The sequence below is a fragment of the Streptomyces sp. NPDC043908 genome, from assembly GCF_056435525.1.
On sequence record NZ_JBWKEI010000004.1, the window covers coordinates 1 to 57,671 of the forward strand.

Annotated in this window: 47 protein-coding genes, 1 tRNA gene and 3 pseudogenes; 24 read left to right on the forward strand and 27 right to left on the reverse strand. The window is 71.8% G+C overall.

Features of this window, described 5'->3' with window-relative positions; translation table 11 throughout:
- Positions 1 to 174: 174 nt before the first annotated feature.
- The 9 genes and pseudogenes from AC069K_RS10620 to AC069K_RS10660 all read right to left on the reverse strand — a co-directional run bounded on the left by AC069K_RS10620 (position 175) and on the right by AC069K_RS10660 (position 9,512).
- Complete coding sequence (locus AC069K_RS10620) at positions 175 to 1,830, reverse strand: long-chain fatty acid--CoA ligase (RefSeq protein ID WP_478614468.1); 1,656 nt, start codon at positions 1,828 to 1,830, stop codon at positions 175 to 177.
- 167 nt (positions 1,831 to 1,997) lie between these two features.
- Positions 1,998 to 2,534, reverse strand: a complete 537-nt coding sequence (locus AC069K_RS10625; protein WP_358835630.1) for a SigE family RNA polymerase sigma factor — start codon at positions 2,532 to 2,534, stop codon at positions 1,998 to 2,000.
- A 124-nt stretch (positions 2,535 to 2,658) separates the two neighbouring features.
- On the reverse strand, positions 2,659 to 3,687 hold the full coding sequence (locus tag AC069K_RS10630; RefSeq protein WP_478614472.1) for a DUF1906 domain-containing protein: 1,029 nt from the start codon (positions 3,685 to 3,687) through the stop codon (positions 2,659 to 2,661).
- Between the two features lie 94 nt (positions 3,688 to 3,781).
- Positions 3,782 to 4,948, reverse strand: coding sequence for a lipid-transfer protein (locus AC069K_RS10635; RefSeq protein ID WP_478614475.1), 1,167 nt, complete (start codon positions 4,946 to 4,948; stop codon positions 3,782 to 3,784).
- Complete coding sequence (locus AC069K_RS10640; RefSeq protein ID WP_478614478.1) at positions 4,945 to 5,361, reverse strand: MaoC family dehydratase; 417 nt, start codon at positions 5,359 to 5,361, stop codon at positions 4,945 to 4,947. The genes AC069K_RS10635 and AC069K_RS10640 overlap by 4 nt, the downstream gene beginning before the upstream one ends.
- Positions 5,362 to 5,537: 176 nt before the next feature.
- Positions 5,538 to 6,587, reverse strand: a pseudogene (locus AC069K_RS10645) (acyl-CoA dehydrogenase family protein); the annotation flags it as partial.
- Positions 6,587 to 7,633, reverse strand: a complete 1,047-nt coding sequence (locus AC069K_RS10650) for a bifunctional MaoC family dehydratase N-terminal/OB-fold nucleic acid binding domain-containing protein (RefSeq protein ID WP_478614481.1) — start codon at positions 7,631 to 7,633, stop codon at positions 6,587 to 6,589. The pseudogene AC069K_RS10645 and the gene AC069K_RS10650, both read right to left, overlap by 1 nt.
- Positions 7,634 to 8,947, reverse strand: a complete 1,314-nt coding sequence (locus AC069K_RS10655) for an acyl-CoA dehydrogenase family protein (RefSeq protein ID WP_478614484.1) — start codon at positions 8,945 to 8,947, stop codon at positions 7,634 to 7,636.
- A gap of 259 nt (positions 8,948 to 9,206) precedes the next feature.
- The gene (locus AC069K_RS10660; RefSeq protein ID WP_358835636.1) at positions 9,207 to 9,512 is read right to left on the reverse strand and encodes a hypothetical protein; all 306 of its coding nucleotides are present in this window, start codon (positions 9,510 to 9,512) and stop codon (positions 9,207 to 9,209) included.
- 514 nt (positions 9,513 to 10,026) lie between these two features.
- Between AC069K_RS10660 and AC069K_RS10665 the strand changes: the two genes are divergently transcribed.
- Positions 10,027 to 11,118: a bifunctional DNA primase/polymerase gene (locus tag AC069K_RS10665; RefSeq protein WP_478615182.1), complete on the forward strand. Its 1,092-nt coding sequence runs from the start codon at positions 10,027 to 10,029 to the stop codon at positions 11,116 to 11,118.
- Positions 11,119 to 11,340: 222 nt separating this feature from the next.
- On the opposite strand, the gene AC069K_RS10670 is transcribed toward AC069K_RS10665, so the two are convergent.
- Positions 11,341 to 11,427, reverse strand: a tRNA-Ser gene (locus AC069K_RS10670).
- A 133-nt stretch (positions 11,428 to 11,560) separates the two neighbouring features.
- Positions 11,561 to 13,195 (reverse strand): S1C family serine protease, encoded by a 1,635-nt coding sequence (locus AC069K_RS10675; protein WP_478614487.1) that lies wholly within the window; start codon positions 13,193 to 13,195, stop codon positions 11,561 to 11,563.
- A 236-nt stretch (positions 13,196 to 13,431) separates the two neighbouring features.
- Between AC069K_RS10675 and AC069K_RS10680 the strand changes: the two genes are divergently transcribed.
- From AC069K_RS10680 to AC069K_RS10690, 3 genes and pseudogenes are all read left to right on the forward strand, one after another.
- A complete protein-coding gene (locus tag AC069K_RS10680; protein ID WP_358834637.1) occupies positions 13,432 to 14,259 on the forward strand; it encodes a glycerophosphodiester phosphodiesterase in 828 nt (275 codons plus the stop codon).
- A gap of 129 nt (positions 14,260 to 14,388) precedes the next feature.
- Positions 14,389 to 15,023, forward strand: a pseudogene (locus tag AC069K_RS10685) (ATP-binding protein).
- A gap of 333 nt (positions 15,024 to 15,356) precedes the next feature.
- Positions 15,357 to 16,355, forward strand: a complete 999-nt coding sequence (locus AC069K_RS10690; protein ID WP_365102603.1) for a DUF5926 family protein — start codon at positions 15,357 to 15,359, stop codon at positions 16,353 to 16,355.
- Between the two features lie 218 nt (positions 16,356 to 16,573).
- On the opposite strand, the gene AC069K_RS10695 is transcribed toward AC069K_RS10690, so the two are convergent.
- A complete protein-coding gene (locus tag AC069K_RS10695) occupies positions 16,574 to 17,230 on the reverse strand; it encodes a hypothetical protein (RefSeq protein ID WP_478614491.1) in 657 nt (218 codons plus the stop codon).
- Positions 17,231 to 17,422: 192 nt separating this feature from the next.
- Entirely contained in the window at positions 17,423 to 18,106 is a 684-nt protein-coding gene (locus tag AC069K_RS10700; protein ID WP_365102607.1) for a bifunctional DNA primase/polymerase, read from the reverse strand.
- 423 nt (positions 18,107 to 18,529) lie between these two features.
- Between AC069K_RS10700 and AC069K_RS10705 the strand changes: the two genes are divergently transcribed.
- On the forward strand, positions 18,530 to 20,032 hold the full coding sequence (locus AC069K_RS10705) for a PP2C family protein-serine/threonine phosphatase (protein WP_478615184.1): 1,503 nt from the start codon (positions 18,530 to 18,532) through the stop codon (positions 20,030 to 20,032).
- Between the two features lie 101 nt (positions 20,033 to 20,133).
- Positions 20,134 to 21,600 (forward strand): aminopeptidase P family protein, encoded by a 1,467-nt coding sequence (locus tag AC069K_RS10710; RefSeq protein WP_365102609.1) that lies wholly within the window; start codon positions 20,134 to 20,136, stop codon positions 21,598 to 21,600.
- A 156-nt stretch (positions 21,601 to 21,756) separates the two neighbouring features.
- Here AC069K_RS10710 and AC069K_RS10715 read toward each other — a convergent pair whose 3' ends face one another.
- Positions 21,757 to 22,221, reverse strand: coding sequence for an ATP-binding protein (locus tag AC069K_RS10715; RefSeq protein WP_358834642.1), 465 nt, complete (start codon positions 22,219 to 22,221; stop codon positions 21,757 to 21,759).
- A gap of 251 nt (positions 22,222 to 22,472) precedes the next feature.
- Here AC069K_RS10715 and AC069K_RS10720 point away from each other — a divergent pair, with 251 nt between their 5' ends.
- From AC069K_RS10720 to AC069K_RS10760, 9 genes are all read left to right on the forward strand, one after another.
- Positions 22,473 to 23,321 (forward strand): hypothetical protein, encoded by an 849-nt coding sequence (locus AC069K_RS10720; RefSeq protein WP_478614496.1) that lies wholly within the window; start codon positions 22,473 to 22,475, stop codon positions 23,319 to 23,321.
- A 117-nt stretch (positions 23,322 to 23,438) separates the two neighbouring features.
- A complete protein-coding gene (locus AC069K_RS10725; protein WP_365102613.1) occupies positions 23,439 to 24,182 on the forward strand; it encodes a YcnI family copper-binding membrane protein in 744 nt (247 codons plus the stop codon).
- Positions 24,183 to 24,220: 38 nt separating this feature from the next.
- Positions 24,221 to 24,877, forward strand: a complete 657-nt coding sequence (locus AC069K_RS10730) for an SCO family protein (RefSeq protein ID WP_358834645.1) — start codon at positions 24,221 to 24,223, stop codon at positions 24,875 to 24,877.
- Complete coding sequence (locus tag AC069K_RS10735; protein WP_365102615.1) at positions 24,874 to 25,332, forward strand: copper chaperone PCu(A)C; 459 nt, start codon at positions 24,874 to 24,876, stop codon at positions 25,330 to 25,332. Before AC069K_RS10730 ends, AC069K_RS10735 begins: the two co-directional genes overlap by 4 nt.
- Before the next feature lie 22 nt (positions 25,333 to 25,354).
- Entirely contained in the window at positions 25,355 to 27,274 is a 1,920-nt protein-coding gene (locus AC069K_RS10740) for a copper resistance protein CopC (protein WP_478614501.1), read from the forward strand.
- 11 nt (positions 27,275 to 27,285) lie between these two features.
- Positions 27,286 to 28,581: an iron uptake transporter deferrochelatase/peroxidase subunit gene (gene efeB, locus AC069K_RS10745; protein ID WP_478614504.1), complete on the forward strand. Its 1,296-nt coding sequence runs from the start codon at positions 27,286 to 27,288 to the stop codon at positions 28,579 to 28,581.
- Between the two features lie 49 nt (positions 28,582 to 28,630).
- Positions 28,631 to 29,566, forward strand: coding sequence for a prephenate dehydratase (pheA, locus tag AC069K_RS10750; RefSeq protein WP_358834649.1), 936 nt, complete (start codon positions 28,631 to 28,633; stop codon positions 29,564 to 29,566).
- Between the two features lie 550 nt (positions 29,567 to 30,116).
- Positions 30,117 to 31,406 (forward strand): serine--tRNA ligase, encoded by a 1,290-nt coding sequence (serS, locus tag AC069K_RS10755; RefSeq protein ID WP_478614508.1) that lies wholly within the window; start codon positions 30,117 to 30,119, stop codon positions 31,404 to 31,406.
- The gene (locus AC069K_RS10760) at positions 31,403 to 32,224 is read left to right on the forward strand and encodes an HAD family hydrolase (protein WP_478614511.1); all 822 of its coding nucleotides are present in this window, start codon (positions 31,403 to 31,405) and stop codon (positions 32,222 to 32,224) included. The genes serS and AC069K_RS10760 overlap by 4 nt, the downstream gene beginning before the upstream one ends.
- A 129-nt stretch (positions 32,225 to 32,353) precedes the next feature.
- Here the strand turns inward: AC069K_RS10760 and AC069K_RS10765 are convergent, their stop codons facing one another.
- From AC069K_RS10765 to AC069K_RS10785, 5 genes are all read right to left on the reverse strand, one after another.
- Positions 32,354 to 33,028 (reverse strand): rhomboid-like protein, encoded by a 675-nt coding sequence (locus AC069K_RS10765; RefSeq protein ID WP_478614514.1) that lies wholly within the window; start codon positions 33,026 to 33,028, stop codon positions 32,354 to 32,356.
- 270 nt (positions 33,029 to 33,298) lie between these two features.
- Positions 33,299 to 34,018, reverse strand: a complete 720-nt coding sequence (locus AC069K_RS10770) for an ABC transporter permease (protein WP_358831825.1) — start codon at positions 34,016 to 34,018, stop codon at positions 33,299 to 33,301.
- Positions 34,019 to 34,035: 17 nt separating this feature from the next.
- Positions 34,036 to 34,947, reverse strand: coding sequence for an ABC transporter ATP-binding protein (locus AC069K_RS10775; protein ID WP_478614519.1), 912 nt, complete (start codon positions 34,945 to 34,947; stop codon positions 34,036 to 34,038).
- Entirely contained in the window at positions 34,944 to 35,879 is a 936-nt protein-coding gene (locus AC069K_RS10780; protein WP_365102815.1) for an ABC transporter permease, read from the reverse strand. Before AC069K_RS10780 ends, AC069K_RS10775 begins: the two co-directional genes overlap by 4 nt.
- A 16-nt stretch (positions 35,880 to 35,895) precedes the next feature.
- On the reverse strand, positions 35,896 to 36,942 hold the full coding sequence (locus AC069K_RS10785; protein ID WP_478615188.1) for an ABC transporter ATP-binding protein: 1,047 nt from the start codon (positions 36,940 to 36,942) through the stop codon (positions 35,896 to 35,898).
- 270 nt (positions 36,943 to 37,212) lie between these two features.
- Here AC069K_RS10785 and AC069K_RS10790 point away from each other — a divergent pair, with 270 nt between their 5' ends.
- From AC069K_RS10790 to AC069K_RS10805, 4 genes are all read left to right on the forward strand, one after another.
- Complete coding sequence (locus AC069K_RS10790) at positions 37,213 to 38,061, forward strand: M24 family metallopeptidase (protein ID WP_478614522.1); 849 nt, start codon at positions 37,213 to 37,215, stop codon at positions 38,059 to 38,061.
- Positions 38,062 to 38,087: 26 nt separating this feature from the next.
- On the forward strand, positions 38,088 to 39,842 hold the full coding sequence (locus AC069K_RS10795; protein WP_478615191.1) for an SDR family oxidoreductase: 1,755 nt from the start codon (positions 38,088 to 38,090) through the stop codon (positions 39,840 to 39,842).
- Positions 39,839 to 40,768: a metal-dependent hydrolase gene (locus AC069K_RS10800; RefSeq protein ID WP_478614525.1), complete on the forward strand. Its 930-nt coding sequence runs from the start codon at positions 39,839 to 39,841 to the stop codon at positions 40,766 to 40,768. The genes AC069K_RS10795 and AC069K_RS10800 overlap by 4 nt, the downstream gene beginning before the upstream one ends.
- Before the next feature lie 276 nt (positions 40,769 to 41,044).
- Entirely contained in the window at positions 41,045 to 41,977 is a 933-nt protein-coding gene (locus AC069K_RS10805; RefSeq protein WP_478615194.1) for a MerR family transcriptional regulator, read from the forward strand.
- Positions 41,978 to 42,033: 56 nt separating this feature from the next.
- Here AC069K_RS10805 and AC069K_RS10810 read toward each other — a convergent pair whose 3' ends face one another.
- Positions 42,034 to 42,606: a hypothetical protein gene (locus AC069K_RS10810; RefSeq protein WP_478614528.1), complete on the reverse strand. Its 573-nt coding sequence runs from the start codon at positions 42,604 to 42,606 to the stop codon at positions 42,034 to 42,036.
- Positions 42,607 to 42,715: 109 nt separating this feature from the next.
- Here AC069K_RS10810 and AC069K_RS10815 point away from each other — a divergent pair, with 109 nt between their 5' ends.
- The 3 genes from AC069K_RS10815 to AC069K_RS10825 all read left to right on the forward strand — a co-directional run bounded on the left by AC069K_RS10815 (position 42,716) and on the right by AC069K_RS10825 (position 44,381).
- Positions 42,716 to 43,231, forward strand: coding sequence for a PadR family transcriptional regulator (locus tag AC069K_RS10815; RefSeq protein ID WP_358831820.1), 516 nt, complete (start codon positions 42,716 to 42,718; stop codon positions 43,229 to 43,231).
- 73 nt (positions 43,232 to 43,304) lie between these two features.
- Entirely contained in the window at positions 43,305 to 43,859 is a 555-nt protein-coding gene (locus tag AC069K_RS10820; protein WP_478614531.1) for an RNA 2'-phosphotransferase, read from the forward strand.
- A gap of 60 nt (positions 43,860 to 43,919) precedes the next feature.
- Positions 43,920 to 44,381, forward strand: coding sequence for a hypothetical protein (locus AC069K_RS10825; RefSeq protein WP_365102649.1), 462 nt, complete (start codon positions 43,920 to 43,922; stop codon positions 44,379 to 44,381).
- Between the two features lie 103 nt (positions 44,382 to 44,484).
- Here AC069K_RS10825 and AC069K_RS10830 read toward each other — a convergent pair whose 3' ends face one another.
- Entirely contained in the window at positions 44,485 to 45,381 is an 897-nt protein-coding gene (locus AC069K_RS10830; protein WP_365102652.1) for an LLM class flavin-dependent oxidoreductase, read from the reverse strand.
- Positions 45,382 to 45,701: 320 nt separating this feature from the next.
- Between AC069K_RS10830 and AC069K_RS10835 the strand changes: the two genes are divergently transcribed.
- Complete coding sequence (locus AC069K_RS10835) at positions 45,702 to 46,571, forward strand: HAD-IIB family hydrolase (protein ID WP_478614536.1); 870 nt, start codon at positions 45,702 to 45,704, stop codon at positions 46,569 to 46,571.
- Between the two features lie 89 nt (positions 46,572 to 46,660).
- On the opposite strand, the gene AC069K_RS10840 is transcribed toward AC069K_RS10835, so the two are convergent.
- The 5 genes from AC069K_RS10840 to AC069K_RS10860 form a co-directional block, all read right to left on the reverse strand.
- A complete protein-coding gene (locus AC069K_RS10840) occupies positions 46,661 to 47,740 on the reverse strand; it encodes a M23 family metallopeptidase (RefSeq protein WP_478614539.1) in 1,080 nt (359 codons plus the stop codon).
- Positions 47,741 to 47,887: 147 nt separating this feature from the next.
- A complete protein-coding gene (locus tag AC069K_RS10845; protein WP_478614542.1) occupies positions 47,888 to 49,690 on the reverse strand; it encodes a GAF domain-containing sensor histidine kinase in 1,803 nt (600 codons plus the stop codon).
- An 80-nt stretch (positions 49,691 to 49,770) separates the two neighbouring features.
- Positions 49,771 to 53,292, reverse strand: coding sequence for a thiol reductant ABC exporter subunit CydD (gene cydD / locus AC069K_RS10850; RefSeq protein ID WP_478614545.1), 3,522 nt, complete (start codon positions 53,290 to 53,292; stop codon positions 49,771 to 49,773).
- A 76-nt stretch (positions 53,293 to 53,368) separates the two neighbouring features.
- A complete protein-coding gene (gene cydB, locus AC069K_RS10855) occupies positions 53,369 to 54,370 on the reverse strand; it encodes a cytochrome d ubiquinol oxidase subunit II (protein WP_478614548.1) in 1,002 nt (333 codons plus the stop codon).
- 18 nt (positions 54,371 to 54,388) lie between these two features.
- Positions 54,389 to 55,897, reverse strand: coding sequence for a cytochrome ubiquinol oxidase subunit I (locus AC069K_RS10860; RefSeq protein ID WP_478614551.1), 1,509 nt, complete (start codon positions 55,895 to 55,897; stop codon positions 54,389 to 54,391).
- A gap of 231 nt (positions 55,898 to 56,128) precedes the next feature.
- Here AC069K_RS10860 and AC069K_RS10865 point away from each other — a divergent pair.
- Positions 56,129 to 56,476, forward strand: a pseudogene (locus tag AC069K_RS10865) (cyclophilin-like family protein); the annotation flags it as partial.
- A gap of 107 nt (positions 56,477 to 56,583) precedes the next feature.
- On the opposite strand, the gene hisC reads toward AC069K_RS10865, so the two are convergent.
- Complete coding sequence (gene hisC, locus AC069K_RS10870) at positions 56,584 to 57,663, reverse strand: histidinol-phosphate transaminase (RefSeq protein ID WP_365102672.1); 1,080 nt, start codon at positions 57,661 to 57,663, stop codon at positions 56,584 to 56,586.
- Between the last annotated feature and the right edge of the window lie 8 nt (positions 57,664 to 57,671).

The window sequence follows — 57,671 nt, forward strand, 5'->3', positions numbered from 1 at the left end:
CCCCCGCCGCGTTCCGCCTCACCGGGGCTCACCACCCGGACCCTCGCGACTCACCGGAGCTCCCTGGGAGTCGCTGGGATTCGCTGGGACTCCCCGGGGACTCACCGGGCCGCTCAGGGGGCATGTTTCACGTGAAACATGCCCCCTGGGCCGGCTCGCTCGCCGGCCGCCGTGTCAGCGCAGCTCGGTGATGTCCAGCTCCCCGTCCGCGTACTGCTTGCGGATCACCTTCTTGTCGAACTTCCCCACGCTCGTCTTCGGCACCGACTCGACGATCGTCCACCGCTCCGGCAGCTGCCACTTGGCGACCGACCGGGCGAGGAAGTCCTTGAGGGCCGCGTAGTCGGCGCTCGCCCCCGGCTTCAGGACGACCGTGGCCAGCGGGCGCTCGCCCCACTTCTCGTCGGGGACGGCGACGACCGCGGCCTCGGCGACCTCGGGGTGCGCCATCAGGGCGTTCTCCAGATCGACCGAGGAGATCCACTCCCCGCCCGACTTGATGACGTCCTTGGCGCGGTCGGTGAGCGTCAGATAGCCGTCCGGGCTGATCACACCGACGTCGCCGGTCTTCAGCCAGCCGTCCTCGCTGAACTTGTCGGCGGGCCGGAAGTCCTCGCCGCCCGCGCCGCCGTAGTACGCGCCCGCGATCCAGGTGCCCCGGACCTCCAGTTCACCGGCCGACTCGTTGTCCCAGGGCAGGATTTCCCCGCCGGGACCGGTCAGCCGCGCCTCGACGCCCGCCGGGAAGCGGCCCTGGGTGACCCGGTAGGGCCACTCCTCCTCGGCCGAGAGACCGGCCGGCGGGTTGGCCATGGTGCCCAGCGGCGAGGTCTCGGTCATGCCCCACGCGTGGCAGAGCCGGACACCCAGCTTGTCGTACGCCTCCATCAGCGAGGGCGGACAGGCGGCGCCGCCGATGGTCACCCTCACCATCGAGGAGAGGTCCTTGGGGCGCGCGGTGACCTCGGCGAGCAGGCCCTGCCAGATGGTCGGTACGGCGGCGGCGTGGGTGGGCTTCTCGCGCTCGATCATCTCGGCGAGCGGAGCGGGCTGGAGGAAGCGGTCCGGCATCAGCATGTTGACGCCGGTCATGAAGGTCGCGTGCGGCAGCCCCCAGGCGTTCACATGGAACTGCGGCACCACGACCAGGGTCGTGTCCTTGTCGGTGAGCCCCATCGACTCGGCCATGTTGACCTGCATCGAGTGCAGATAGACCGACCGGTGCGAATACACGATGCCCTTGGGGTCGCCGGTGGTGCCGGAGGTGTAGCACATGGCGGCGGCGGTGCGCTCGTCCAGTCGCGGCCAGTCGTACGAGGTCGGGCGGCCCGCGAGCAGCTCCTCGTACTCGTGCACCTGCGGCCCCGCGCCGTCGATGTCGTCGAGCAGCGAACGGTCGCCGGGCCCGGCGACCACGATGTGCTCGACGGTCGGCAGATGCGGCAGCAGCGGGGCGAGCAGTGGCAGCAGCGATCCGTTGACGATGACCACGCGGTCGGCCGCGTGGTTGACGATCCAGATCAGCTGCTCGGCCGGGAGCCGCAGGTTCAGCGTGTGCAGGACCGCGCCCATGGAGGGGATCGCGAGGTACGCCTCGACGTGCTCGGCGTTGTTCCACATCAGGGTGGCGGTCGCCTGACCGTCCTCGACCCCGAGCTCGCGCAGGCCGTGCGCCAGCTGCGCGGCCCGGACGCCGATCTCGGCGAAACTGCGGCGCCGTGGCTCCGCCTCGCCGGTCCAGGTCGTGACCTGCGACTTGCCGTGGATCGTCGACCCGTGGGTCAGGATCCGCGAGATCAGCAGCGGTACGTCCTGCATGGTGCTCAGCACGGCGGCCTCCCGGGGGCGCTACGGTGCGCCACGTGGCGATAAGGGTGTGCCGATTCTGCTCACGTACCGCGCGGTATGTCACTACCCGGAGGTAAGGAATCACCCACGAGACCAAGGTCACGCGGTATGCGGGCCCCCGCGCCCGCTGTCGGTGGCCCGGGTTCCGGTCAGCGGACGGGGGCGAGCTCCGGGTCCTCGCGGAGCTTGCCCAGCGCCCGCGAGACCGCGCTCTTCACCGTGCCGACCGAGACCCCGAGGACCTCGGCGGTCTGCGCCTCGCTGAGGTCCTCGTAGTACCGCAGCACGACCATCGCCCGCTGCCGGTCCGGCAGCTTCATCACGGCACGCCACATCGCGTCGTGCAGGACCTGCTGGTCGGCCGGATCGGGCTCCGGCACCGACTCCGGCTCGGGCAGCTCGTCGCAGGCGAACTCGTCCACCTTGCGCTTGCGCCACTGCGAGGTCCGGGTGTTCAGGAGCGCACGGCGCACATAGCCGTCGAGGGCGCGGTGGTCCTCGATCCGGTCCCAGGCGACGTACGTCTTGGTGAGGGCCGTCTGCAACAGGTCCTCGGCGTCGCTCGGGTTCGCGGTCAGCGAGCGTGCGGTACGCAGCAGCACGGGGCCTCGGGCCCTCATGTACGAGGCGAACGACGGGTACGGCGTCGCCGCCCGGGAGGCGCTGTTGCAGACAGGCGTGGTCATACCTCCACGCTAGGAGCGCCCGCTACGCCACGGATCGGCCCCAGGTCGCGAAGCGGGGTCCCTCTCAGGTTGTACGGGTAGGGGTGGCTGGACCTCCTGAAGGTGGAGGAGGTCCCTGGGCTCCTCAGGGTCGGAAGCGGGCGACCGGGGCATCCACCGTGTTCCGGTCCACCACGAGCCGCCGTCCGCCGTGCGTCTCGGTCACGTTCCCCGCGTACTGGTGGATGCGCCGGTGCGGGCTCCACGCGTCCGCGTGCAGGGTCGGCTCCCCGTACAGGGAGGGCCCCGAGCCCCATCGCGCGAACCACATCACGGACGGCAGGTCGGACTGCCCGGCGCGTCGGGCCTGCTCCATGTGCCGCACCCCGGAGGCCGCGCTGCTGTAGAACCCGGGCAGGAAGCCGCGGCCGCGCACCTCGCGGTTCCAGGCCCGCACGAACGCCAGCGTCGTCCGGGCGCACGCCGCGTTGTTCGCGTCGTACGCCTCCATGTCTAGGTAGAGCGCGCTGCCCTGCTGGATGCCCAGCTTCCCGGCCGCCTCGGCCGCCTCCCTCCCCTCCGCCCGGCCCTGGGGGGCCGAGTCCGCGCTCATCCGCACCTTCCGCTTCGCCTGCGACCGTACGCACGGCGACTGCGAGCCGACGAAGATCGGCAGCACCCGCCAGCCCATCCGGTCCACGTCCGTCAGCCAGCTCCGGTTGAGGTGGTGCTGGACGGGGCAGCCGCGGCCGCGCCCCCCGAAGTAGACGCCGACCCCTCGGTACGACGACGAGGACCGCCAGGCCTTCATCGTCGCCAGCGGTGGTGCCTGGCAGGTGTCGAACGCCGCCCCCTGGTAGTGCACGGCACGCGCCAGCACCGCCGGGCTGTCCACCGAGTCCGCCGGAACGAAGGCGGCTGCGGCGATGTCGGCCGCGTCTGCTGCGTCGGTCGCGTCAGTCGCGTCGGTCTGCGGAGCCGTCGCGGCCGGAGCCGCCGGGGCCGGGGCCGCCGGGGTCGCGGCCGCCGGGGTCGCGGCCGCCGGGACGTCGGGTGTCGGCGCCGCCGACGCGGACGGGCTCAGCGTGAGCAGAGCGGCGAGCGTGGTGGCCACGGCGAGCGGTGGCGTGACGATGCCCAGATACCAGGGCCGGATCGATGTAAGGCTGCGCATAGGGTGAGTGAAAGGCCGTCAGCTCGCGTCGGCCACCGCTCACCCTCGTGTCTCAGCCGTCCGTGCAGGAGATCATCCTTCCGTGTACGGAGGTTCAGCCGTCCGCGCTCAGGATCAGCCCGGAAGTCGGCACACCCGTCCCGGCCGTCACCAGCACGCGTCGGGCGTCCGGTAGCTGATTGACCGCCAGCCCCCTGACCTGCCGGACGGCCTCCGCTATCCCGTTCATCCCGTGCAGATACGCCTCGCCCAGCTGTCCCCCGTGCGTGTTCAGCGGCAATGTGTCCGCCGCCACGAAGTCCGCCGCCTCCCCCGCCCCGCAGAACCCGAACTCCTCCAGCTGCATCAGGACGAACGGGGTGAAGTGGTCGTACAGGATCGCCACGTCGATCTCCGCCGGAGCCAGCCCGGACGTCCGCCACAGCTGGCGCGCCACCACTCCCATCTCGGGCAGCCCGGTCAGGGAGTCCCGGTAGAAGCTCGTCATCCCCTCCTGTCTGCGGCCGGCCCCCTGCGCGGCCGCGGTGATCACGGCGGGCGGGCGGCGCAGGTCCCGGGCCCGCTCGGCCGTGGTGACGACAATCGCCTGGCCTCCGTCCGTCTCCTGGCAGCAGTCCAGCAGCCGCAGCGGCTCCACGATCCACCGTGAGGCGGCGTGGTCGGCGAGCGTGATCGGCCTGCCGTAGAAGTACGCCGCCGGGTTGGTCGCCGCGTGGCGCCGGTCGACGACGGCCACCTGCCCGAACGCCTCCGGCGTCAGCCCGTACGTGTGCAGATAGCGCTGGGCGGCCATGGCGACCCAGGAGGCCGGGGTGAGCAGCCCGAACGGCAGCGACCAGCCGAGCGCCGCGCCCTCGGCGGACGGCTCACGGTGCCGCACCCCGGAGCCGAACCGGCGCCCCGACCGCTCGTTGAACGCCCGGTAGCAGACGACCACTTCCGCCACCCCCGAGGCCACCGCGAGCGCGGCCTGCTGAACGGTCGCGCACGCGGCCCCGCCGCCGTAGTGGATCCGCGAGAAGAACGACAGCTCGCCGATGCCGGCCGCCTGCGCCACGGTGATCTCCGGGCTGGTGTCCATGGTGAAGGTGACCATGCCGTCGACGTCCTCGGGGGTGAGCCCGGCGTCGTCCAGCGCGGCACGCACCGCCTCCACGGCGAGCTTCAGCTCACTGCGCCCCGAGTCCTTGGAGAACTCGGTGGCCCCTATCCCGACGATCGCCGCCTTCCCGCCGAGCGAGTCGGCCCGCCGCACGCTCATACCGCCGCCTCCCCCGCGCCGCCCGTCCCCGACCGGGGGAGGGCGACCGTGACGGTCCCGGTGACGTGGTGGCCCAGCCGGTTCGCCCCCACCACCCGCACCTCGGCCGTGCCGTCCTCCATGGCGGTGACGGTGCCGGTCAAGGTCATGGTGTCGCCCGGATGGTTGGGCGCCCCCAGCCGTATCCGCACCGCGCGCAACCGCGCCTCGGGGCCGAAGTAATCGGTGATGTACCGCCCGACCAGGCCGTTGGTGGTCAGGATGTTCATGAAGATGTCCGGGGACCCCTTCTCCTGGGCGAGCACCGCGTCGTGGTGCACGTCCTGGTAGTCGCGGGAGGCCACGGCCCCGGCGACGATCAGGGTCCGGGTGACCGGGATCTCCAGCGGTGGCAGCTCGTCTCCCGCCTTCATGCCGCGCCCTCCCCTCCCTCGACTCGTTGGGCTTCTTCGGTTGCTCGGGCCTCTTCGGCTTCATGGGCCTCTTGGGCTTCTTCGGTTCCTTGGGCCTCTTCGGCTTCTTGGGCGTCTTCGGCTTCTTCGGTTGCTTGGTCTTCTTCCGCTTCTCCTGAGCCTTCCGATCCTTCCGATCCCTCTGCTCCCTCGGCGAGCAATCCGCCCAGCTCCTCCAGCAGTTCGCCGCCACACCCCAGATACGCGTCGATCTGGCGTCCCCAGAGGAAGTGCCGGTGCACCGGGTGCTCCAGGTCCGCCCCGAGCCCCCCGTGAAGATGCTGGCCCGCGTGGACGACCCTTCTGCCCGCCTCGGACGCCCACCAGGCCGCTGTGAGCGCGTGCGTGCGGTACGGCAGTCCCTGGTCGCGCCGCCACGCCGCCTCGTACGAGGTCACCCGTATCGCCTCGGTGTCCATGTACGCGTCGGCCGCCCTCAGCTGGACCGCCTGGAGGGTGGCGAGCGGCCGCCCGAACTGCTCACGGGTGTTGGTGTGCTCCACCGCACGGGCCAGCGACCCCGCGCACACCCCCGTCTGGAGTCCGGCGAAGGCGGTACGGGCGGTCGCCAGCACGTCCTCGTAGGCGCCGGGCCCCGGGCCGCCGACCCGCTCGCCCCGGGCTCCCGAGAGCGTGAGCCGGCCGGCCGACCAGGGCGCCGTCGTCTCGACCCGTTCCGTCACGTTCCCGGGTGCTCCCGTCCGTATCCACCACAGCGCCCGGTCCCCGTCCGCCACCAGGACGTGTGTGGCATCGCGCAGCCAGGGGACCACCGGCACCACTCCGGTCAGCTCGGCCGTCGGGCCGCCGTCGGTCGAGGCCCGCACCGCCGCGTGCGAGGGGAAGGCGCCGGTCGCCACCGCCGTGCCGTCCCTCAGGGACGGGAGCAGCCGGTCGCGCTGGTCCGGGGAGCCGTGGGCGGCCAGTGCCAGGACTCCGTAGACGCAGCTCGCCGCGAACGGCGCCTGGGCGGTCGTCCGGCCCTGCTCCTCCAGCGCGAGGACCAGTCCGAGCAGCCCCGTCTCCTCGACGGCGCCGGGCAGCCCGGCACCGCACAGGGCCTTCCACAGCTCGGTGTCCGTCCCGGTCCCGGCGGCGGTGAGGCGTTCATGGGTGGAGAGGTCTCCGAAGATCTCCCCGGCCAGCTCACGGACCGCCGCCTCCTCCTCGGTGGGGGTGAAGTCCATCAGCCACCCTCATCCCCTCGGAACACCGGCAGTTCCAGGTCCTCGTCCACCCGGAGGAACTCCAGGCACACGGGCATCCCGATGCGCACCTTGTCGTACGGCACGCCCACCACGTTGCTGATCATCCGCACGCCCTCGGCCAGTTCGATCAGGCCGACGGCGTACGGAGCGTCACCGTCGGCCCCACCCGTGCCGGGCTCGGCGAACCCGGGGAAGCGGGGGTGGTGCATCACGACGTACGAGAACACCGTCCCGGCGCCGCTCGCCTCCACCGTGTCCCATTCCGCCGCCCCGCAGCCGTTGCACCCCGGCAGCCAGGGGAAGCGCAGTTCGCCGCAGCCGGTGCAGCGCTGGATCAGCAGCTTGTGGGCGGCGACGCCGTCCCAGAATCCGGCGTTGTCGCGGTTGACGACCGGTCTCGGGCGCCGCCCCTCGGGGGTGCGGCGGGCCGGGGCGTACTTGAGGATCCGGAAGCGGTGCGTGCCCGCGAGCTCGCCGTTCGCGCGGACGTCCATCCGCGTGGTGACGAAGTGGCCCGTCCCGAGCTTCGTGGTCTTCTGCTCCGAGACCGTCTCGATCACCGCGTCATAGGTGATCCGGTCTCCCGGGCGCAGCTCCCGTAGGTACTCCTGTTCGCAGTCGGTCGCGACCACCGAGGTGAAACCGGCGCCGTCGAGCAGCGCGAACAGCTCGTCGTGGGCGCCCGAGCGGTCCGTGTGCCCCGAGAGGCCGCCCATCGTCCAGGCCTGGAGCATGGTGGGCGGGGCGATCGCGTCCGGTCCCCGGTACGCCGGGTTGGTGTCGCCCATCGCCTCGCACCAGTGCCTGATCATCGGTTCGTTGACCAGGTCCTTGCCGACGCCCTCGCGCGCCGCCGACCGCCCCTCGTACGCCTTGAGGCGTCCGTACAGCCCACCCGTGTCAGGGTGCGCGGCCCGCTCGCCCGGGTCCGGGTGCGCGGCCCGCTCGCCCGGGTCCGGGTGCGCGGTCCGCTCGTTCCCGTCCGCGATACGCCCCGGCGAGCGCGTGGACACGTCCTCGGTCATCTACCTCCGCCCCCTCTTCATCCCGAGCCGCATCGTCGCGACGATCTCCCGCTGCACCTCGCTCACCCCGCCCCCGAACGTGTTGATCTGCGCCGCGCGGTTCATCCGCTCCAGCTCCCCGTCCCCCACGGCGCCCGGCGACCCTCCCCGCACCAGCGCCGTCTCCCCCGAGATCTCCTGGCACATTCGATACGTCTCGACCGCCGATTCCGTTCCCGCGAACTTCACCCCGGCGGCGTCCCCGGGGGCCGGTGAACCGGCCCCCACGTCCCCCACCAAACGCCAGTTGAGCAGGCGATTCGCCGCCAGCCGGGCATGTGTCTCGGCGATCCTGAAACGCACCCACGGCGCGTCAACCCTGCGCCGACCGGTCACCGGATCGGGGGTACGGGCGCGGTGCAGCGCCGCCTCGAAGAACGCCTCGGCCTGCATGCCGATCGCGGCGAGCGCGACCCGCTCGTGGTTGAGCTGGTTGGTGATCAGACCCCACCCGCCGTTCTCCTCCCCGACCAGGTTCGCGGCCGGAACGCGGATCCCGTCGTAGTACGTGGCCGTCGTCGTCAGGCCGCCCACGGTGTGGATCGGGGTCCAGGAGAAACCGGGTGCGTCGGTCGGAACGAGGATGATCGAAATGCCCCGGTGCTTGGGCGCCGCCGGGTCCGTACGGCAGGCGAGCCAGATCCAGTCCGCGTTCTGGGCGTTGGAAGTGAAGATCTTCTGGCCGTCGATCAGCCAGTCGTCCCCGTCCCGTACGGCCCGGGTCCGCAGCGAGGCGAGGTCCGTCCCGGCGCCCGGCTCGCTGTACCCGATCGCGAAGACCAGCTCGCCGGCGAGGATCCGGGGCAGGAAGAACGCTTTCTGCTCCTCGGTCCCGTAGCGCATCAGCGTCGGCCCGACCGTGTTGAGCGTGACCATCGAGACGGGGGCGTCGGCGCGGTACGCCTCGTCGAAGAAGACGAACTGCTCGTCGGGCCCGCGCCCCTGGCCGCCGTACTCGACGGGCCAGCCGAGCCCCAGCATCCCGTCGGCGCCGATCCGGCGGAGCAGGGCGCGTTGGGCCGCGGGGTCGTCGGCGGCGGGACCGGGGCCGGCCGGACCGGGACCGGCCGGACCGGGACCGGCCGGACCAAGGCCAGTGGGACCGAGGCCGGTCGGACCGTGGCCGGTCGGGTCGGCCCCCGCAGGATCGCCGTCTTCACGGTCGCCGCCCTGCGCGGCTTCCGTGCTGCCCGTGCCTTCCCCCATGACGGTGCGGAAGTAGGAGCGGAGTTCGGCACGCAGGCGTTGCTGGCGTTCGGTCGGGGCGAGGTGCACGGCGGCGGCCTCCGGGGTCCGGACGTACGCGTACGAGTCGGGGTTTCTGACTGTCCGTCAGATACGGCACCCGTGTCAATGCCCGCGCTGACGCGCCCCCCGCCCCCACCGCACCCGCGCGGGCATCCACGCGCGCGTAGGCGCACTCACCCGGCCCGGCCGCATGCCCCCGGACGCGCGACCGCCCGGGCAGCCGCGCCGCAGCGCCGCCACCCGGGCAGTCGTCACCCCACTGACCCCGACCCCGAGGGGCCCCGGCTCACCAGAGGTTGGTGAAGTTGACCGACACGTTGTCCTGACGGATCGCCGTGAAGGCGGAGCCGTTCACCTGGGCGGTATTGCTCTGGTTCGAGGCGCCCGAACCCACGGCCTGCTGCTGTGTGGTGGACGAGTTCCCGTTGTTGTTGTGCCCGACCCCGCTCCCGCTGATGGTCGCCACTGCCGCGTTCGATCCGTGGTCCGCAAAGGAGCCGTTGTCCGCGGTGGCGACTCCGGTGAAGAGCCCCACGGCGAGAGGCAGTGCGGCGGCGGCGGCGATGACGCGGGCGGTGCGGATGCTTGCCATGTCTTTTCCTCCAGGAACCAGAAGTACGGCTTTTTCCAGGGAAGTTGGCCGACCGCCCTGGAAGCTGCTGCGGCGTCGCGTCATCAGAGTTGCCCACCGAATCCCCGGCGAACCAGCCCAGTCGGCGCGTTTCGCCCGCAAGCGTGAGGACTTGTCGATAAACCACCAACTTGCTTTCAAAGGCTCCGGAAGCCGTTTGTCGGCCCAGGCGCACCCCGCCGCACACCGGCCCAGCAGGGAGGAGAACCGTTTCAGCACACTTTCGGCCAAACTTCCGCGCCACCCGGCCGCCGCCGGGATGCCGGGCACCCGTTCCCCGCAGGCCACAGACCCACCACCCGCCCCGCCCGAATCGGCGTCCGCGCAGCCCAGGCCCTCATTTCCGGTCACGCGCCGATCCCTTCACCACCCCGTCCCGACCACTCTTCGATCACTCTCCGCTCTCATCCGAACCCGGATCCATTCCCGCTTCCCTTTTTCGAACACTCGTACGAACATAGAAGGCATGGCCACCATCGACCGGCATGCCTCCACCCTGGCCCTCGCCCACGCTCTCTCCGTCGCCGAGCGCGGGCTCCCCGTCATCCCGCTGTCCCGATCGAAGCTCCCCGCGCTGCGCTCTCCGCACCACGGCGAGCCGCAGCCCGCGCTCTGCCGGGGCGAGTGCGGGCTGCCGGGGCACGGGGTTCACGACGCGACCACGGACCCGGTGGCCGTACGCGCGCTGTTCGCGGCCGCGCCCTGGGCCACCGGGTACGGCATCGCCTGCGGCCGCCCGCCCCACCACCTCATCGGCATCGACCTGGACACGACGAAGCCGGGCCACGCGGAACCGGGGCCGGCCGACGCTCCGGGGGGAGCGGGGGCGGGATCGGTCCTGGGGTCAGCTGCGGGGTCCGCTCCGGGTCCGGGTCCGGGGGCTGTCGCGGACGCGCGCGTAGGGGCGGCTGAGGGGACGGTGGAAGAGGCTTCGGTCCCGCCCCAACGCGACCGCCGGGCGGTGCGGCCTTCACCGCCCTCACCGCCCTCGCCCTTCATGCCGCACACGGCCGATCCGCCGCCCGAATCGGTCGCTGCCCTGCAACACCTCGCCCTGCGGCACCTGTTCACGATTCCGGAGACCGTCGTCGTGATCACGCCGAGCGGGGGACGGCACATCTGGCTGACGGGGCCGCCCGACCGGGTCGTCCCCAACTCCGCGAGCCGACTGGCGCCCGGGATCGACGTGCGGGGCGCGGGCGGTTATCTGGTCGGCCCCGGCTCACTGACCAGCAACGGCGTCTACCGGCTCGCCCCGGGCACGGCCCATCTGGCACCGGCCCCCTGCCCCGGCGCGCTCCTCGATCTCCTCACGCCCCCGGCGCGCGCCCACCACTCCCGGGCGCACGGCCCGGACCGGGGCCACGGGCTGGTCCAGTTCGTCCTGGCCGCTCACGAGGGCCAGCGCAACACCCGTCTCTTCTGGGCCGCCTGCCGCGCCTACGAGAACGGCATCGGCGAGGCCCTGGCCGATCTCCTCACCACCGCCGCGGTCCGGACCGGCCTCACCGAGCGGGAAGCCCGGGCGACCATCGCGTCAGCGGCGCGGCTGACCACGGCGTACTGAGGACGGGGGCGACGGTCGCGTACGTACATATCGCGTACGCACATATGGGTAAGGGGCGCTGCCCATGGGCCGACGCCCCTTACCCAGCCGCCGTCGACGCTGGACCGGCATCTCAGCCCGTACGACCCGGGGCGCCCACCTGACGAGGTGTCCCGCGACGAAAAGAGGTGCCCCGGATGTCCGGGGCACCTCTTTTCACGGGCCGTACGACCCGCGCACACGCGGTGGGTGTGGGATTTGAACCCACGGTGACATCGCTGCCACGACGGTTTTCAAGACCGTTCCCTTAGGCCGCTCGGGCAACCCACCCTCGCCCCGGGCCGGCCGACCGGCGGCGGGGCTGCTACAGCCTAGCGGAGGGGTCCTTATGGTGCGGAGGCCCGGCCGGGGGATGGACCAGGCCTCCTTGGGCGGTGCCGAGTTCGCCCCTCGGGCGGCGCGGTCAGCTGTCGCCCATGCGCTCGCCGAGGGTGACCGTGACCGTCGCCTCCTTGCCGTCGCGCTGGTACGTGAGCTGGACCTGGTCGCCCGGCTTGTGCGTCCAGATCTCACTGATCAGCGTCGGGCCGCTGTCGACCACCGTGTCGCCGAACTTGGTGATGACGTCACCGGGCTTGAGGCCCGCCTTGTCCGCCGGGCCGCCCGGCACCACGGCCGCGCTGCCGCCGGACGCCTGCGGGGAGATCTTGGCGCCCTGGCCCTTCTGGTCCATGGCGACGGTCGCGCCGATCACCGGGTAGACCGGCTTGCCGGTCTTGATGAGCTGCTCCGCCACGTTCTTCGCCTGGTTGACCGGGATCGCGAAGCCCAGGCCGATGGAGCCCGCCTGCGACTGGCCGAACCCGCCGCTGCCGGCCGACTGGATGGCCGAGTTGATGCCGATGACCGCACCGCGCGCGTCGAGCAGCGGGCCGCCCGAGTTGCCCGGATTGATCGAGGCGTCGGTCTGGAGGGCGCTCATGTACGAGGCCTTGGAGTTGGCGCCGTCGCTGGAGGACACCGGGCGGTTCTTGGCGCTGATGATGCCCGTGGTGACCGTGTTGGAGAGGCCGAAGGGCGCGCCGATGGCGATCGTCGAGTCGCCGACGGCGACCTGGTCGGAGTTGCCGAGGGCGAGCGGGACCAGGTTGGAGGGGGCGTTCTTGAGCTTGATGACCGCCACGTCGTAGCCCTGTGCGCGGCCGACCACCTCGGCGTCGTACTTCTTGCCGTTGGAGAAGGTCGCCGTCACCTTGCCGCTGGTGGCGGCCGACGCCACCACGTGGTTGTTGGTGACGATGTGGCCTTCCCTGTCGTAGACGAAGCCCGTGCCGGTGCCGCCCTCGCCGTCACCGCCCTGCGCCTCGATCGTCACCACGCTCGGCAGCGCCTTCGCGGCGACCGCCGCGACCGTGCCCGGCTCGCGCTTGAAGTCCTTGGGGGTGTCGGAGGCCGAGACCGTCGTCGACCCACTGGAGCCGTCCTCGCGGTCCGCCGCCCAGTAGCCGATGGCGCCGCCGACGCCACCCGCGACCAGCGCGGCCACCAGGACGGCGGCGATCAGACCGCCGCGGCGGCGCGGGCGCTGCGGCTCGGGAGCGGGCGCGCCCCAGGCGGGACCGCCGCCCGCGCCGCCGTACGCGGGCAGCGCGGGCGGGGGCGTCGGCCAGCCGTCCGCGGCCTGCGGATGCGCGGCGGGCGCCCCGTACGGCGGCTCGGCCGGGACCGGGCCGGGAAGTTGCGCGGTGGCGGGATCGGGCGCGGCCCCGTGCGCGGCGGCCGGGTCCTGCCCGTGCGGCGCCTCCGGCGCGCCCTTCGGCTCCGGCGTCGCGTGCGTGGCCCCGGCGCCGATCCCAGCCCCAGCCCCCGTCCCGGCGTACGCGGCACCGGACTCCGGCGTCGCGTGCGTGGCCGTCGGCTCGGGGGCGGGCGGCTCGGTGGCCGGCGGCGCCGGACGGTCGGGCCCGGGGGACGGGGCCGCCGGGGACGGCGCCGCGGGCTCCTCGGACATCACGGGAGGGGCGGGAGGCGCGGGCGGTGCTGACGACGGGGCAGGCGGGACGGCCGGGGCCGCGGTGCCCTCGTTCTCGGTGCTCACAGCTCTCTCTCCTCGGTTCCACTCAGTCTCGGGGTCGGTATGGTTCGGCTGGGGACGCGACACCGACCATGGTGCGTCAGGGGTCCGACAATCGCGTATCGCACGATGCGGACGTGTGCACATGTCAGCGCTCAGCTTTTCCCACAAGCTGTCAGGCCACTGTAAGCAGGAGCTGTGTATTCGTGCTCCCACCCGCAAGCCGCCCCTGTGCCCCGCCGCAGTGGCACGATGACGCGGTGACCCAAGCACGGCAGCACGACAGTCATACGCCCCACCGGGCCTCCGTCCGGGTGGTGGCCCACCGCGGCGCCTCCGAGGACGCGCCCGAGCACACCCTCGCCGCGTACATGAAGGCGATCGAGGACGGCGCGGACGCCCTTGAGTGCGATGTCCGGCTCACCGCCGACGGCCACCTCGTCTGCGTCCACGACCGCCGCGTCAACCGGACCTCCAACGGCCGCGGCGCCGTCTCCGCCCTGGAGCTCTCCGAGCTCTCGGCGCTCGACTTCGGCTCCTGGAAGGACAGCGAGGAGAGCCCGGACTGGGGCGACCCGTCCTTCACCTCCGTCCTCACCCTGGAACGCCTCCTGGCGCTCGTCGCCGACGCGGGCCGGCGCGTGGAGCTCGCCATCGAGACCAAGCACCCCACCCGCTGGGCCGGACAGGTCGAGGACCGGCTGCTCCAGCTGCTGAAGCGGTTCGGCCTCACGGATCCGCCGCCGGACGGCGAGACCTCACCGGTACGGATCATGAGCTTCTCCGCGCGCTCCCTGCACCGCGTCGCCGCCGCCGCGCCGGACATCCCGACCGTCTACCTGATGCAGTTCCTGTCGCCCCGTCTGCGCGACGGGCGGCTGCCCGCGGGCGCGCGGATCGCGGGCCCCGGCATGCGGATCGTCCGCAACCACCCCGGCTACATCGACCGGTTGCACGCGGCGGGCCACCAGGTCCACGTCTGGACGGTGAACGAACCGGAGGACGTCGAACTGTGCGTACGCCTCGGGGTCGAGGCCATCATCACCAACCGCCCCAAGCAGGTGCTGCACCAGCTGGGCCGCCTCTGAGGCGGCCTCCGGGAGGCTTCGGGTCCTTTGGAAGCGCCACTTCCGTACCCTCCCTCCTCCCCTGGCACACCAGGAAGGGCGGTGACAGGGAGTGCACCGGCGCGTTCGGTCCGTGTGCGGACGTGACGAGTGCGTCACCGGACGCCGGTTGGCCGGTTTCCGGTCCAGTCCATTGGGGCATTCACACCTGGCGTGGGGTGAAGGAGGTCTCGGGGGTGGCGTTGGTGGTGGCACAGGAGGTGCCCACGTCGTCGAGCATGGCCGTGCCCCACGGCCCTGCGGGCGTGGGCAAGGCGAGACACCGGATGCGGGAGCAGCTGCTCGGCAGCGGCGTGTCCGAGCCGGTCGTGGACGATGCCGTACTGGTCCTTTCCGAACTGCTCAGCAACGCCTGCCGGCACGGCAGACCGCTGGGGCGCGCGGACGTGGGCGACGGGGACGTCCGGGCCGCCTGGCGCGTCGACAAGGCGGGGCGGCTGACGGTCGAGGTGACCGACGGCGGCGGCCCCACCCGGCCGATTCCGGCCACACCGTCCGTCACCGCGCGCGGGGGCCGCGGGCTGAACATCATCAGCGCGCTCGCCCAGGACTGGGGCGTACGCGACAGCGCGTCCGGCGAGGTCACCGTATGGGTGATCATCACCGCCGGGTACGACCGTGCGCAGGGGTGCGACAACGGCCTCGGGCCCGTCCCCGACGACTTCGTCGCGCGCGTGGCGCTGCCGAGCCTGGAGTTCGCGGACGTCTTCGACGAACTGGACTGAGCGACGGGCTGGACTGAACAACAAGCTGGACCGGGCAACGGGCTGGACCGGGCAACGGGCTGGACCGGGCGACAAGCTGGACCGAGCGGGAGCTGGACCGAGCGGCGGGTCGGGGGGCGAGTCCCGCGTCCTTGTCTCCAGGCCCCGGGCCCCAGGCTCCGGGGCAGCGAACCCCAGGCAGCGATCCGAGCGCGGCGGGCAGGCCTCGGTTCCCCCCGTCCCCGCCCCGCCGCGGACGACTTGCACCGAGCCGTACGCCGTATCCCGACCGGTACGACTAGGCTCGCGCCCGACCCAGCGACACCGCACCACCGCAGTCGGGAGAGCCACACCATGGCCAAGAAGCGCCCCCAGACGAAGGCCGCAGCGCCACAGCGCAAGAACGGGGCCGGCGCCGCAGGCGCTGATGTCGAGATTCCGGTCGTCGGAGCCCGCGAGCCCTGCCCGTGCGGCTCGGGCCGCCGCTACAAGGCGTGCCACGGCCGGGCCGCCTCGCACGCCGTGACCGAGCTGGTCCAGCGTCCGTTCGAGGGCCTGGCGGGCGAGTGCGACTGGGTCGCGCTGCGCGAGCTGGTGCCCGCCGCCACCGTCGAACTCACCCTCAAGGACGGCCTGCCCGAGGGCGTGCCGTCGGTGACGCTCGCGACCGTGCTGCCGATGGCGTGGCCCGCGCTGCGCCGCGACGACGGCTCGGTGCTGCTCGGCCTCCAGAACGACACGCCGTCCGGCGACATCAGCCGCGACCTCGCGGACACGCTCACGCGCGCGTTGACGGCCGAGCCGGGTACGCCGGTCGCCGCCCAGCGCGTCGACCCCCAGGGCCCCCGGCTCCAGGACCTGCTGGACCCGGCCGCCGCCTTCGAGCCCGCCGTGCACAGCGGGTTCGAGTTCTGGGTGCGGGGCGAAGAAGGCACGGAGAACGCCACTCCCGAGGTGACCGCCTCCCTGGAGCGCGCCAACGCCGCCGCCATCCCGACCGTACGGCTCACGTCGGTCGACTCGTCCTACTGGTGCGAGACGCCCGAGAAGAACCACCTGCGGTGGGTCATGCCGCACCCGGAGGAGCGCCTTCTGGACGCGCTCGCCCGGCTGCACGCGGCCGGCACCTCCTCGCTCGGCGAGGGCACCCGCCTGGTGGGCTCCTTCCGCGCGCACGGACTGACCGTCCCGGTCTGGGACCTGCCGAGCGCGATGACGGCCGAGGAGTGCGAGAAGCCTGCCGCCGCGTTCGCCGAGCGGCTGGCGGCGGCGCTGGCGGACGAGGCTCCGCTCACCCCGGAGGAGCGCCGGGCGCGGGGCGGGCTCACCAACCGCCAGGTGACGTTGAGCTGAGCGTGACCCTTCCTGTCACGGGACAGGTGACCCGCGTCACAACTCCCGGTAGTCGCAGATAAATCGGTGTCCGAATAACCGAGATCGAATTTGCGAATGACAGATCTCTTGTTACCGTTCTAAGAGCCCGGTCGCTGGTGCATCCCCCGTCGCCAGCGACCGGGCCCTTCCATTTCCTCTTCCGGTTCGCCGTATGCGCCCACGTGGTCGCTTACCGCTCAACGAGCCGTGGGTGCCGAGGAGTTGACCGCCCCACCGTCGGGCGCATTGGACCCGGAACGCAGCAGCAGAGGCGCGTCCTCACTTGTTCCGGCGAACTCCGCGACCGCCGAGTACGCGCCAGGTTTTCCCTTCGCCGGTTCCCTCGGGGTCTCGCACACACCCGGCTGATCTCCCGTGCCGACGGCGCAGTTCGTCTGTACGGTGTGGGCGCCCGGCCCCATCAGGGTGAGCACGGAGCGCAACCGTCCGCCCGTGGCGTTGCGGTAGTAGGCGCGCGCCCAGGTGTCGCGCCCCTCGGTCAGCACACAGGTCTGTGCCTCGACGCCGTCGGGCGAGACGAGTTCGGGCCCGCAGTGGGCGGCCGGTTCGACGGGCCCCCGCGCCACGCGCGCGTGGCCGGACGGCTTCGCGTCGCCCGGCACGGAGGGAAACCCCGATCCGGCCTCGGAGACGGACCCCGCATCCGGGGAGTCGGCCGCGGCCGCGGCCCGGCCGCGCGGACCGGGACGGGTGGCGTCGGACCGGGCGGGATCGCCGCCCGCCGACCCGGTGCCCGCCGGCTCCGGCTCCTCGACCTGGCCGGCCGAAGCCGCCAGCGGCAGCAGCACCGCGAACACCACCACGGCCCCGATACCGATCATGCGGAGGTTCACGGCGGCCCACCCATCCCAAGGAATTCCTGCGGTGGGCCGAAGATAGCGACGGAAAGCGGGCGCCCGGTCGTCCGCGCGCCCGTTTCCCGTACAACTGGGGCGCTCTCGCACCCGAACGAGTGACACCGGGTCCCGACGGGAACTCGGCGGCCGTCCTGTTCGCTGTCCTGGTACGCGGACCGGGCCACCGGCTCAGTACGCGAGCCGGGACCCGCCGTCCGGTGCGCTGGTCGCCGCCGTGACCAGCGCGTCCACCACCGCCTCCACATCCGGCAGCCAGGGCCTGGCCGACCCCGGCAGCGGGGCCCGCTCCCAGCGCACCTGCCCCTTGCCCGTCTCGGACGGGGGCAGCACCAGATAGCCGCCCTCTCCGTGGAAGCGGAGTGAACTGGGCACCCAGTCCTTGGAGTAGAGGAGGTCACCCAGCCGTTCCAGCGAGTAAGGAGCGACCAGCAGCGACCACCGGGTGGGAGTCGCCACCACCGGGCCGAGCCGGATGCCCATGTCGTCGAGGACCGCGAGCGCCCGCGCCCCCGAGACGGCCGGGAGGCTCACCGCGCACGGCGCTCTGCCGCCCGTGGCGAGGAGCACCGGGGCGGCCGGGCGGTTGGTCCACCACCAGCGCACCAGGCGCTCGTCGGTCGACGCCGCCAGGAGGCCGGGGTCGAAGGGGTGCGCCCCCGGGACGGCGCACTCGGGGTCGGGACAGGCACAACCGCGGTCCCGGTCGCCGCGGCCCTTGGCCGTCGTCAGTCCCACACCTGGAAGTACGGGCCATTTCCACTCGGTCGCGCAGGTCAGCGCGGCGCCAAGCCGAGCAGCCGTTTCACTGCGCCGGAACCTGAGCCTGCGTCGCCTTCCGAGGATCTCGCGCATGAGCGCTCGTTCCTTTCCGTTGAACGCCGAGGTCCACATCACACCATGTGTGCATCACTTCACTGCGCGTACATGATCGTTGAGCTCTGCGAGCCTGCGGTACGGGTAACCCGTCAGGACCGAGCGGGGGCTGTGACCATTAAAAGCATGGCGAGGGGTGGCGTGCGCGTGGCGCTTGCTGTCCCTTGTGCAAAAAACCCCGCCACTCGGGGATGGGGCGCGGCCGTCGGTTGCTAAGACGCCCTGGACCGCCGCCGGGTTCCGGGACACCGTCAACTGCCCCTGGCCATCACCGAGTACGTACCCAGCCCGCTCGATATGACGCGCTCTTGAATGCCCTCAGTCGACCCCAGAGATGGGCCATAGGGGGCAATTTTCCGCCAAGTTGAACACCCCCTGGACACCAACAATCTCGCCATGACAATGCTGGACATCCCCTTACTTGTGCGTGTACATCTGGATGCATTGATGGCGGCGCAGATTGACATGGGGGTTTGCGATGCTATTGAGCGAAACCGACCGGTCGGAAAGCCGACTGCCATGAGCGCCCCGCACCTGCCGAAAGTGGCTGGAATCGATCCATCCGTTCCGCCTCCCGCGCACACTTCCGCGCCTCTGCCCCCATCCGCCCCCACCGCCTCCGCAGCCCCGGGCGTGGCGATCCAGGACCGGCTGGCCGGGTGGGTCTCCGACCTGACCACCCTGCACGAACTGACCGAACGCCTCGCCCGCACCTCCGTGCTCGACGACGCTCTCGACGAGCTGCTGCGGGCGGGTGCCGCGCTGGTCGGCGCGCGCCGCGGACTGGTCGTCCTGGAGCCCGCCGACGGACTGGGCCCGGCCGTCACCACCGGTCTCGGTCTGGCCCACGCCGACCTCGGCCACATCGAGACGGTCCCGCGCAGCGCCACCCCGTACGGCAGGATCCTCGATGGCCTGCCCGGCGCCGACGGCGGCTCCGACCTGGTCGGCGAGGCGGCCGGCGGCCACACCCCCGACCCGCGCCACCGCGAGGTCGCCACCCGGATCGGCTACGCGGCCAGCTACACGCTGCCCCTGACGACCGACGCGGGCGCCCGCCTCGGCGCGGTGGTCTGGCTCTACGACGAACCCGCCGAACCGGCCGAGCGGCACCGCCACCTCATCGGGCTCTATCTGGGCCAGGCCGCCGAGCACGTCGACCGGCTGGTCGAGCTGGACCGCGCCCGCACCCGGCTCGCCACCGTCACCGAGGAGCTGCTGCCCAGCCGGCTCCCCCGGGTGGCCCGGGTGCGGCTCGCCGCCCGCCACCGCACCGGCCCGCGCGGCGGCGGCGACTGGTACGACGCGCTGCCGCTGCCCGAGGGCGCGCTCGGCCTCGCGGTCGGCTCCGTCACCGGGTCGGGGCCCAGCGCCGTCGCCGCGATGGGGCGGCTGCGCGCCAGCCTGCGGGCGTACGCGGTGATGGAGGGCGAGGACCCGGTCGCCGTCCTCTCCGACCTGGAGCTGCTGCTGCGGCTCACCGAGCCGGCCCGTTCGGCGACCGCGCTCTTCGCGTACTGCGAGCCCGCGCGCGGCAAGATCGTGCTCGCCGGAGCCGGGCACGCGCCGCCGCTGATCGTCGGCGAGCGCCGCACCGAGTACGTGGAGACCTCCCTCTCCGCGCCGCTGGGGATGCTCGCGTGCTGGGAGGCGCCGAGCGTGGAGATCCAGCCCGCGGCCGGAGAAACGGTGCTGCTGTACACCGACGGGCTGCTCCACCGCACCGGCGATCCGATGGACCGGGCCTTCGCCCGCCTCCACGCGGCCGCCGCGAGCGTCCCGAGGGCCGCCCGCGAGGACCCGGACGCGATCGCCGACCACGTGCTGCGGACCGTGCTGCCGGACGGGCTCGACGCCTCGGACGGCGGCGAGGACGTGGTGCTGCTGGCGGCTCGTTTCGCGTAGCGGCCGCCTACGGGGTGTAACAGGTCCTACGGCCCTGGACCCCTTCCCAGCCGCCCGTACGATGGACGGAGGTCCAATGTCGTACTAAGTGGAGGCAGACCGTGGCCGAGCAGCTCACCCCGGAGACCCCGGAAGAGTCGGAAGAGCAGCCGATCAAGCAGCGCAAGAACGGCCTGTACCCGGGCGTGTCCGACGAGCTGGCCGAGAACATGAAGTCCGGCTGGGCCGACACCGAGCTGCACGGGCTGGAGCCGATCGCCCAGGCCGCGCACACCGCCGACCGCCGCGCGGCGCTGTCCGCGCGCTTCCCCGGCGAGCGTCTGGTGATCCCCGCGGGCAACCTGAAGACCCGCTCGAACGACACCGAGTACAGCTTCCGCGCCTCCACCGAGTACGCGTACCTCACCGGTGACCAGACCCAGGACGGCGTGCTGGTCCTGGAGCCCAGGGGCGACGGCCACGAGGCGACCGTCTACCTGCTGCCGCGCTCCGACCGGGAGAACGGCGAGTTCTGGCTGGACGGCCAGGGCGAGCTGTGGGTCGGCCGGCGCCACTCGCTGAGCGAGGCCGAGCAGCTGCTCGGCATCCCGGCCAAGGACGTCCGCGAGCTGGCCGCCGCGCTCAAGGAGGCCACCGGTCCGGTCCGTGTGGTCCGCGGCCACGACGCCGGCATCGAGGCCGCGCTCACGGACAAGGTCACCGCCGAGCGCGACGAGGAACTGCGGGTGTACCTGTCGGAGGCGCGCCTGGTGAAGGACGCCTTCGAGGTCGCCGAGCTGCGCAAGGCCTGCGAGGCCACCGCGCGCGGCTTCGAGGACGTCGTCAAGGTGCTCGACAAGGCCGAGGCGACCAGCGAGCGCTACATCGAGGGAACGTTCTTCCTGCGCGCCCGCGTCGAGGGCAACGACATCGGCTACGGCTCGATCTGCGCGGCCGGTCCGCACGCCACCACCCTGCACTGGGTGCGCAACGACGGCGCCGTGCGCGCGGGCGAGCTGCTGCTGCTCGACGCCGGTGTCGAGACCAACGAGCTCTACACCGCGGACGTGACGCGCACACTGCCGATCAACGGCACGTTCTCGCCGCTCCAGCGGAAGATCTACGACGCGGTGTACGAGGCCCAGGAGGCCGGTATCGCGGCGGTGAAGCCGGGCGCCCCCTACCGCGCCTTCCACGACGCCGCCCAGCGCGTCCTGGCCGAGAAGCTCGTCGAGTGGGGCCTGTGCGGCGACCTGGACGTGGAGAAGGTCCTGGAGCTGGGCCTCCAGCGCCGCTGGACGCTACACGGCACCGGCCACATGCTCGGCATGGACGTCCACGACTGCGCCGCCGCGCGCACCGAGACGTACGTCGCGGGCGACCTGGAGCCCGGTATGTGCCTCACCGTCGAGCCGGGGCTGTACTTCCAGGCCGACGACCTGACCGTGCCCGAGGAGTACCGGGGCATCGGTGTGCGGATCGAGGACGACATCCTCGTGACCGAGGACGGCAACGAGAACCTGTCGGCCTCGCTGCCCCGCCGCTCCGACGAGGTCGAGGCGTGGATGGCCCGCGTCAAGCAGGGCTGACGCCCGGGGCCCCGCTGCACCGGGCCCCGCTGCGTACGTAGTACGCGCGAGTGCGCTCCCGCACCCGTCCTACGTATACGTGAGTGCCGCGGCGAAACCGGCCGCTCCCCGTGCGCGGGGAGCGGCCGCGCCGCGTCCGCCGCCTCTGGGGCGTGCTCACGAGGCGTGGAGGAGGGCACCTTCACGCCATTTCAGGATCTTGTCGAAGCTCACCACGGCGCCTCTGCCCGGCCGGTTGCCGAAGTGGACGTGGTCGGCGAGCTGTTCGATCAGGCAGAGCCCTCTGCCGTGCTCCGCCATGGTGGAGCCCAATGTGCTGTTCATCCGTGCTGCGGTGCGACGGCCTCGTCGTACGGGAAAGCCCGGCCCCGAGTCGGCGACCTCGATACGGCATTTCTCGCCATCCAGATACGCGGTCACCCGGTACGCCGCCGAGGTGCCGGACCCTTCGTCCCCTCCGTGTTCGACCGCGTTCGCACACGCTTCGCCGAGTGCGACCGAGAGGTCGTAGGAGATGTCCGGATCGACGCCCGCGGTCTCCATGGTGCCGAGCAGTAGACGACGTGCGAGCGGAACGCTCGCGGCCTCGCGCCGCAAATGGAGTGACCACCAGATGCTCATGCTCCGGCCTCCTGGTTGCGGCTCGACATACCCCTACGTATTGCCGTAACCCCCGCTCCGTAAGCACGGACTTGACGGGATAGCGCTCATTCGGCGGATGTGTGCCCTCCCGTCGCCGGTGTATGGACGCGGCGCTCGCTCACCCGTCCGGTTTCCGGACAGCCGGGGACGGATGTGATCATCACAGGAATTCGGCACCTTGTGGACCTGCCGTACGGGACGGGGAGGGCTGGTGCGATGATGGCCCCGCCATGTCTGCCCGACACGCCCGACACACCGACGCAGGCGCCGGTCTCCGGCTGCTGAGGGCCGCGCTCTTCGCCGCGGTCTGCGTCGTGCTGTCCGCGCTCGGGCACGCCCTGGCCGTCTGTGCGACCGTCCCGTGGTGGACGCTGCTCGCCGGGTTCCTCGGGGTCTTCGCGCTCGCCTCGGTGCTCGCCGGCCGGGAGCGCTCGCTGCCGTCCATCGCGGGTGCCCTGGCCGCCGGACAGCTCGCCCTGCACACCCTGTTCGGCATCGGCCAGCACACCGCGGCCGCCGCCACCGCCCGGCCGGCCGGGGACGTCTCGCTGCTGCGGCTCGCCGCCAAGCTGGTCTGCGGCCCGGCCGCGACGGCCCGGCTGACGGCCTCGGACGCGCGACGGATCGTCACCGAAGCGGGCCTGCGCCCGCCTTCGGGGGCCCTCCCCGCTCCGCACGGCTCCATGGCGGGCATGACCCCTATGCCCGGAATGACCGGTTCTGCCTCGGCGCACGGCGTCCTGGCCGGACTGTTCCCCTCGCTGCCCATGCTCCTCGGCCACCTGCTGGCCGCGCTGCTGACGGGCTGGCTGCTGCGGCGCGGCGAGGCGGCGCTCTTCGCCCTGGCGCGGCTCTCCGCCCAGGCCGCCACCGCCGCGGCCGAGGGGGCCTGCGTCCGCTCGCTGCGGGCCGCCGTCGCGTTCGTCACGGCGTTGCTGGCCGGTCTGCCCGGGGTTCCCGGCAACGGCCCCGGCCTCCCGCCGGCCCGTCTCGCCATCCCCCTGCCGAAGGCCGGGGAGGCACTCCAGCACTCGGTGATCAGGCGCGGGCCGCCCTCGGCGTACGCCCTCGCAGTCTGACGCGGCCCGCTTCGTCACGGAGACGACACCCGTCCCGGGAGTGGTCCGCGGGGTCCGCGCGCATCCGCGCGCCGGACCGTCCTCACCCACCTCCCTGCTGACTGGAGTGTCCCAGCCATGAACGTTTCCCGCCGTTTCGCCGTCGCCGGTGCCGTCGCCGCCTCGTCCGTCCTGATGCTGGCCGGCCCGGCCTTCGCGCACGTCAGCGTGCAGCCCGAGGGCGCGGCCGCGAAGGGCGGCTACGCCGTCGTCAACTTCAAGGTGCCCAACGAGCGCGACAACGCCCAGACCGTGAAGCTGGAGGTCAGCTTCCCGGCCGACCACCCGCTGGCGTCGGTGCAGCCCGAGGCGCTGCCCGGCTGGACCGTCGAGGTCACCAAGTCCAAGCTCGACAAGCCGCTGACCGTGCACGGCAAGCAGATCAACGAGGCCGTCACCAAGGTGACCTGGAGCGGCGGCAAGATCGAGTCCGGTTACTTCCAGAAGTTCCCGCTCTCCGTCGGCCCGCTGCCCACCGACACCGACAAGCTCGTCTTCAAGGCCGTCCAGACGTACAGCAACGGCGAGGCCGTCCGCTGGATCGAGGAGCAGAAGCAGGGCGCCGAGGAGCCGGCGAACCCGGCGCCGGTGCTCACCCTCTCCGCCGCCTCCGCCGACCACCACGGCGGTGCCGCGCCCGCGTCCGACGACAAGAAGGACGACATGGCCGGGCACGACGACAAGAAGAGCGAGAACTCCGCGGACGCCTCGGACTCCAAGGACAGCGACAGCACCGCGCGTGCCCTGGGCATCGTGGGCATCGTCATCGGCGTGCTCGGGGTGGCCTTCGCCGCGTTCGCGGTGCGCCGCCGGGCCGCGTGATCCCGCCAGGCCCCTCCCTGCGACCGGAAACTCTCCCCATGCGCACCAAGTACGTGCCGTCCGCCATCGCGTTCGCGGTGGCGGCGGCGCTCACCCTGACCGCGTGCGGCGGCAGCGACGACAAGGCCACGAGCCCCGTCACCGATGTCTCCGCCGACACCAGCAAGAAGGCCGGCACCGTGCTCGACCGGCCGTTCACCAAGCCGGACTTCGTCCTGACCGACACCCAGGGCAAGAAGTTCGACTTCCGTGAGCGGACCAAGGGCAGGCCGACCCTCATCTACTTCGGCTACACCCACTGCCCCGACGTGTGCCCGCTGACGATGAGCAATATCGCCATCGCCAAGAAGCGCCTGCCCAAGGCCGACCAGGACAAGCTCCAGGTCGTCTTCGTGACCACCGACCCCGAGCGGGACACCCCCGACTCCCTCGGCAAGTGGCTCACGGCGCAGGACCCGTCGTTCATCGGTCTGACCGGTGACTTCCCGACCATCCAGGCCGGGGCCCGCTCGATCGGCATCGGTATCGACCCGGCGACGAAGGACAAGGACGGGAAGGTCGTGTCCATGCACGGCGCCCAGGTCATCGCCTTCTCGCCGAAGACCGACCAGGGGTACGTCCTGTACGGCGACACCACCACCGCGGAGGACTACACCCAGGACCTGCCGAAGATCATTCTTGGAGAGAACCCGTGAACCGCCGCACCACCCTCGCCGCCGCCATAGCCCTCACCGCGGGGCTGGCGCTGGCGGGCTGCTCGTCGGACAGCTCCGACGCCGAGCCCGACCTGAAGATCGGCCAGGCGTTCATGCCGGAGCCGCTGAACGCGGACATGGCCGGCGGCTTCCTCGTCGTGAAGAACGAGGGCAAGGCCGCCGACAAGCTCACCAAGGTCACCAGCCCCCTCGCCGACGACGTCACGATCCACGAGACGAAGAACCAGAAGATGCGGGAGGTGAAGTCCTTCGACGTCCCCGCGGGCGGCGAGCTGGACCTCGAACGCGGTGGCAGCCACATCATGTTCATGGGTCTGAAGAAGAAGCCGAAGCAGGGCGAGAAGGTCTCCATCGAGCTGCACTTCGAGAAGGCCGGCCTGGTCGAGGTCGACCTGCCGGTCAAGGAAACCACCTACAACCCGAAGCACCACTGAGGGATGAGGGACTGAACAGACGATGACGGCCACCGCCCCACGCTTCGGAACCGCCCTGGCCCGGCTGCTGCTCGTCGCGGCCGCCCTGCTCGGCGCGGTGTTCGCGACCGCGGCCCCCGCCTCTGCGCACGCCGCGGTCACCGCGACCAACCCGAAGGACGGGTCGGTGGTCGCCACCGCCCCCGAGGACGTCGACATCACGTTCTCCGAGCAGGTCGCCATGGACAACAAGTCCATCCGGGTCCTCGACCCCAACGGCAAGCGCGCCGACACCGGCGAACTGCTCAACCTGTGCAGCGGCTCCGTCGTGAAGTACGGAGTGAACCTGCGCGAAGGACTGCCCAAGGGCACCTACACCGTGGCCTGGCAGGCCGTCTCGGCCGACAGCCACCCGGTCGCGGGCGCCTTCACGTTCTCCATCGGCGCCCCGTCCAAGACCACCGTCTCACTGTCCTCGCCGGACGTCGGCGGCGGTCTGGTCGGCGGGCTGTACGACACCATGCGCTACGCCGCGTACGCCGGCTTCATCCTCTTCACCGGCGGCGGGGCGTTCGTCCTCGCCTGCTGGCAGCGCGGCGCCTCGGTGCGCCCGGTGCAGCGCCTCGTCGTCGGCGGCTGGCTGACCATGACCGCGGCCACCATCGCGCTGCTGCTCCTGCGCACCCCCTACACCGGCTCCGGACAGCTCGCGGACGCCTTCGACCTGGACGGACTCAAGGCGGTCCTCCAGACCAAGTCGGGTGCCGCGCTCAGCTCCCGGCTGCTGCTGCTCAGCGCCGCCGCGCTCTTCATCTCCGTACTGTTCGGGGCGTTCGCCAAGCGCGAGGACGAGGAGAAGAAGGACCTCACCTACGGGCTCGCCGTCGGCGGGTTCGTGGTGGCCGCCGGCATCGCCGCCACCTGGGCGCTCGCCGAGCACGCCTCGACCGGCATCCAGACCGGGCTGGCGATGCCCGTCGCGGTGCTGCACCTGCTGTCCGTGGCGACCTGGCTGGGCGGACTCGCGACCCTCCTGGTGGCGCTGCATCTGACGCCCGCGGTGGAGCGGTCGGCGGTGCGGCGGTTCTCCCGGATCGCTTTCTGGAGCGTGACCGTCCTGGTGGCGACCGGCCTCTACCAGGCGTGGCGGCAGGTCGGCTCCTGGTCCGCGCTGACCGGGACCGGCTATGGACAGCTGCTGCTCGTCAAGGGCGGGCTGGTCGCCGTACTGCTGTCCGCCGCGTACGTCTCGCGTCGCTGGACCGGGCAGCTCACCGAGCACGCGGCGCCCGAGGCGGAGGCGGCCACGGTCGTCGAGGAGCTGGCGCGGTCCGCCGAGGAGCCCGAGCCGGTGACCGTGCCGGACGACGCCACGGATCCGGCCGACCGCAAGCGCGCCCAGCAGCTGGCCCGCCAGCGGGCGGCCATCACGGTCGCGCGCGAGAAGCGCATCCGCGACGCCGACCCGGAGCGCTCGGGGCTGCGGCGCTCGGTGCTCACCGAGGCGGGGATCGCGGTGGCGGTGCTCGCGGTGGCGACGATCCTGTCGTCGACCGAGCCGGGGCGTACGCAGGAGACGGCGGCCGCCGCCCAGGCGACCAGCCAGGTGGCCGTGCCGGACCGGCCGATCAGCATCCGGATCCCCTTCGACACCGGCGGCAAGAACGGCAAGGGCACGATCCGCCTCACCCTGGACCCGGGCCGCACCGGTGCCAACGAGCTGCACGTGTGGACGGACGACGCCGCGGCCAGGCCGCTGGACGCGCCCGAGGTGAAGGTGGCGTTCACGCTGACCGCCAAGGCGATCGGCCCGCTGCCCGTCACGCCCGAGCGCATCACCCGGGGACACTGGAGCGCGAGCGGTGTGCAGCTCCCGATGCCCGGCGAGTGGCAGGTGTCGGTGACGGTACGGACGTCCGACATCGACCAGGTCACCGTCGACAAGAACATCAAGATCGGCTGAGTACGGATCACATGACCGACCACATGACCGACCCCGTGTCGGACCAGATCAACGACAGCGCCCCGAGCGCCGGCGCGCCTTCCGCGCTGACCCGCCGGCGCCTCCTCGGCACGGTGGGCGCGGCGGGTGCGGCCGGTGTCGCGCTGGGCGCGACGGGCGGCGCGCTCGTCCACGCCGCGGTCGAGTCGGACGGATCGGGTGCTCCCGAGCTGTCCTCGGTCGGCACCGCCGAGGTCGCGTTTCACGTGAAACATCAAGCGGGGATCGCCACTCCGGTTCAGGCGTGCGGCCATCTGATCGCCTTCGACCTCGCACCCGGCGCCGGGCGCAAGGAGGCGGCCGCGCTGCTGCGTCGCTGGTCGGCGACGGCGAAGGCGCTGATGGCGGGCGAGCCGACGGGCGCGGACACCGGGATCGCCCTGGACGCGGGCCCGTCCTCGCTCACCGTCACCTTCGGCTTCGGCCGTACCTTCTTCGACCGTACGGGCCTGGTGGCCCAGCGACCGGCCGAGCTGGACCCGCTGCCGGACTTCTCCTCCGACCGCCTGGACGCCAAGCGCTCCCACGGCGATCTGTGGGTGCAGATCGGCGCGGACGACGCCCTGGTGGCCTTCCACGCGCTGCGGGCGCTCCAGAAGGACGCGGGGGCCGCGGCCCGGGTGCGCTGGCAGATGAACGGCTTCAACCGCACCCCGGGCGCCACCAAGAAGCCGATGACGGCCCGCAATCTGATGGGCCAGATCGACGGGACCGGCAACCCCAAGCCCTCCGATCCCGACTTCGAGAAGCGGATCTTCGTCCCGGACAGCGGGAAGCCGGCCTGGATGGCGAACGGCTCGTACGCGGTGGTGCGCAGGATCAGGATGCTGCTCGACGACTGGGAGAAGGTGCCGCTCGCCCAGCAGGAGCAGGTGATCGGCCGCAGGAAGGCGGACGGCGCCCCTCTTTCGGGGGGTACGGAGACCACCCCGATGCGGCTCGACGCGTTCGGCCCGGACGGCAAGCTCGTCATCCCGGACAACGCGCACGCCCGGATCTCCGCCCCCGAGCAGAACGGGGGCGCCGCGATGCTGCGGCGCGCCTTCTCGTACCACGACGGGATCTCGGCGGACGGCGTACCGGACGCGGGCCTGCTGTTCATCGCCTGGCAGGCCGACCCGCTGCGCGGCTTCGTACCCGTCCAGCGCAAGCTCGACCGGGGCGACGCGCTGTCGGCGTTCATCCGGCACGAGGCGAGCGGTCTGTTCGCGGTCCCCGGCGGTCCGCGCGCGGGCGAGTACGTGGGCCAGCTCCTGCTGGAGTCCTGACCTCCTCGTGGGCCCTCGCCGGGGGCGGCGGGCCATTAGGGTGACGGGTATGTCCGCCACGCGATACACCTATCTGGGTCCCGAAGGCACCTTCACCGAGGCCGCGCTGCGCACGCTGCCGGAGGCGGCGACCCGTGAGCTGGTGCCGATGGTGTCCGTGCCCGCCGCGCTCGACGCGGTACGCAACGGGGAGGCCGCCGCCGCACTCGTGCCGATCGAGAACTCGGTGGAGGGCGGGGTCACCGCGACCCTGGACGAGCTGGCCTCGGGCGAGCCTTTGATGATCTACCGCGAGGTGCTGCTGCCGATCGCGTTCGCGCTGCTGGTGCGGCCGGGGACGAAGCTGTCCGACATCAAGACGGTGACCGGGCATCCGGTGGCCCAGCCGCAGGTGCGCAACTGGCTGCGGGGGCATCTGCCCGAGGCGCTGTGGGAGTCGGCCGCCTCCAACGCGGACGGGGCGCGCCTGGTCCAGGAGGGGCGGTTCGACGCGGCGTTCGCGGGCGAGTTCGCGGCGGCGACGTACGGCCTGGAGCCGCTGGTCACCGAGATCCACGACGCGGAGAACGCCGAGACCCGGTTCGTCCTGGTGGGCCGCCCGGCCCGGCCCGCGGCGCCGACCGGGGCGGACAAGACGTCGGTGGTGATCTGGCTGGGCGACGACCGTCCGGGCGCGCTGCTCGAACTGCTCCAGGAGTTCGCCGTACGCGGCGTCAACCTGATGCTGATCCAGTCCCGGCCGACCGGCGAGGGCATCGGCAACTACTGCTTCGCGGTGGACGCCGAGGGCCACATCTCGGACCGGCGCGTGGGCGAGGCGCTGATGGGGCTGAAGCGGATCTGCCCGAACGTGCGCTTCCTCGGTTCGTACCCGCGCGCGGGCGTCGCGGTGGACGAGGTGCGCACCCTGCGACCGGGGACCTCGGACGCCGAGTTCGTGGCGGCGGCGGAGTGGCTGGCGCGCAGCCAGGACGGCCGGGCCTGAGCCCTGCACGGCCGGTCCTACCTGCTGATTTTCACTGTCCACAAAGTTATCCACAGGCTTTCTTCTCGACCTGTGGGTAAGTCGACAACACAACCGGACAGAGTCGACAAATCCCTCTAGCGATGACTCATCCGTCCACAGAAGACCAGGGCGGGCGATGTCACCCCAATTCTATTGATCAACTCTTTAGAGCGAGCAATTCCCACCCGAAAGAGTGCGTAAGGGAGGGTTGAACCGGGAATCCTTGGGCGCACACCCGGTCCGGGAGAGGGGTTTGCCGCTGATCCACAGCGACTCCCCACACCCTGTGGATAACTTTTCCACTCCGGGCCCCACTGTGGACAAGTTCCTTGGGGCGCAAGGGAGTCCGGTCAACTGAAGTCCGTAAAGCACCCCTTTTCAGGGGAAAGGGCGGGCTTTATTGACGGCCACCCCTGAATTTCTCCACCAGATTTCTCAATACGGTCAATTCGGGCAAACCGACACGCGGGGCGGACGTGGCGGGGATATCCGGTGGGGTGCCAGGGATCCGCACCGGTAGCCTTGAGGGGTGATTGACCTTCGCCTGCTCCGTGAGGACCCCGACCGTGTTCGCGCCTCCCAGCGCGCCCGTGGAGAGGACGTCGCACTCGTCGACGCCCTGCTCTCAGCCGACGAGCGGCGCAGGTCGTCCGGCGTCCGCTTCGACGAGCTGCGCTCCGAGCAGAAGGCGCTCGGCAAGCTGATCCCCAAGGCCTCGCCCGAGGAGCGCGCCGAGCTCCTGCAGAAGGCCGAGCAGCTCAAGACCGACGTCAAGAGCGCCGAGGCCGAGCAGAACGAGGCGGACGAGGCGGCCAAGCAGCTCCTGCTCCAGCTCGGCAACATCGTCCACGAGGACGTGCCGGTCGGCGGCGAGGAGGACTTCGTCGTCCTGGAGACGCACGGCACCATCCGCGACTTCGCGGCCGAGGGCTTCGCGCCCAAGGACCACCTGGAGCTCGGCGAGGCGCTCGGCGCCATCGACGTCGAGCGCGGCGCGAAGGTCTCCGGCTCGCGCTTCTACTACCTGACGGGTGTCGGCGCGCTCCTGGAGCTCGCCCTCGTCAACGCGGCGATCGCGCAGGCCACCGAGGCCGGCTTCATCCCGATGCTCACCCCCGCGCTGGTCCGCCCGCGCGCCATGGAGGGCACCGGCTTCCTCGGCCAGGCCGCGGAGAACGTGTACCACCTGGAGAAGGACGACTACTACCTGGTCGGCACCTCCGAGGTCCCGCTCGCCGCGTACCACATGGACGAGATCATCGACGCGGAGAAGCTGCCGCTGCGCTACGCGGGCTTCTCGCCGTGCTTCCGCCGCGAGGCCGGTACGTACGGCAAGGACACCCGGGGCATCTTCCGCGTCCACCAGTTCGACAAGGTCGAGATGTTCTCGTACGTCCACCCGGACGACGCGGAGAACGAGCACAAGCGGCTCCTGGACTGGGAGAAACAGTGGCTGACCGGCCTCGAACTGCCCTTCCAGGTGATCGACGTCGCCACCGGTGACCTCGGCGCCTCGGCCTCGCGCAAGTACGACTGCGAGGCGTGGATCCCCACCCAGGGCAAGTACCGCGAGCTGACCTCGGCCTCCAACTGCGACGGCTTCCAGGCCCGCCGCCTGTCCGTGCGCATGCGCGACACCAGCGACGGCAAGAGCAAGGTCCAGCCGCTGGCCACGCTGAACGGCACGCTCTGCGCGGTGCCGCGCACGATCGTGGCGATCCTGGAGAACCACCAGCAGGCCGACGGCTCGGTGCGGGTCCCGGCCGTGCTCCGCCCGTACCTGGGCGGCCGCGAGGTGCTGGAGCCCCTCGCCAAGTGAGCACCGCCCCGGGAAAGCCCCTCCCGTACAAGCTGATCGCCACCGATCTGGACGGGACGCTGCTGCGCTCCGACGGGACGGTCTCCCGGCGCACCCGTGAGGCGCTCGCCGCGGCCACCGCGGCGGGCGCGGCCCACATCGTGGTGACCGGCCGCGCGGTGCCCTGGACCCGGCACATCCTGGACGACCTGGACTACCAGGGCCTCGCGGTGTGCGGGCAGGGCGCGCAGGTCTACCACGCGGGCGAGCACCGGCTGCTCACCTCGGTGACGCTGGACCGCCAGCTGGCGGGGCTCGCGCTGTCGAAGATAGAGGCCGAGGTGGGCCCGCTGGCGCTGGCCGCGAGCCGCGACGGGCTCGACGGCGAGGTGCTGGTCGGCCCCGGCTACCGGGTCCAGGAGGGCCCGCTGCCGGTCGTCGCCTTCGACGAGGTCGGCGCGTTGTGGTCGGCGCCGCTGAACAAGGTCTACATCCAGCACCCGCGGCTCGGCGACGACGAGCTGGCGCGGATCGCCCGCCAGGTCGTCGGCAGCCTGGTCGACGTGGTGATGGCCGGCGAGGGCGTGGTGGAGCTGCTTCCGCTGGGTCTGAGCAAGGCGACGGGGCTGTCGCTCGCCGCACGCCGGCTGGGCTGCCGCAAGACGGACACCATCGCGTTCGGCGACATGCCCAACGACATCCCGATGTTCGCCTGGGCCGAGCACGGGGTGGCCATGGCCAACGCCCACGACGAGCTGAAGGCCGTCGCCCACGAGATCACGGCGTCCAACGACGACGACGGGATCGCGGTGGTGCTGGAGCAGTTGCTGGGCGCGTGAGCCCGCCCGGGCACCGCGCGAAGCCGGCGGATGTAAGGGGCGTCCACCATAGGTGGGCGCCCCTTACCGATCCCCGTACCCCAAGGTGACCCGCGCCGAGGCGCGCTCGAAGTGGTCGCCCTGGGGCCCTCAACCACTGTGCACCGCACGCCCGTTCGGAGCCACTGATTTACCCCGGGTCAGGGGCCAGCAGGCCAGCCCGACGGCCAGCGAGACGGCGTGCCCGATGTCCGTGTAGGTGCCCCCGGTCAGCAGCGGCACGCCGAAGAACGCGACCACGCACACGAGGTAGCCCCACCGCCACGGCCCCGGCAGCCGGTAGACCAGCAGCCCCGCCGACGCGGCGAGCCCGTAGCTGACCCCGATGTCCACGACGTGCACCATCCGTCTGGGCACCTCGTGGTTGCGGATGCTCCACAGCACCATCTCCTGGCTGATCAACGTGGCCGCGACATGCGCTCCGGCGACCGCGGCCACCCACCGCACCGTGCCGATCCAGCGCTCCACGGGCGCGTGCACGAGCTCGAAGAGGACGAGGTAGAGCAGGAACGAGGACGGGTTCTCGATCCAGAAGGCGCTGGTGAACAGCGACTGGGCGGGGTGCTGGGTGAGCTCGTGGATGTTGCTGCTGTTGCGGTGCAGCAGGTAGTGCCCGAGGTCGCGGCTGGAGAGTTCGAGGACGACGCTGGTGATCGCGATGACCAGCAGCCAGAGGTGCGTCCCCGGCGAGGAGCGCACCCAGGCCCGCACCGGCCGGGCCGGCTCGGGGGGCCGGCGCGTGCCCGGACCGCGAAGCGTCGTCATCCCTCGATGATGGCCCGGACCGGTCCGAGGAGGCGCGGCGGTGAGGCGGGTGGACGAACAGGGCGGCGCCCGGCCGGAGGCACCCCGGGGGCCTGTCCGGCCGGGCGGCGCCCCGGGCCTCAGCCACCGGTTCCGGACCTCAGCCGCAGCCACGGACCTCAACCGCCGGTTCCGGACCTCAGCCGCAGCCACGGACCTCAGCCGCCGGTTCCGGAGCTCAGCCGCGGTTCCGGACCTCGGCCGTGCCCGGATCTCAGCGGCCCGCGTGGATCACTCCTCCCCGGCCAGCTTCAGCGTCCGCAGCTTCTGGCCCGCGTACCAGGTCGCCAGGACCGTGACCGCGCTCAGCAGGACGACCGCGGCGGGCAGGCCCACGTCCGAGGTGATGAAGCCGTTGGTGCCGATCCGCTCCGCGAGGGCGAGCGACCACTGCTGGACGCTCAGCGTGCGCGCGCCCGGCACCAGGTTGCCGAAGAGGCTCTCCCAGACCAGCGCGTAGACCAGGCCGAAGACCACCGCGTGCCGGGTGACCGTGCCGAGCAGCAGGAAGACCGCCGCGTACGCGATCGAGGCGACCAGCGCGGCGACCGTGTAGGCGATGGCGATCTGCTGGCCGTTGCCGTTGAGGATCATTCCGGCGACGAAGGTGGGGACGGCCGAGAAGACCATGGTCACCGCGATCGCCACGATCAGCTTGGTGAAGATGATCGTCGGCCGTTTCACCGGCTTGGCCAGCAGATAGACGATCGAGCCGTCGTCGATCTCGGGCCCGATGGCGCCGGTGCCCGCGATGACGCCGATCAGCGGGACCATCGTGGCCAGCGCGAAGCCGCCCAGGAGGTTGGCCGCGACCTGGTCGTCGGCGCCGCTGAAGGACCGTACCGCCGCCGCGATGACGATCAGCAGCACCGGCAGCACGCAGAGGATGGCCGCCCGGCGGCGGCCCAGCAGGGCCCGGTAGGTGAGCCGGGCGACTGTGGGGTTGTACATGACGCTCACAGCTCCTTTCAGGCCGCTACGAGGTAGGAGAAGACGGATTCGAGCGACTCGTCGGACGGCGAGACCGTCAGCAGACGGATGCCGTGCGCCTGCGCGACCTGCGGGAGCAGGGTCGTGAACCGCCCGAAGTCGACCGCCTGGACGCGCAGCACGCCCTCCTTGAGGTCCACCTCGATCCCGGCCGTCGAGGGGTCTGCGATCAGCGCGGCGGCGAGCGCGCGGTCGTCGCTGGAGCGGATCAGATAGCGGTGCGGCCGGTCGGTCATCAGCCGGCGGATCTTGCGGAAGTCACCGCTCGCCGCGTGCCGCCCGGCCACGATCACCTCGATGTGCGCGGCGAGCTGCTCGACCTCCTCAAGGATGTGCGAGGAGAACAGGACCGTACGACCCTCGGCGCCCATCCGCCGCAGCAGGTCCATCAGCTGCATGCGCTGGCGCGGGTCCATGCCGTTGAACGGCTCGTCGAGCAGCAGCACCGACGGGTCGTGGACCAGCGCGGACGCCATCTTCACGCGCTGGCGCATGCCCTTGCTGTACGTCTGGATCTTGCGGTCCTGCGCGTACTCCATCTCGACCGTGGCGAGCGCCCGCTGGGCCTCCTTCCCCCCGAGCCCGTGCAGTTCGGCGTTGGCGACGACGAACTCGCGGCCGGTCAGGAAGTCGTACATCGCCTCCCGCTCGGGGACGATGCCGATCCGCCGGTAGACGTCCTCGTTGCGCCAGATGGGACGCCCGTCGAGCGTCACGCTTCCCGTCGAGGGGGCGAGGAAGCCGCCCATCATGTTGATGAGCGTGGACTTCCCGGCGCCGTTGGGGCCGAGCAGTCCGGTCACACCGGGGCCGATCGACATGGTGACGTCGTTGACGGCCACCACGTTGCCGAACCAGCGCGAGGTGTGGTCGATGTCGATGGTCGTCACAGCCCGACCTTCCGATAGCGGCGCATCAGGACGGCGTACGAGCCGGCGATCAGCGCGAGGACGACGAGGAGATAGACCGCGCCTGCCCCGGTGCCCGGTCCCTCACGCCCCGGGAACGCCGAGGTCGCGCCGAGGAAGGCGGTCTGCACTCCGTCGATGAGCGTGATGGGGGAGAAGAGCCCGAACCACTTGATGGCCCCGGTGGACTGCTGGTCGAAGGCGACGCCCTGGATCGCGGAGACCGCCCCGTAGGAGATGGTCAGTACCGCGATGACGGCGGCGACGCCGAAGCCGCGGCGCGGGGTGAGCGCCGAGACGACCAGGCCGATGCCGGCGAACAGGAGCGAGAGCAGTGCCACGGATACCAGTCCCTGGGCGAACCCCTTGGTCTGGTCCGCGAAGTCGAGTTTGGCGAGCAGCGCGCCGACGTAGAGCACGACGAGCGGTGCCGCGGTGAGGACGAACAGCGCCGACGCCATCGCCGCGAACTTGGCGAGCACGTAGTCCACGCGCTCGATGGGGCGCGAGAAGTACAGCGGCACGGTCCGGAAGCGCAGGTCGCGCGAGACGGTCTGGGGGGCCTGCGCGGCAATGAACAGGCCGATGACGGCCTGCATCAGGATCGCGTTGCGCGTGTAGTCCACCGGCAGGTCGTTGGCCTTGGTGGCGACGGCGACCGCGACCATGATGGCCGCGGGCAGGCACATCACCGCGAAGAGCAGCATCGGCAGCACCTTGGACTTGGCGCTGCGGCCCAGTCCGTACGCTCCGCGCAGCGACTGCGAGAAGAGCGAGCGCCGTGCGTACGCCCGGCCCAGCCGCGGCCCGTCGTAGCCGCGGTAGCCGATGTTGTGGATCTGGGTCTGGGCCGGCTGGTTCGGGCCCGACTGATTCGGGCCCGGCTGGTTCCGGCCCGGCTGGTTCTGTGTCATCCGCGTCCCTGCGGTCTCAGCTGCCATGGGTGCCGCCTCCGTTCTGCTGTGCGGCGGCGGTCGCCCCCGCGGCGGGAGGCCGCTGATCGAACACAGCGGCGGCGCGCTCGGAGGCCGGGTCCGCCGCCTGCGCCGGGGTCTTGAAGACCTCGGCGATGTGGTGGCGGCGCTGCTCCATCCGGACGAGCCCGAGGCCGAGACCGGCGACGGTGTCGCGCACCACGTCGTACGTCTCCTCGCCCGCCGCCTCCACCAGCAGGATGTGTCCGGCGCCCGGCAGGCCCTCCTCCACGCCCGCGTGGAGCGTGACCCCGGCCGCGACGAGCGCGCCGCGCACGGCCTCGGTGCCGTCCGGGTGCGCGTCGGAGTCGGTGACCTCGACGGCGAGGGTGGTGGTGGTCTGGGTGAAGTCGCTGGTGGAGCTGGACCGCAGCAGCTTGCCGCCGTCGATGACCACCACGTGGTCGCAAGTGCGCTCCAGCTCGCCCAGGAGGTGCGAGGTGACCAGGACGGAGATGCCGAAGTCGGTGTGGATGCGGCGGATCAGGCCGAGCATCTCGTCGCGGCCGACCGGGTCGAGGCCGTTGGTCGGCTCGTCCAGCAGGACCAGTTGGGGGTCGTGGACGAGCGCCTGCGCCAGCTTGACGCGCTGCTTCATACCCGTCGAGTAGCCGCCGATCGGGCGGTACCGCTCCTCGTAGAGGCCGACGTGGCGCAGGGTGTCGGCGGTGCGCTCACGGGCGGCGGTCACCGGAAGGCCCGACATCCGCGCCATGTGCACGACGAACTCGGTGGCCGAGACGTCGGGCGGCAGGCAGTCGTGCTCCGGCATGTAGCCGACGCGCTCGCGGATCGCCCCGCCACTGGTGGCCACGTCGAGTCCGAGCACCGCGGCGGTGCCCTCCGTGGCCGGGGAGAGGCCGAGGAGGATCTTGATCAACGTCGACTTGCCGGCTCCGTTGGCACCCACCAGGCCGGTCACTCCGGGCCCGATGTCCAAGGAGAGCCGGTCAAGCGCGGTCACCCGGGGGAACCGCTTGCTCAGGCTTTCGGTCGCGATCACATTCACCCTTCGACGGTAGTGGCGCAGCCCACACCGATCGTCAGACCAGGCGGCTGGATCCATGTCCGACTCCAGAGGTACGCGCCCCCCACGTGCCCCCTACGGAAGAGGGACGGGCATCAGGGGCTCGCCGACGATCGGGGGACAGAGTTGTCCACAGCGCCTCCGTCGTCCACAGGCAGGGCCGGAACCCTTGACGTAGCCGCCGGGCATTGTCACATTCATCAGTGTCAAGTTACGCACGCGTACGGCGACAGGGGTGTGGGCGCGATGCCAACGGCGGTAGGGACGGAACCCGACGCGCGGCTCAGCGGGTTCAGGGAAGTGCAGCGACTCGCCTACGAGTGCGCGGAGGCCGTCGCGGCCCAGCTCAAGCCGGGTGTGACAGAGCGCGAGGCGGCCCGGATGCAGCGGGAGTGGCTGCGCGAGCGCGGTGTAAGGGACTGGTTCCATCTGCCGTTCGCCTGGTTCGGCGACCGGACGGCGTTCGTGAACTTCCGCGTCCCGCTCCAGTTCTTCCCCACCAACCGGCGGCTGGAGGCGGGGATGCCGTTCATCCTCGACATGGCCCCGGTCTACAAGGGCTTCACGGCCGACATCGGCTACTCGGGCTGTCTGGGCCTCAACCCGGTGCACGACCGGCTCCTCGCGGATCTGGAGGCGCACCGCGCGCTCATCCTGCGCGAGGTCCGCGAACGGCGGCCGCTGCGCGAGATCTACGAGAACGTGGACCGGCTCATGGTCCGCCAGGGCTACGCCAACCGCCACCGCGCCTACCCGTTCGGCGTGATCGCCCACAAGGTCGACCAGGTCAAGGAGCGCCGCTGGTCGCCACACCTCTTCGGGTTCGGCACCCAGTCCCTCAAGGGCCTGGCGAGCGACGCGCTGCACGGCCACCGCGACGGCTGGTCGCCGCTGTGGAGCCCCTACAAGTTCTCCGACCACCCGCCCCGGCCGGGGCTGTGGGCGGTCGAGCCGCACCTCGGATTCCGGGGTACGGGCGCGAAGTTCGAGGAGATCCTGGTCGTCACCGACTCCAAGGACCCCGAACAGAGCGCGTTCTGGCTGGACGACGACCTGCCGCATGTGCGGCGCTGGGCCGAGGAGAAGGCGGCGTGAGCGTGGGAGAGCGGACGGACAACGGCATGGAGGGCGCGCGCGAGCGCTGGGTGCGCACCGGAGGGATCGAGCTGTGCGTCGCCGAACTCGGCGACCCGGAGCAGCCGACCGTGGTGCTCGTCCACGGCTATCCGGACAGCAAGGAGGTGTGGTCCCACGTCGCCGTCCAACTGGCCGAGCGCTTCCACGTCGTGTTGTACGACGTACGGGGCCACGGCCGCTCGACCGCTCCGGTCCCGCTGCGCGGCGGCTTCACCCTGGAGAAGCTCACCGACGACTTCCTGGCGGTCGCCGACGCGGTGAGCCCGGACCGGCCGGTGCACCTGGTCGGCCACGACTGGGGGTCCGTGCAGGCCTGGGAGTTCGTCACGGTCAAGCGCACCGAGGGCCGGATCGCCTCCTTCACCTCGATGTCCGGTCCGTCCCTGGACCACTTCGGTCACTGGATCAAGCGCCGGATGACCCGGCCGACCCCGCGCCGGGTGGGCCAGCTCCTCGGCCAGGGCGCCAAATCCTGGTACGTGTACATGCTGCACACACCCGTGCTCCCGGAGATCGTCTGGCGCGGTCCGCTCGGCAAGCGGTGGCCGGCGCTCCTCGAACGGGTGGAGAAGGTCTCCACCAGCGACTACCCCACGGCGTCCCTGCCCCAGGACGCGGCGCACGGCGCCTGGCTCTACCGGGACAACGTCCGGGCCCGGCTGCGCCGCCCCCGCGCCGACGCATACGCGCACGCGCCGGTGCAGCTGATCACCCCGACCGGCGACGCCTTCCTCTCCGAGCGCCTCTATGACGACCTGGAGCTGTGGGCGCCCCAGCTGGTCCGCCGCACGCTGCCCGCCAAGCACTGGGTCCCGCGCACCCGCCCCGACCGGCTGGCCGCCTGGATCACCGAGTTCGTCACCGCCAACGAGGACGGTGTCCCGGCCAAGGACACCGTGGCCACCGGTCCGTACGCGGACCGCTTCGGCGGCCAGTTGGTCCTGGTCACCGGCGCGGCCAGCGGCATCGGCCGGGCCACCGCCTTCGCGTTCGCGGAGGCCGGGGCGCGGATCGTCGCCGTGGACCGGGACGCGGAGGGGGCGGCCCGGACCGCCGACATGTCCCGGCTCATCGGTGCTCCCCAGGCGTGGGCCGAGACGGTCGACGTCAGCGACGAGCAGGCGATGGAGAAGCTCGCCGAGAAGGTCGCCGCCGAGTACGGCGTCGTCGACGTCCTGGTGAACAACGCCGGCGTCGGCCTCTCCGGCTCGTTCTTCGACACCACCACCGAGGACTGGAAGAAGGTCCTGGACGTCAATCTGTGGGGCGTCATCCACGGCTGCCGCGTCTTCGGCAAGCAGATGGCCGACCGCGGTCAGGGCGGCCACATCGTCAACACCGCCTCGGCCGCCGCCTTCCAGCCCTCCAAGGCGCTGCCCGCCTACTCCACCACCAAGGCGGCGGTGCTGATGCTCAGCGAGTGTCTGCGCGCCGAGCTCGCCGGACAGGGCATCGGCGTCAGCGCCATCTGCCCCGGCTTCGTCAACACCAACATCACCTCCACCGCCCGCTTCGCCGGGGTCGACGAGACCGAGGAGAAGCGCCGCCAGAAGAAGTCCGCCCGGCTGTACGGCCTGCGCAATTACCCGCCGGAGAAGGTCGCCACGGCGATCCTGCGCGCGGTGGTGAAGAACCAGGCCGTGGTGCCGGTGACGCCGGAGGCACGCGGCGCCCACCTCCTGTCCCGCTTCGCGCCCCGCACCCTGCGCGCCATCGCCCGGCTGGAGCCCCCGCTGTGAGCACGGAGCACCTGGAGGGCAGGGACCCGGAGCACTACGGGATCACCCCGCGCCGGGTCTCCTTCGACTGGCACGAGACCCCTCTGCACTGGATACCGGGCGAGCCGACCGCCACCCATGTCATCAACGTCCTGCATCTGCTCCTCCCTGCGGGCGAGCGGTGGTTCGTGAAGGTCTTCAAGGAAGCCCTTCCGCTGGTCACCGATCCCGTGCTGCTCAAGGACGTCAAGGGCTTCATGGGCCAGGAGGCCACCCACAGCGTCCAGCACGCCCATGTCCTCGACCACCTCGCCGAGCAGCGCCTCGACACCGCTGCCTACACTCGCCACGTCGACTTCCTCTTCGATGGACTCCTCGGTGAGCGACCTCCTTTCGGGGCGCCGATACCGGCCCGGGAGTGGCTGCTCTTCCGGCTCTCGCTGATCGCCGCGATCGAGCAGTTCACCGCGGTCCTGGGGGACTGGGTGCTGCACGCCGAGGCCCTCGACCGGGCCGGCTCGGACCCGGTCATGCTCGACCTGCTGCGCTGGCACGGCGCCGAGGAGGTCGAGCACCGAGCCGTCGCCTTCGACATGTACCAGCACTGCGGCGGCGAGGGCCTGCCCCGCTACGCCCGCCGGCTGGAGGGCATGGCGGTGGTCGCGCCGGTGCTGCTCTGGCTGTGGGCATGGGGCACCTCCTATCTGATCCGGCACGACCCCCAGCTGGCCGGCCGTCTCCGCTACTCGCTGCGCGAGCACAACCGTGCGGTCCGGCGCGGACTGCTGCCCAGCTGGAAGGAGCTCGGCGCGGCCATACCCCGCTACTTCCGGCGGTCGTACCATCCCTCGCAGGAGGGCTCCCTGCGCAAGGCCGTCGAATATCTCGCGACCTCGCCGGCGGCCCGTGCGGCAGCGGGTGCGGTGGGCCGCGCCGCCCTGGGGTAGAGGGAGACGGTTTTGTCCGGGCAGCCAGCAACAGAACCATCGGCGGCACGGGGCGCGCCGCCGGCGCCGGACGGGTCCACGGGGCCGGGCGGGACGAACGAGCCCGGTGGGACGAACGAGCCCGGTGGGACGAACAGGCCCGGTACGGGCGGTTCGGTGACGGCGGGTGCCCCGGCGGGGCCGTGCCCCGCGGGCGAGGCGCCCCGCACCTCGGGGCCCATCGCCGCCACCGCCATACCGGCCCAGCAGACCACTGCCCCGGCGCCGCAACCAGCGGTGCCGCACCCCCTTCCCTCCTCCTGCGAGTACCGCATCGAGGACCTGGCGCACGCGAGCGGCGCCACGGTCCGCACGATCCGCGCCTACCAGGACCGCGGCCTGCTGCCCCGGCCCGAACGGCGCGGCCGGTCCAATGTGTACGGCGAGACCCATCTGGCCCGGCTGCGCCAGATCGCCGATCTGCTCGACCGCGGTTACACCCTCGCCTCCATCAAGGAACTCCTGGAGGCCTGGGACGCGGGCCGCGGCCTCGGCGGTGTCCTCGGCCTGGTCGCCGAGGTCAACGGCCCCTGGACCGACGAGGAGGCTGTCCGGATCTCCCGGGACGATCTCGACGCCACCTTCGGCGGTGAGCCCGACGACGAGGCCGTCGCGGACGCGGTCGAGCTGGGGATCCTGGAACGCATCCCCGGCAATGACCGCGAGTTCCTGGTCCCCAGTCCCCAGGAGCTGGCGGTCGCCGCCGAGCTGCACGCCGCGGGAGTCCCCCTGGACGCCATCTCCGGGCATCTGCGGGAGCTGCGCGGCCAGGTGGAGCACATCGCGGCCCGCTTCCTCGACTTCACCACCGAGCACGTCTTCGCCCGCTATCTGGACCACCGGCCGCCCACCGACGCCGAGGCCGCGGAGGCCGCCGGTCTGGTGCGCCGGCTGCGCCCGCTCGCCCAGCAGACCGTGGACGCCGAACTGGCGCGGGCCATGCGCCTGTTCGCCACCCGGCACCTCCAGCACCATCTCGGTGCCACGGCCCCGGTGAGCCCGGCCGCCCCCGAGCCCGGGCCGGTCGCCCTGCCCGCGCACACCGTCCGGGCGGTGCAGGCGTTGGTCGGTCCGGAGAACGTCGCCGCTTTCGTCGCCGCGGCGGCCGAACGGGAGGTTCAGTCGCGTACGTTGGACGCCCTCACAGCCGCCCGGTTGTCCACAGAATAGGCACAAGCCCTGTGGATAACCGCACGTGTCTGTGGATCAAACCTCACTGAGGGTCGTCATGACGTGATCGTGCTCACTTTGGCGGCCCGGGCGGTGCGCCGGGCGTGCTCCGGATACTTGGCCGTGAAGAGGGCGGGCAAGGCGAATCCGGCGACCTGTACGGCTATCGCGGCGGCGCTGCCCAGCGACTCGGCGTGGACGACGGCGAGCGCGACGGCGGTGACGGTGAAGGCGGCGGCCCAGGCGGCGGTCAGCACGACGTTGACGCGGAGGAACACCGGGTTGTTCCACAGCTCACGCGGCGCCTGCCGCTTGGCTATGCCGGTGGTGAAGGGGCGCCGGAGGGCCAGCGTCGCCCACGCGGTCAGGGCCAGCCACCCGGTGGCCAGCGCCCCGCCGTACTCCCGCAGTCCGCTGTCCGGCGCCGCGAAGGCCACGACGCTCAGTACGGCGAAGAAGGCGATCGTCGACTGCTCCAGGATCAGCGAGTCGGCCGTCGCACCGCGCTTGCGGTCGACGGAGAACAACCAGGCTCCCGTGGCGAGAGCGGCGACCGCGCCCCACTGCCAGTGCTCGCTGCCGACGGCGGCGAAGACGATCCACGGGATGAATCCGCGCAGGTAGTTCATGGGAGTCCCCCTTCGTCGGGCTCTCGCCCGCTCCACATTCCAACTTCGACATGTCAAAGGTAGAGGTTCCTCGATTGACGTGTCAAGAGTGGAATGTAGAGTGAGGGGCATGAGCCTTCGTCACGCGGTCCTGGGCCTGCTGGCCGAACGTCCGGCCAGCGGCTACGACCTGATGAAACTGTTCGAGACCTCGCTCTCCCACGTCTGGTCGGCGACCCAGAGCCAGGTCTACGGCGAGCTGGGAAAGCTCGCCGACTCCGGCCTGGTCGAGGTGGTGGCCGAGGGCCCCCGGGGCCGCAAGGAGTACGCCATCACCGATCCCGGCCGGGCCGAGCTGCGCCACTGGCTCACCGAGACCGAGCCCTCCCGCAGCCGCCGCAGCGACTCCCTGCTGCGCGTCTTCTTCCTGGGCCTTCTCACCCCACTGGAGGCGCGGACGTACCTTCTGACCGAGGCCGAGCGCTCCTCCCGCCAGCGAGCCGGCCTGGAGGAGGCGGAGGCCTCGATCGAGTGGGACGACGATCCGCTCTCCGTCCACGGCCGCCTGGCCCTGGAGTACGGCAAGCGGCTCAGCGCGATGCACGAGGAGTGGGCCCGCTGGGCGGCGGAGCAGCTCAGGGCATGACGGCGAGGGCCAGCGTCGGGGCGACGGGAGAAAAGCGGGTGCCGTGGCTCTTTCCGCCCGGCACCCTGACGGCATGACCGAAACACCGGACGACAGACGGACCGTGAAGGTGTCCAAGTACCTGTCGAAACACCTGCGCCACCAGCCCGAACGCCTCGGGCTCACCCTCGATCCGCATGGCTGGGTCGAGATCGACACCCTGCTGCGGGCAGCGGCAGCGCACCACTTCCCCATCTCCCGCGCCGAGCTCGACCATGTGGTCGCCGTCAACGACAAGCGCCGGTTCGCGGTCGAGGGCGACCGGATCCGGGCCAGTCAGGGCCATACCGTCGCCGTCGATCTGGGCCTCCCGGCCACCGAACCGCCCGCGTACCTCTACCACGGCACCGTGGCCCGCAGCCTGGACGCGATCCGTGCCGAGGGACTGCGACCCATGGCCCGCCACCACGTCCATCTCTCCGCCGACCGCGAGACGGCGACCCGGGTCGGCGCGCGGCGCGGCCGTCCCGTCGTCCTGAGCGTCGACGCGGCGGCGATGCGGCGCGACGGCCACGTCTTCCACATCTCCGCCAACGGGGTGTGGCTCACCGACGCCGTACCGCCCGAGTACCTGCGCCTCCCCGAGTGAGCGTCCTTGCCGACGACGACAACCGCCGTGCCGTGGCCCCCGGCTGAGATGATCGACGGCATGGCACACCCGCGTCTTCCCAGCACCGAGAGCGCCGTCGCCGCGATCCACGAGGTCGCCCGCGCGCACCACCTCGCCGTGGAGGTCTCCCACGACATAGGCGCCGACCGGACCTCGCGTCGCACCTCCGCCGGGGCGTTCACCGTCCAGGACCCGGACGGCTCCCTTCCGCACGAGGCCTTCGTCGAGCTCGGCGGCTCGCCCGCCGTCACCGTGCAGCTCTTCGCGGAGGACGACGCGAAGATCACGGTCGACGGTGTGGAGTTCCACGATGTGCCGCGCGACGCGGTGCCCGCGTTCCTCCGGTCGGTCTACGGCGACCTGGCGTACGTCAAAGGCCGCTTCTTCCCGCCGGGGTGGTGGCTGGTGGTGCCCCTGCCGGGCGACGAGACGTACAAGGAACTGGTCCTCGGCGGCACACTCTCGCCCTGGCTGAGCCGACGCGTACGCGCCAAGAGCTGAGCCGAGGACGCCGTACGGCCCCGGGAACGGGTGGCGATTCGGGGAGAGGCGGGGTAGGGCGGCACCCGGCTCGGCCCGTCGCCGGGCAGCCCCCACCACTGCCTCAGCGCAGCTGCGCCAGCCCCTCCACGGCTATCTGCTCGAACACCTTCCGGTCGGCCGCGAAGACCGAGTCCGGGATCGGCGCGTGCAGGACGATCTCCGTCACGCCGAGCTCGAAGTGCCTGCCCGCGAAGTCCACGAAGGCGTCGAGCGACTCCAGCACCCGCCGCGGCTCCGGCGTGAAACCGGTGAGCAGGATCTTGTCCAGCTCGTCCACGTCGCGCCCGATGTCGTCGCACGCCTCGCCGAGCTTCTTCATCTGTCCGCGGATCGCCTCCACGGACTGCTCGGGCGTACCGCTCTCGAAGAGCTTCGGGTCACCGGTGGTCACCCACGCCTGCCCGTGCCGCGCCGCCAGCTTCAGCCCGCGCGGACCCGTCGCCGCCACGGCGAACGGCAGCCGCGGCCGCTGCACACAGCCGGGGATGTTGCGCGCCTCGACCGCCGAGTACACGGCGCCCTCGGAGGTCACCGCGTCCTCGGTCAGGAGGCGGTCGAGCAGCGGCACGAACTCGGCGAAGCGGTCGGCCCGCTCGCGCGGCGTCCACGCCTGCTGGCCCAGAGCGGTGGCGTCGAAGCCGTTGCCACCGGCGCCGATCCCGAGCGTGATCCGGCCGTTGGAGACGTCGTCGAGGGTTATCAGCTCCTTGGCGAGGGTCACCGGATGCCGGAAGTTCGGCGAGGTGACCAGCGTGCCGAGCCGCATCCGGGTCGTGGCGGCGGCAGCGGCGGTCAGCGTCGGCACCGCGCCGAACCACGGACGGTCGCGGAAGGTCCGCCAGGACAGGTGGTCGTAGCTGTACGCGGTGTGGAAGCCCAGCTCCTCGGCACGCAGCCACTCGTCGCGACCGCCGTCGTGCCAGCGGCGTACCGGAAGAATCACAGTGCTCAGACGCATGCCTACGACACTAATGGCTGCCACTGACACTCCCGGCGTCCCGCAGGGGACCCGTTGGTCACACGACTCACCGGAGCGGCCGGGACGGCCCCGCGACGGGATGAGGCGGCGGCCGGACAGGTCTACAGGCCCGGCAGAGGGGCGGTGGAAGGACCGCGGAGGAGCGACAGAGGGCGGCGGGACAGCCCGGATGGGGCCAACCGCCCAGCTCGGGCGGATCAACGCCTCATGCGCCCCCTGCGCCCTGTACGCCCCAAGGAACACACTCACCTGTGCGCTCCCCCGCACGTCCGTGCACCCGTGTACAGGAGAATGGGTCTGTGACCTCAGCTACCGAGCCCGCCCGCGCCGGGCATCCCGCCCCCGCCGTCCCTCGGCTCATCGCGACCGACCTGGACGGCACGCTGCTGCGCGACGACAAGTCCGTCTCGGAACGTACGGTCGCGGCGCTCGCCGCCGCCGAGGAGGCGGGCATCGAGGTCTTCTTCGTCACCGGCCGCCCGGTCCGCTGGCTGGACGTCGTCAGCGATCACGTCCAGGGCCACGGCCTGGCCATTTGCGGCAACGGCGCCGCCGTGGTCGATCTGCACGACGGCGTCGCGGAGCACCGGTTCGTCAAGGTCCGTCCGCTGGAGCGCGCGGCCGCCCTGGCGGTCGTGGAGCTCCTGCGCGCCGCCGTCCCCGGCACCTCCTTCGCCGTCGAGCAGACCGGCGGGCTCCACCACGAGTCGGCCTATCCGCCGATGCTGATGAACGCCGCCGGCAGCATCGCGCCCGCCGAGGAACTGCTGGCCGACGACGCCGATACGGTCGCCGAGCCCATCCTCAAGCTGCTCGCCCACCACCCCGAGCTGCCGCCCGACGACTTCCTGGCCCTGGCCCGCAAGGCCGTCGGCGCGCGCGCCGAGATCACCCGGTCCAGCCCGACCGCACTGCTGGAGATCAGCGGCCCCGGCGTCTCCAAGGCGTCCACGCTCGAACTCTGCTGCGCCGAGCGCGGCATCCTCCCCTCCGAGGTCGTCGCCTTCGGCGACATGCCCAACGACGTCGAGATGCTCACCTGGGCGGGCACCTCGTACGCCATGGGCAACGCCCACCCCGACGTCGTGGCCGCCGCCTCCGGTCACACGGTCGCCAACAACGACGACGGTGTGGCGGTCGTCATCGAGCGGATCCTCGCCTCGCTCTGAGCGTCGCTGCCACGACCCCGACGGCCGGTGTCACGGCCCGACCGCCGGTGTCCCGGCCCGACCGCAGGTGCCGGGACCGTCCGCTGGTGTCACGACTCGTCCGGATCCGGCTCGGCGGCGTTGCTGCCCAGGGGCACCCCGCGCTCGCTCAGCCAGCGCACCGGATCGACCGCCGAGCCCATCTCCGGAGTGAGCCGGATCTCGAAGTGCAGATGGGGTCCGGTCGAGTTGCCGGTGGTTCCGGCCTGGCCGATCCACTGCCCGGTGCTCACGCGCTCCCCCTGGTCCACCGCGGCCGCCGCCAGATGCGCGTACTGCGAGTAGTAGCCGCCGGGGTGCCCGATGACCACCTCGATGCCGAAGCCGCCGCCGCACGACACGGAGACGACCCGGCCCGCGCCGACCGCCCGTACCGGGGTACCGATGTCCACCGCGAAGTCCTGACCCGTGTGCCGCCGGGCCCAGTGCTCGCCCGCGCTGTCGAAGCCCGCCGACAGCCGGTACGTCTCCACGGGGGCCGTCCACGCGCGCGCGGGGCGCGAGCCCGACGGCTCCTCCAGGCGTACGGCACCACGGCACTGGCCCGCCGCGACGCTGCGGTCGGCCTCGCCCTGGAGCTCCCAGCGCGCCTCCTCCAGACGGGCGGAGAGGGACTTCTTGATGTGTTCCAACTGGTCCCTGCGGTCCGCGAGATCCCGCCAGGCGTCCTGTGCCCGGCGCTGCGCGGACGTGAGCCGCCCTTCCGCGCGTCGCGCCTTCCCGTAGAGCCGGGTCACGGCCATGTCGGCCTGCCAGGCCAGCCGCTGACCGCGCATCAGCTCATCGGGATCATCCGCGAGCAACAGCTGTGCGGTGTAGGCGATGTCCCCGCCGGTCCGGTACTGCGCACGGGCCACCCGGCCCATGTCGTCATGGAGCCGTACGAGATCGCGCCGCCGGTCGGTGAGCAGCCGGTCGAGCCGCTCGGCCTTCGTCCGCTGCTCATCCGCCGCGCGTCTGCCCTGCTCATACGCGGTGGTCGCATGGGCGGCGTCCAGGAAGAGCCGTGCCACCGTCGCGCTGGTACGGGGCACATCGGGCTCGTCGGCCGCCCTGGCGGCACAGGTGAGCGGCCCGGCGAGCACACACAGGACCAGCACGAGAGCCCTGCACGGAGGTCCGAGACGCATGCCCGGATCGTCGCGCGGCCGAGCCATGTTTCACGTGAAACACACCTCTGGCCCGGGGGCTGCTCCCCCCGACTGGCGTACAGACACGAAAAGAAGGGCGGCTCCGGGCACCTCGGGGGCGGGGGTGGAGCAGGTTGTGTCCCGCCCCTAAAGCGGCGCCTCCCACACCACCGTCGTCCCGCGACCGTCCTTCCCGGTGCCCGGCCCGTACGTACTGGAGCCGCCCAGCGCCTCCGCCCGCCGTTGGAGGTTGCGCAGCCCGCTGCGGCGGCCGCCCTCGGGCATGCCGACTCCGTTGTCCGCGACGGTGAGCCGCACGCCCGGACTCCCGTCCGGGAGCTGCACAGTGGCGTCCACGACGACCTCGATGGACGACGCCTCGGCGTGGCGGAAGGCGTTGGACAGCGCCTCGCGCAGGGCCGCGATGAGGTTCTTGCCGGTCACTTCGCCGACGAGGGCGTCCACCGGGCCGACGAAGCGGTGCGCGGGCTTGAAGCCGAGCGGCACCGCCGCCATGTTGATCTCCCGCAGGACCCGCGTGCGCAGTCCGGACGGCACCTCGGCGGGTCCCTGCTGGAGGGCGAAGATCGCCGTACGGATCTCCTGGATCGTCACGTCCAGCTCGTCGACGGCCTTGCCGACGCCCCGCTGCACCTCGGGCACGACCGACTTGCGCTGAGCGCCCTCCAGCATCATCCCGGTGGCGAACAGCCGCTGGATGACCAGGTCGTGGAGGTCCCGGGCGATCCGGTCGCGGTCCTCGTACACGGCGAGCCGCTCCCGGTCGCGCTGCGCCTCCGCCATCATCAGCGCGAGCGCCGCCTGCGAGGCGAACTGGGTCGCCAGGGTCCGTTCCACCTCGCTGAACGGGCGGCCTCCTCGCGCGCGGGGGGTGGCGAGGGCGCCCAGCACGCGGCCACCGCTGTGCAGCGGAAGCATCATGCTCGGGCCGTACCGCTCGGCGAGTCGGGTGATCATCCTGGCGTCGGTCGCCGCGTCGTCCATGAAGACCGCCTCGCCCTCCAGCAGCGTGGCGACCACCGGGCTCTCCGGCGGGATCACCACGCCGAGCATCGGACCGGGTTCGTCGGTGGAGACGGCGACGATCTCCAGGCCGCCCTCCTCGGCGGGCAGCAGCACGATTCCGGCCGCCGAGTCCGCGAGGTGGCGGGCCTGCTCGGCGACGACTTCCAGGGCGTCGTCCGCGTCGCCCCCGGAGAGCAGGGCGGTGGTGACGGCGACCGATCCGTCGATCCAGCGTTCTCTCTGCCGTGCCGCCTCGTACAGCCGGGCGTTGCCGATGGCGATCCCCGCCTCGGTGGCCAGCACGCGGACCATGTGCAGGTCGTAGTCGTTGAAGTCGGCCCCGGCGCTCTTCTCGGCGAGGTAGAGGTTGCCGAAGACCTCACCCTGCACCTGGATGGGCACCCCGAGGAACGACCGCATCGGCGGGTGGTGCGCGGGGAACCCGGCCGCGTGCGGATGGGCGGAGAGGTCCTTGAGCCGCAGCGGCTCGGGGTGCTCGATCAGCCGGCCGAGCAGCCCACGGTGGCCGTCGGGGCGGCGCCCGATGGCGGCGGCCTCCTCGAAGCCGACGCCGTACGTCACGAAGTCGGAGAGCCCCGTGCCGGTCTCGTCGACGACGCCGATCGCCGCGTACCGGGCGTCGGCCAGCTCGGCGGCCGTCTCACAGATCCGGTCGAGGGTGGAGCGCAGTTCCAGGCCGGTACCGACGGAACGCATCGCCTCCAGCAACTGCGGCACGCGCGCGGTGAGCTCGGTGGACAGCCCCTGGAGGCTCCGGGTGGCCAGGGTCGCCGCTTCGAGCGCGTCGCGGTCCTCGGCGTCCTCGGCATCCTCGGCGCCCTCTGTGTGCTCGGTGTCCCGGGTGTTCGGGGTGTCCTCGATGGCGCTGGCGTCCTGGGGGTCCTTCGGATCCGGCACTGGCATGCCCTTGAGCCTAGTTAGTCCCCATTCGCGAGGAAAGTCGGTCCTGGCGGGACGGGGCACGGATCCGTGTACGGAAAATCTCAGGCCGGGCGGGCCTCCTGGAGGAGGTCGCCGGCGCGCTCACGCTCCAGCATCCGCCGCAGCTCCCCGTCGACCAGGGCGAGTGCGTCGTACGGTCCGCGCTGCACCACCCGGCCCTCGGAGAGGACCACGACCTCGTCCACGGCGTCGAGGCCGCGCAAGCGGTGGGTGATCAGCACGGTGGTGCGGCCCTCGGTCGCCCGCAGCAGATCCGCCGTGAGCGCGTCGGCCGTCGCCAGGTCCAGGTGCTCGGCGGGCTCGTCCAGGACGAGCACCGGGAAGTCGGCCAGGATCGCCCGGGCCAGGGCCAGCCGCTGGCGCTGGCCGCCCGAGAGCCGGGCGCCGTGCTCCCCGACGAGGGTGTCGAGGCCGTCGGGCAGGGAGTCCACCCAGTCGAGCAGCCGGGCCGCCGCCAGGGCGTCGCGCATCGCGTCCTCGTCCGCGCCGGTACGGGCGAGCCGCAGGTTCTCGCGTACGGAGCTGTCGAAGATGTGCGCGTCCTGGGCGCAGAGGCCGACCAGCCGACGGACGTCGTCGCCCACGAGCGCCGAGGCGTCCGTCCCGCCGATCCGGTACGTGCCCTCGCGCGCGTCCAGGAAGCGCAGCAGCACCTGGGCGAGCGTGGTCTTGCCGGATCCGGAGGATCCGACGACGGCGACCCGCCTGCCCGGGGTGAGCGTCAGCGTGAAATCGCTCAGCGCGTCCCGAGCCTGTCCTTCGTGGCGGGCGGCCAGTGCCCGCACCTCCAGGGGGAAGGGTGAGGCGGGCGCGGTGGCCGGGTGCTCCGGCTCCCGTACCGGCACGGGGGCGTCCAGCACCTCGTACACCCGCTCCGCGCTCCGCCGGACCCTCTGGCGCGCCTGTACGGCGAGGGGCAGCCCGCTGACGGCCTCGAAGGCGGCCAGCGGCACCAGGACCACGACGGCGAGCCGCACCCCGTCCAGCCGTCCGACGGCGACCGCCTGCACCCCGACGAGAGCGGCGGCCACCACGGTCAGTCCGCAGGTCAGCGCGGACAGACCGCCGCCCAGCGCGGTGGCGGCAGCGGTCCTCGACGCGATCCGGGTGAGCACCGAGTCGGCGTCCTTCACCTCCCGCGTACGGCGGCCGAGCGCGCCGGCCACCGTCAACTCCCCGGTCCCGGTGAGCAGATCGGCCACGCGTGTGGCCAGGAGGCCGCGCGCGGAGGCGAGTTGGCGCTCGGCGCGGCGTGCGCAGGCGCCGCTGACCATCGGCACGGCCACTCCGGCGACCAGCAGTCCGATCGCGAGCACCAGCCCGGCCTCGGGCAGCAGCCAGGCGGTGAATCCGACGCCGGCCACGGAGACCACCGCGGCCACGGCGGCGGGCAGCGCCCAGCGCAGCCAGTAGTCCTGGAGTTCGTCCACATCGGCCACCAGCCGGGACAGCAGATCGCCGCGCCGGGCGGAGCGCAGTCCCGCCGGGGCGATCCGTTCCAGGCCGCGGTACACCGCGACGCGCACCTCGGCGAGCATCCGCAGGACCGCGTCGTGCGAGACCAGCCGCTCGGCGTAGCGGAACACCGCCCGCCCGATGCCGAACGCCCGGGTCGCCGTCACGGCCACCATCAGATAGAGCACCGGCGGCTGCTCGGAGGCGCGCGAGATGAGCCACCCGGACACGCCCATCAGGCCGACGGCCGACCCGAGGGCCAGGGCGCCCAGCACCAGCGCCAGGACGAGCCGCCCGCGCAGCCCTCCGGCGGCCGCGCGCACCCGCGCGAGCACGTCCCGGGAGCCGGCCGGGGCGGAGGAACCGGGGACGGGAGTCTCAGCAGCCGGGCCGGGGACGTCGATACGGGGGGTCGTAGCAGCCGCGTCGCCCCGTCCGTCCGCCGCGTTCCGGGCCACCACTCCACCGCCCGGGCCCGGTCGCAGCTCCACCACGCTGTCCGCGAGCGCGAGGAGGGCCGGGCGGTGGACCACCAGCAGCACGGTGCGGCCCGCCGACAGCCTCCGTACCGCGTCGACGATGCCCGCCTCGGTCTCGCCGTCCAGCGCGGCCGTGGGCTCGTCGAGCAGCAGCACCGGGCGGTCCGCGAGGAACGCCCGGGCCAGTGCCAGCCGCTGGCGCTGGCCGGCCGAGAGGCCCGCGCCGCCCTCGCCGAGTTCGGTGGCCGGGCCGGCGGGCAGCGCGGTGACGAACTCCAGCGCACCCGCGTCCCGCAGGGCGTCCTGTACCGCCGCGTCGTCCGCGTCCGGTCGTGCGAGGCGTACGTTCTCCGCGATCGTCCCGGCGAACAGATGCGGCCGCTGCGGCACCCAGGCGACCCGCTCGCGCCACTGCTCCAGCGACAGCGCGCCCAGATCGGTGCCGGAGATCCGGATCCGCCCCTCGTCCGGCGCCACGAACCCCAGTACCGCGCCGAGGAGGGTCGACTTCCCGACCCCGCTCGGCCCGGTCAGCGCCACCGTCCTGCCCGGCTCCACCGTCAGCGAGGCAGCGGCCAACGACGGCTCCCCGCGCCCCGGGTGGCGGACCGTCACCCCGTCCACCTCGATCCGGACCGGGCCGGGCGGCACTGCTCCCGTCCCGCCGTCGGACACCGGCGTCTCCAGGACCGCGAAGATCTCCTCTGCGGCAGCCAGCCCCTCGGCCGCCGCGTGGTACTGCGCGCCCACCTGCCGCAGCGGCAGATACGCCTCGGGGGCGAGGACCAGGATCACCAGGCCGGTGTAGAGGTCCATATCGCCGTGGACGAGGCGCATCCCGATGCCGACGGCCACCAGCGCCACCGAAAGCGTCGCGAGGAGCTCCAGGGCGAACGACGACAGGAACGCGAGCCGCAGGGTCTTCAGCGTGGCCAGGCGGTACTCGGAGGTGATCTTCCGGATCGACTCGGCCTGCGCCTTGGCCCGGCCGAACACCTTCAGCGTCGGCAGCCCGGCGACCACGTCCAGGAAGTGCCCCGAGAGCCGGGAGAGGAGCCGCCACTGGCGGTCCGTCCGGGCCTGGGTCGCCCAGCCGATGAGCGCCATGAAGAGCGGGATGAGCGGCAGGGTGACGACGATGGTGGCCGCCGACACCCAGTCCTCGGTGACGATCCTGGCGAGCACCGCCACGGGCACCACGACGGCGAGCCCCAACTGCGGCAGATACCGCGCGAAGTAGTCGTCGAGCGCGTCCACCCCGCGCGTGGCGAGCGCGACCAGTGAACCGGTCCGCTGGCCGCTCAGCCACTCCGGCCCCAGCCGCGCGGCCCGCTCCAGCAGCCGCCCGCGCAGCTCCGACTTGACCGCCGCGCTGGCTCGGTGGGCCGCGAGTTCGGTGAGCCAGGACACCAGCCCCCGTCCGACCGCGACCGCCCCGAGCAGCAGCAGGGGCGTCCGCAGCCCCCCGGCGCCGAGGCCGTCCTGGAACGCCCCCACCACGATCTCGGCGATGAGCATCGCCTGGGCGATGACCAGGCCCGCGCCGACCAGGCCGAGAGCGACCACGGCAGCGAGGAAGCGACGGGTGGCCCGGGCGTAGCGGAACAGTCGCGGGTCGATCGGTTTCACGTGAAACATCCCCTCGCAGGGTCAGGCGGCCGGGGGAGAGGGTGTGTTTCACGTGAAACACACCCTCCGTGCGGGCTCAGTGCGCGTCGGCGATGTGCTGGGTGCCGATCCGCTTGCGGAAGACCCAGTACGTCCAGCTCTGGTAGAGCAGCACCACCGGGGTGGCGATGCCCGCGCACCAGGTCATGATCTTCAGCGTGTACGGACTGGACGAGGCGTTGGAGACCGTGAGGTTCCACTCGTCGTGCAGCGACGACGGCATGACGTTCGGGAAGAGCGTCAGGAAGAGCATCGCCACGGCCGCCGCGATCGTGATGCCGGACAGGGCGAACGACCAGCCCTCGCGGCCCGCCCTGATCGCCGCGATCGCCCCGAGCAGGGCGACGACCGCGATCACCATCGCGACCAGGCTCTTGGCGTCACCGCGCGATGCCTGCGTCCAGACCAGGAAGGCGAGCGCCAGTACGGCGGTGACCAGGCCCAGCTTCAGTGCCAGCGCCCGCGACCGCTCCCGGATCTCTCCGACGGTCTTCAGCGAGGTGAAGACCGAACCGTGGAAGGTGAACAGGAACAGCGTGACCAGACCGCCGAGGATCGAGTACCCGTTGAGCAGGTCCCAGAAGGTGCCCACGTACTCCTTGTGCGCGTCGATCTTCACTCCGCGCACGATGTTGCCGAAGGCCACGCCCCACAGGAACGCCGGGACGAGCGAGGTCCAGAAGATGGCCTCCTCCCAGTTGCGCTGCCACTTCTCCTCGGGCCGCTTCGCCCGGTACTCGAAGCCCACGCCGCGCACGATCAGACAGACCAGGATGATCAGCAGCGGCAGGTAGAAGCCCGAGAAGAGCGTGGCGTACCACTCGGGGAAGGCCGCGAAGGTCGCGCCGCCGGCGGTGAGCAGCCATACCTCGTTGCCATCCCAGACCGGTCCGATCGTGTTGATCAGGACCCGCTTCTCGGCGCGGTCACGGGCGAGCAGCTTGGTGAGGACGCCGACTCCGAAGTCGAAGCCCTCCAGGAAGAAGTAGCCGGTCCACAGGACGGCGATGAGTACGAACCAGACGTCGTGGAGTTCCATGCCTCTGTCTCCTCAGCCTCAGTACGAGAAGGCCATCGGCCGGTCGGGGTCGCGGTCGTCCCCGCCGATCCTGGTGGGCGGGTTGAGGTCGGACTCGGTGAGCTCGGGCGGTCCGGCCTTGACGTACTTCACGAGCAGCCGCACCTCGATCACCGCGAGCACGGCGTAGAGCAGCGTGAAGACGATCATCGAGGTGAGGACCTCGCCCTGGGAGACACCGGGGGACACCGCGTCCCTGGTGCGCAGTACGCCGTAGACGACCCAGGGCTGGCGGCCCATCTCGGTGAAGATCCAGCCCCAGGAGTTGGCGATCAGCGGGAAGCCGAGGGTCCAGATGGCGATGAGCCAGTACCAGCCGGTCAGCCGGGTGCCCAGCGCCTTGTTCCGGAAGAGGACCAGGTGCGGGACCTCGTCGTCACCGGTCCGCAGGCCGGGTGCCAGCAGGAACTTCCTGCGCGTGAGCCAGAGGCCGACGGCGCCGATGGCGAAGGACGCCATCCCGAAGCCGATCATCCAGCGGAAGCCCCAGAAGGTGACCGGGATGTTGGGCCGGTAGTCGCCGGGCCCGTACTTCTGCTGCTCCTGCTTGTTCACGTCGTTGATGCCGGGGACGTACGAGGAGACGTTGTTGTCGGCGAGGAAGGAGAGCACGCCGGGGACCGAGATCTCGACGCTGTTGTGCCCCTTGGCCACGTCTCCGTAGGCGAATATCGAGAAGGGCGCCGACTTCTCGCCGTCCCAGAGCGCCTCGGCCGCGGCCATCTTCATGGGCTGCTGCTTGAACATGACCTTGCCGAGCTGGTCGCCGCTGACGGCCGTGAGCAGTCCGCCCACCACCAGCGTGACCAGGCCGAGCCGCAGCGAGGTGCGCATCACCGGGATGTGCTTCTTGCGGCGGAGGTGGATGGCGGAGACGCCGACCATGAACGCGCCACCGGTGAGGAACGCCGCGGTGAGCGTGTGGAAGACGACGACCAGGGTGGTTTCCTGCGTCAGCACCTGCCAGAAGTCGGTGAGCTCCGCGCGCCCGGTGGCCTTGTTGATCCGGTAGCCGACCGGGTGCTGCATCCAGGAGTTGGCGGCCAGGATGAAGTACGAGGAGAGGATGGTGCCGATCGAGACCATCCAGATGCAGGCGAGGTGGATCCTCTTCGGCAGCTTGTCCCAGCCGAAGATCCACAGCCCGATGAAGGTCGACTCGAAGAAGAAGGCGATGAGCGCCTCGAAGGCGAGGGGCGCACCGAAGATGTCACCCACGAAGCGCGAGTAGTCGGACCAGTTCATGCCGAACTGGAACTCCTGGACGATGCCGGTGACGACGCCCATCGCGATGTTGATCAGGAAGAGCTTGCCCCAGAACTTCGCCGCCCTGAGGTACTTCTCGTTCTCGGTCCGCACCCACGCGGTCTGCAGCCCCGCAGTGAGCGCGGCGAGCGAGATCGTGAGCGGGACGAAGAGGAAGTGGTAGACGGTGGTGATGCCGAACTGCCATCGCGCCAGTGTTTCCGGCGCCAGAGCCAGATTCACAACGTCATCTCCTTACATCGCCGTGATCACAGCGGCGCTTTGCCCCTCTGATCCCACCGATTACGGGACGAAGCGGGACGCGCTTGTGAACGCGTTCACATTCACAAGCATTATGTCGCACATGCTTCCGAGATCTTCAATCGGGGGTACTCCTGTGCGGGCGAGGAGCGCGGCGACGCCTGATGAGACGCCTCTTCCCGGCGACTTCAACATCTTGTTGAATCTCAGCCCATGCGGATACGGATCTCATGGCCCGGCGGGCAGCTCACCGCCACCCCCACGAGCGCGGCGCTCGCGGGGGCACTCCCGATCGTCTCCACCGCCCGCACCTGGGGCGAGGAGGTCTACTTCGAGACCCCGCTCTCCCCCGCGCTGGAGGCCGGCGCGCGCGAGGTCGTCGAGCCGGGCACGGTCGCGTTCTGGACCGAGGGCGGCGCACTGGCGCTGCCGTACGGCCCGACGCCGGTCTCGCGCGGTGACGAATGCCGTCTGGCGAGCGCGTGCAACATCGTCGGCCGGCTCGACGGGGATCCCCGGCTGCTCGCGACGGTCCGCACCGGCGACCGCATCCGGGTGGACCACCTCCAGGACCCGGCACGGGACCCGGCCCAGGCCCCGGAGGCCACCCGGACCGGATCCGCGGCGGGCAACTCTCCCGGCGCCGTGGCCGGGCCCGCGGAGCAGTCCTAGTACGCCTTGCGGAAGCCCTCGGCGACCTTCAGGAAGAGGTCGTTGGCCTCGGTCTCACCGATCGTGACCCGCACGCCCTCGCCCGCGAACGGCCGGACCACCACGCCCGCCGCCTCACAGGCCTGCGCGAACTCCACCGTCCGCTCGCCGAGGCGCAGCCAGACGAAGTTCGCCTGCGTCTCGGGCACGGTCCAGCCCTGGCCGACCAGGCCCTCGTACACCCGGGCGCGCTCACCGACCAGCGAGCCCACCCGGCCGAGCAGCTCGTCCTCGGCGCGCAGTGAGGCGACCGCCGCGTCCTGGGCGAGCTGGCTGACGCCGAAGGGGACGGCCGTCTTGCGCAGCGCCGCGGCCACCGGCTCATGGGCGACGGCGAAGCCGATCCGCAGTCCGGCGAGCCCGTACGCCTTGGAGAAGGTGCGCAGCACCGCCACGTTCGGCCGGTCGCGGTAGATCTCCAGCCCGTCCGGCACCTCGACGTCGCGGACGAACTCCTTGTACGCCTCGTCCAGGACCACCAGCACATCGGAGGGCACCCGGTCGAGGAATCGTTCCAGCTCCGCACGGCGGACCGCGGTGCCGGTCGGGTTGTTCGGGTTGCAGACGAAGATCAGCCGGGTCCGGTCGGTGACCGCCTCGGCCATGGCGTCCAGGTCGTGGACATCAGCGGAGGTCAGCGGCACCTGGACGGACGTGGCACCACTGATCTGGGTGATGATCGGGTACGCCTCGAAGGAGCGCCAGGCGTAGATGACCTCGTCACCGGGGCCGGAGGTGGCCTGGAGCAGCTGCTGGGCGACCCCGACCGAGCCGGTGCCGGTGGCGAGGTGGGTGAGCGGCACGCCGAAGCGGTCGGCCAGCTCGTTCATCAGACCGGTGCACGCCATGTCGGGGTAGCGGTTGAAGCTCCCGGCGGCGGCGACGGCGCTCTCCATCACACCCGGCAGCGGCGGGTACGGGTTCTCGTTGGAGGACAGCTTGTACGCGACCGGACCGCCGGCGGCCGCGGGCCTGCCCGGCTTGTAGGTGGGGATGCCGTCCAGCTCGGCGCGCAGCTTGGGGCTCGTCTCGCTCACCGCAGGTC

Coding starts and splice junctions, on each gene's coding strand:
- AC069K_RS10625 (WP_358835630.1), bottom strand. CDS start 2,534: ATGACCACGCCTGTCTGCAACAGCGCCTCCCGGGCGGCGACGCCGTAC.
- AC069K_RS10630 (WP_478614472.1), bottom strand. CDS start 3,687: ATGCGCAGCCTTACATCGATCCGGCCCTGGTATCTGGGCATCGTCACG.
- AC069K_RS10635 (WP_478614475.1), bottom strand. CDS start 4,948: ATGAGCGTGCGGCGGGCCGACTCGCTCGGCGGGAAGGCGGCGATCGTC.
- AC069K_RS10640 (WP_478614478.1), bottom strand. CDS start 5,361: ATGAAGGCGGGAGACGAGCTGCCACCGCTGGAGATCCCGGTCACCCGG.
- AC069K_RS10650 (WP_478614481.1), bottom strand. CDS start 7,633: ATGACCGAGGACGTGTCCACGCGCTCGCCGGGGCGTATCGCGGACGGG.
- AC069K_RS10660 (WP_358835636.1), bottom strand. CDS start 9,512: ATGGCAAGCATCCGCACCGCCCGCGTCATCGCCGCCGCCGCCGCACTG.
- AC069K_RS10690 (WP_365102603.1), top strand. CDS start 15,357: ATGGCCAAGAAGCGCCCCCAGACGAAGGCCGCAGCGCCACAGCGCAAG.
- AC069K_RS10700 (WP_365102607.1), bottom strand. CDS start 18,106: ATGCGCGAGATCCTCGGAAGGCGACGCAGGCTCAGGTTCCGGCGCAGT.
- AC069K_RS10705 (WP_478615184.1), top strand. CDS start 18,530: ATGCTGGACATCCCCTTACTTGTGCGTGTACATCTGGATGCATTGATG.
- AC069K_RS10715 (WP_358834642.1), bottom strand. CDS start 22,221: ATGAGCATCTGGTGGTCACTCCATTTGCGGCGCGAGGCCGCGAGCGTT.
- AC069K_RS10720 (WP_478614496.1), top strand. CDS start 22,473: ATGTCTGCCCGACACGCCCGACACACCGACGCAGGCGCCGGTCTCCGG.
- AC069K_RS10725 (WP_365102613.1), top strand. CDS start 23,439: ATGAACGTTTCCCGCCGTTTCGCCGTCGCCGGTGCCGTCGCCGCCTCG.
- AC069K_RS10730 (WP_358834645.1), top strand. CDS start 24,221: ATGCGCACCAAGTACGTGCCGTCCGCCATCGCGTTCGCGGTGGCGGCG.
- AC069K_RS10740 (WP_478614501.1), top strand. CDS start 25,355: ATGACGGCCACCGCCCCACGCTTCGGAACCGCCCTGGCCCGGCTGCTG.
- efeB (WP_478614504.1), top strand. CDS start 27,286: ATGACCGACCACATGACCGACCCCGTGTCGGACCAGATCAACGACAGC.
- pheA (WP_358834649.1), top strand. CDS start 28,631: ATGTCCGCCACGCGATACACCTATCTGGGTCCCGAAGGCACCTTCACC.
- AC069K_RS10765 (WP_478614514.1), bottom strand. CDS start 33,028: ATGACGACGCTTCGCGGTCCGGGCACGCGCCGGCCCCCCGAGCCGGCC.
- AC069K_RS10770 (WP_358831825.1), bottom strand. CDS start 34,018: ATGTACAACCCCACAGTCGCCCGGCTCACCTACCGGGCCCTGCTGGGC.
- AC069K_RS10780 (WP_365102815.1), bottom strand. CDS start 35,879: ATGACACAGAACCAGCCGGGCCGGAACCAGCCGGGCCCGAATCAGTCG.
- AC069K_RS10790 (WP_478614522.1), top strand. CDS start 37,213: ATGCCAACGGCGGTAGGGACGGAACCCGACGCGCGGCTCAGCGGGTTC.
- AC069K_RS10795 (WP_478615191.1), top strand. CDS start 38,088: ATGGAGGGCGCGCGCGAGCGCTGGGTGCGCACCGGAGGGATCGAGCTG.
- AC069K_RS10810 (WP_478614528.1), bottom strand. CDS start 42,606: ATGAACTACCTGCGCGGATTCATCCCGTGGATCGTCTTCGCCGCCGTC.
- AC069K_RS10815 (WP_358831820.1), top strand. CDS start 42,716: ATGAGCCTTCGTCACGCGGTCCTGGGCCTGCTGGCCGAACGTCCGGCC.
- AC069K_RS10820 (WP_478614531.1), top strand. CDS start 43,305: ATGACCGAAACACCGGACGACAGACGGACCGTGAAGGTGTCCAAGTAC.
- AC069K_RS10825 (WP_365102649.1), top strand. CDS start 43,920: ATGGCACACCCGCGTCTTCCCAGCACCGAGAGCGCCGTCGCCGCGATC.
- AC069K_RS10830 (WP_365102652.1), bottom strand. CDS start 45,381: ATGCGTCTGAGCACTGTGATTCTTCCGGTACGCCGCTGGCACGACGGC.
- AC069K_RS10840 (WP_478614539.1), bottom strand. CDS start 47,740: ATGCGTCTCGGACCTCCGTGCAGGGCTCTCGTGCTGGTCCTGTGTGTG.
- AC069K_RS10845 (WP_478614542.1), bottom strand. CDS start 49,690: ATGCCAGTGCCGGATCCGAAGGACCCCCAGGACGCCAGCGCCATCGAG.
- cydB (WP_478614548.1), bottom strand. CDS start 54,370: ATGGAACTCCACGACGTCTGGTTCGTACTCATCGCCGTCCTGTGGACC.